We start from the raw sequence: 57,245 nt of genomic DNA on the forward strand, positions 1-57,245 counted from the left end.
GCAGGCTCCGGCTCGGCCGCCACGGGCTCGACTGCTTCCGGCTCCGCGGCCACCGGCTCCTCAGCCGCAGCTTCCGCAGCCACGGGCTCCTCGGCCAGGGGTTCAGCAGCCTCGGGCTCCTCGGCCTGCGGCTCTACGGCCTGCGGCTCCTCGGCCACGAGTTCCGCAGGCTCCGGCTCGGCCGCCACGGGCTCGACTGCTTCCGGCTCCGCGGCCACCGGCTCCTCAGCCGCAGCTTCCGCAGCCACGGGCTCCTCGGCGAGGGGCTCGGCAGCCTCGGGCTCCTCGGCCTCTGCCTGCACCGGCTCCTCGGCATTCGCCGGCACATCCGTGTGCACCGGCGTCTCCTCCTCCGTCAGCGTCTCCACCTGCACCGGATCCGTCGGAGACGCCGGGCGGGGGACTCTGATGTTGTCGAAGGCCGCTGTTACGAGGTCATGGTCCTCGGTGTTCGCGGCGGGCTCGGAGGAGGGGGCTTCGGTGGGCTCGGGGAGGGATTGCGCGGGGACGCGGTCCGCACCCTCTGCTTCGGCTCGTGTTTTGCGGGAGCGGCCGAATGTGTTCCGCAGGAGAGTGAGAATGCCCATGTGCGCAACCCTTCGCATGAGGTGATGCCCGCCAATCCCTGGCCAGGACGGACACGTAAGGTTAGCGGCCCCAGATGACGTTCTCAGTGCGGTGACGCGATAGCCCTGGCCGCAGCCACTTCCTGGCGCAAGGGTTCCAGCACGCTGCCCGACGGCCCCGTCAGGTCCGTGCGGACCGCGATCAGGGTGTCGGCCTGGCGGACGCCCTCCGACAACTCCCTCAATTGCAGGGCCACCTGGGCGATTTCGGACGGTGACGGGGGCGGGGCGCCGTGGATGACGCGGACGCGGGCCGCCGTCGTCGCGTCCACGATGCGTTCCACCGCGACCACCAGCGGCCACCAGGCCGTCGCCCGGCGGCCCATCGGCGGCGGTTCGGTCAGGGCCCGCTGGAACTCCGTGCGGATGACCGACAGGTCGCGGTAGAGGCGGCGGCGCATGCGCGCCCGTGCCGCCGTCGCGTCCGGTCCGGCGTCCCCGGCCGGCTCCGCGAATGCGGCTTCCACGTAGCGCGCCGTGTTCGCCACCGCGTCCGCCAGACGGTCGCCCACCCGGCTGTGCCAGCTCTCCGGCCAGAGCAGGTAGCCGACGACCAGGGCGATCGCGCAGCCGATCAGGGAGTCGAGCAGGCGGGGGAGCAGCAGGGCCGTGCCCTTGTGGTTCAGGACATCGGAGAGGACGAGGATCGCCGGGGTGATGGCGGCGGTCTGGTAGCCGTAGCCTCGCGGGGTCAGGGCCGGGATCAGCGGGGCCAGGAGCAGCAGCGCCGGTACGTCCGCCCAGCCGCGCGGCACCTCCGCCAGCACCGCCGCCGCGATCACCAGTCCCGCCACCGTGCCGAGCGCGCGCAGCAGGGCCCGGGAGAAGACCGAGCCGAAGTCGGGCTTGAGGACGAAGGTGATGGTCAGGGCGACCCAGTACGAGCGCGGTACCGGGATCAGGGACACCAGGGCCTGCGCGAGGCCGATGCACAGGGCCAGGCGCAGGCCGTAGCGCCAGGAGCTGGCCGAGAGCATGACGTTGCGGGCGGCCCGGGCCGTACGGATGCTCAACGTGGCGGGGCGGCCCAGGCGGTCGTCGATGCCCCGGGGGTCCACGTCGGGCACGGCGACGACCTTGGCCGCGTGCCGCAGCGCGTGGTCCACGGCCCTGGCCGTCTCCGTCGTGGGCACGGGGAGGGGCGGGAGGGGTGCCGGGGCCTTGTCGCCCGTCTCGATGGCCTGGGCCAGGCGGCGGACCGCCTCGGGGATCTCCGCAGTAAGCGGGCGGCCGTACAGGTGTGCCGCCGGGGCCGCTTCCAGCACCGGGGTGATCGCGTTCAACTCGGCCAGCAGGCGGGTCAGGTCGGGGCTGCGGCCGTGGTGGCGGGCGCGCCGGGCGAGGATCAGGTCGTACGACTGGTTCAGGGACTGGGTGACGGCCCGGCGGGCCTCGTCGTAATCCCCGGTCTCCCCGGTGCCTGAGGCCGCCAGGAGGGCTGCCACCGCGCGGTACGTGTCCGCCACCGCCGCGCGTTCGGGGACGCCCGAGCGCAGCGGCCAGGCCAGCAGGGCCAGCAGCAGGACGAGGAGGCCGCCGCCGGTCATCAGGGCCGGGGCGAGCCACCAGGGGCCGGGCAGCGGAAGGCCCGCGCCGATCACGCAGTTGAGCAGGAGCAGCAGCCCGGAGACCGAGGCGACCGCGCCGATCGTCGAGATCATCCCGGAGGCGAGGGCCACTCCGGTGACCGCCACCACCGCGTACCAGCCGTGGCCGAAGACCAGGGAGCCCAGGGTCACGCCCACCGCGCCGAAGAGCTGCGGGACGGCGATGTTGAGGATGCGCATGCGGTAGGCGTCGGCGGTGTCGCCGATGACGCCGGACAGGGCGCCCATGGAGGCGAGCGCGCCGTAACCGGGGCGTCCCGCCGCGAGTCCGATGGCCAGGGGGAGGGCCATGGCCACGGCCGCCCGGGCCACCGCCGGCCAGTTGACCGGCGCCTGCTGCGATTGGAGGTTCCGGACCAGCCAGTCGGGAGGGGTCAGGCCGATGGGGAACTCGCGGGGCATGTGGCCATTATGGCTGGTGAAGGCGGTTTGGGTTGGTCTACGAGCGGGCGTCCACCCTCGCCAGGAACTTCCCCAGTGCCCCGTTGAACTCCTCCGGGCGCTCCAGATTCGGCATGTGGGCCGCGCCGGCGATGACGCGCAGCTCGGAGTCCGGCAGGGCCGCGTGCATCGCCTCGGCGTCCGTGACCGGGGTGTACGTGTCGTCGGCGCCCACCACGACCAGCGCGGGGACCGTCACCCTCGTCAACAGGTCGCGGTAGTCGGGGCGTTCTGCCCGGCCGCGCAGGGACGCCGCGGCACCCTCGGGGGCGGTGGCCGTCATCATGCGGTGGACGTGGGCCTTGACGGCCGGGTCGGCGTAGGGGGCGACCATCTTCTCCAGGACCTCGTCGGCGTAGCCGCGCATGCCCTCCGCCGACAGCCGGTCGGCCATGGCGCGCCGGCCGAGCCTGCCCTCGGGAGTCTCCGGGGCGGGGAAGGTGTCCGCGAGGACCAGGCCCCGGACGCGGTCGCCGAAGCGGTCGTAGCACTCCATGACGATCTGGCCGCCCATGGATAGGCCGGCGAGGGCGAACGTGTCCACGCCGAGGGTGTCCAGCAGTTCCTCGATGTCCTCGGCGTGGCGGGAGAGCGGGACCGTGCCGGGGGTCACGGGAGAGGCGCCGTAGCCGCGCAGGTCGGGGGCGATCACCCGGCGGGTGGTGGAGAACTCCGCCAGCTGCGGGTCCCACATCGTGCGGTCGAAGGGGTGGCCGTGGATCAGGACCAGAGGGGTCCGGGCGGGAGTGGCAGGGGTTGCGGGGGATTTGTGAGTGTATGTGAGGAACGGGGGCATGTGATCGACCCTAGGGTGCCGTCCTCGCTCGGGGCAATAAAATCTTTGCCCTCGGTGCAATCCGACGCGCCTTGGAAAAGGGGGACTTGTGGGGGACTACCGGCGTATCGCCGACCGGATAGCGGACGACATCAACGGCGGACGGCTGCGGCCGGGACAACGGCTGCCGCCGCAGCGGGTGTTCGCCCGGCGGCGCGGGATCGCGCCCTCGACGGCGGGGCGGGTGTACGCCGAACTCGTGCGCCGGGGGCTGGTGGTGGGCGAGGTCGGGCGCGGCACGTTCGTGCGGGCCACCGAGCCGGACGGGCAGCCGGGGCGCGCGCTGACCGAGGCGGCCGGTGTCGCCCCCGTGAACCTGGAGCTGAACTACCCGTCCGCGCCCGGCCAGTCGGAGCTGCTGGCCCCGGCTCTCGCTCCGCTGCTGCGGCCGGACGCGCTCGGGTCGGCGCTGCGCCCGGCCGCGGCCATCGGCACCGGAGCGGCCCGGGAGGCGGTCGCCGGGCTGCTCGACGGCGGAAGGCTCGGAGGGCCGCGGACCGACCCGGCTTCCGTCCTCTTCACCGGCAACACCCGCCAGGCCATCGCCGCCACGCTCGCCTCGCTGGTCCGGCCGGGCGGCCGGGTCGGTGTCGAACCGCTGACGTATCCGCTGGTCAAGGAGATCGCGGCCCGGCTCGGCCGTGTCCTGGTCCCGCTCGTCACGGACGCCGAGGGGCCGCTGCCCGAGTCCGTCGTTGCCGCCCACCGCAGCGCTCCCCTGTCCGCCCTCTACCTCCAGCCGACCCTGCACAATCCGACCTCCCTCACCATCGGTCCCGAGCGGCGCGCTCAACTGGCCGAGGTCGTACGCCGATTGGAGATACCGGTCGTGGAAGACCGGATCTGGTCCTTCCTGCGGCCCGGCGATGAGCCGTCGTTCAGCTCTCTCGTCCCCGAACTCGGGCATGCCGTGGACGGGTTGTCGAAGAGGGTCGCGCCGGGGCTCACGGTCGGGTTCGTCGTCGTACCGGCCGGGCGGGTCGAGGCGGTGGAGCGGGCCATCCGTTCCGGTGGGTGGAGCGCGGGCTCGTTCGCGCTGGAGGCCGCCGTGCGGTGGATCGGGGACGGCACCGTGCACCGGCTGACGGCCGCCAAGCGGCGGCAGGCGGAGCGGCGGCAGCGGCTGGCCGCCCGGGAGCTGGCCGGGTTCGCCGTACGGTCCGATCCGGGCGGTTACTTCGCCTGGTGGGAGCTGCCCGCGCCGTGGCGGGCGGACACCTTCACGGCCGCCGCGCGGGCGCACGGGATCGCGGTCACGCCGGGTACGGCCTTCTCGGTCGACCCCAGCCGGACCCCGGACGCGGTCAGACTCGGGCTCGGGTCGGCGCCTGAGCCGGAGCTGGTTCGGGCGCTGCGGACTCTGGCCCGCGTCGCGCGGGGCGGTCCGGCCGGAGGTACCGCAGGTACCGGGTGAGCCAGGCCGTCAGGGCCACCGTGAGGCCGAGGGCGAGCAGGAGCCAGGAGACCGTGCGCAGGGTGTCGGTGAGAGCGTCGTAGACGGCGCCCGCGGCCGGGTGGGACACGTCGGCGGGCAGGCCGGAGAGGGTCAGGGCGCGTCCGGCGGCGAGGCCGAGGCCGAGCAGGGCGCCGCCCAGGGCCGTGCCCAGCGCGGTCGCCGCGACGGCGCGGCGGCGGTGGACGGCGAGCGCGATGCCGGCGACGGCGAACGCCACGGCGGCCACCGGCAGCCAGAAACCGGCGACTTCGAGCACGTGGAACCCCTTTCGGAGCGGGACCAGCCGGTCCGCCGAGAGCACGGCGACCGCGGTGTGCTCCACCGGGATCCGTGCGGCGAGCGGCACATGGTCGTGGGTGAGCTGGCTCTTGACCTGCGCGGTGACGGGGGCGAGGTCGACGGTGACGGGCCGGTCGCCGTCGTCGCCGTCCGCGCGGTCCTCGCGCAGGGCGCGCAGCACGGCGTCGTGCGTGACCCGGTTCCCGGTGTCCCAGGCCAGCCGGAAGGCGCGGGTCTGGGTGAAGGAGCGCACCGCGTCGCGCACGAACGGGCGGACGGAGCCGCGCAGCGGGCGCACGTCCAGGTGCAGGTCCACCTCACGCAGGATGCCGTCACCGAGCGCGTCCGCGACGGCTTCCCGCACGTCCGGGTCGGCGGCGAGGGGCGCCATCGCGGTGACGTAGCGGCCCGTGTCGGTGAGCCCGTACGACGCCCAGGCCGCCAGCACGCCGAGCGGGGCGAGGAGGCAGGACAGGGCGAGCAGCACGGCCGACAGAGCGCTCCTGAGGCGTGGGGGCACCCTTCCAGGCAAGTGCGCCGCAGGCCGCCGCGCGAGCGGTACGACTGCAATCGGGCGGCGCTCCGGTGGAGGGTTCACCCGAACGGGTGTTTCCTGGTGTTGGTGGACGTCGCCGAGTGTCGGGGGTGGGCTCGGCGGCTGGTGAGGAGGGAAACACAGGGGAGTGCGTGGGCCCCGGCCTTCCCCGGCCGGGGCCCACGCGCACGCCGTCGTCCGCCGCTCCGCTGCGTACGCCTCAGCGGACGCGGTGCCCTTCGGCGTCCTCGTGCGTGTAGTACCAGTAGAAGAACACCGCGGCGGTGACCGCGGAGACCGCCAGTGCCATGCCCGCGGACCTGAGGACCGAGCCGCCGCCCATGTTGTACATGAACCCGAACGCGCAGCCGACGAACGCCGTCCACGCCAGCGCGTGCACCTCCCGCTTCAGCCGCGGGGCCACGAACAGCAGGCCCATGCACACCACCGCGAACACGAGTGCGCTGATGAACCCGAGCAGCAGGTTCCCGCCGGTGATGGGGCCGCCGGCACGGTGGTTGGCCGCCACCCAGTAGCCGTAGACCAGTCCCAGTGCGACCGGCACGGTCACCCGGGCGATCGCGTGGGTGCGCTCGTCGAAGATGTCCGGCAATCGGGCACCGCCGGGCGCGGGTGCCGTTGTCCCGCCGGGTGCGGGTGCCGCTTGAGCCATGAGAGCACTCCTCTCTCCTCGCCCCCGCCTTCCAGGGCACACCTGGGTGCACGGCCCGGCAACTCGGCCAGGAGGGGAGCCCGGATGCGGGCGGTACCGTCCCGTGCTTGGCTGAGGACATGGAGGGCCTGGTTGGCGCGCCCGACGACGAGGTCCTGCCGCAGCGCCGGCTGCCGCGCGTGAGGGGCCGCGGTGTCGCCTGGGCGCCACTGCTGCTGCTCGCCGGGGTCACGCTGCTCGACCTCTTCACCAGCGAGCAGTTCCGGTTCATCTCCTGGGCCGTCCTCGTGCCCGGCACGGCCGCCGCGATCTGCGGGGTGTGGACGACCGCCGCGTACGCGGTGCTGGCGACGGTGGCCTACTTCGTGGTGGACACCGTCTCGCCCGACCGGTACCGGGCCGGGCTGCCCGACTTCCTCCTGGTCGTCCTCGGTGGCGTCCTCGCCACCCTCGCCTGCGCGGTCCGGATCCGCGACCAGCAGCGGATGCTGCACATGCGGGACATCGTCGAGACCACCCGCCGTACGGTGCTGCGCCTGCTGCCGCCGGTGTGGGCGGGCCTGGAGCACGCGGCCGTCTATCTCTCCGCCGACACCGAAGCCCGGGTCGGCGGCGACTTCTACGACATCCAGCCCAGCCCGCACGGCACCCGCGTGCTCATCGGTGACGTGCAGGGCAAGGGGCTCGGCGCGGTGGAGACGGCCGCCGCGCTGCTCGGCACCTTCCGGGAGGCCGGCTACCACGAGGCGGACCTGGCGACCGTCGCCGAGCGGCTCGAAGTGCGCATGCTGCGGCACCGGTTGCGCAGCGCTGCGCTCGGGCGCGACGACGGGGACCGGTTCGCCACGGCCGTCCTGATCTGCTTTCCCCAGCGCCGGGAGGGCGAAGGTGCCGAGTCGGTCGTCGAAGTTGTCAACTTCGGGCACGAACCGCCGCTCGCGGTCGGGCCGTACGGCGTCCGTGTGCTGCCCGCCAGCGGCGGGCTGCCGCTCGGCCTCTGCGAACTGGTGGGCGGGCTGCCGCCCGTGCACCGGGTGCCGCTGGCCGCCGAGGAGACCCTGCTCCTGGTCACCGACGGGGTGACCGAGGCGCGCAACGAGCCCGGCGAGTTCTACCCGTTGGCCCGGGAGGTGGCCCGCGCGATCCGCGCCGACCCGCGGCGGGCCGAACCCCGGCGGCTGGTACGGCGGGTGCGCGACGGCGTGCTGCGGCACAGCGGGGGGCGGCTGGAGGACGACACCACGGTCTTCGCGGTCCGCCGGGCACGCGGCGGGGTGGGCGAAGGGTCCGAAGGGGGACGTTTGCAGTCCTGAGGCGCCAGTTTGCAGCAGCAGCGGCTACGGTGCTGAGTGGAGATTGACTGGGGGAGGGACGATGCCTGGAACCGTGCTGCTGCTCGCGGCCTCGCCGCTGGGCCGGGGACGCCTGGTGGACGCGGCCGGTGTGCTGCCGGTCCTGGCCGCCGTCGCCCCCGCCGTGCTGGCCGGCACCGACACCGCGAACGTGGTCGAACTCGCCGACCCGCTGGAGCCGCAGGCCGTCCTGACCCGGCTGCGCGCCGCGGCGGCGGCCCCCGGGCCGCTCACCGTGTACATCGCGGGCCAGCTGCAACTGGACCGCCGTCAGCGGCTGCCGCATCTCGCGCTGGCCCGCACGACCCCGGCGACCGTCCGCTACACCGCGCTGCCCTGGCACTGGATCCGGGAGGAACTGCGGCTGCGTTCCGCCGCGGACACCGCGCTGATCGTCGACCTGCACGCGGACGCGGAGACCTGGCAGTACCTGGCCGAGCGCCCGCTCGACTCCGGCCGCAACGCGGCGGTGTACGGCCGTGTGGCGCCTCCGGTGGCGGGGCGGAAGGGGCTCGGGGAGCCGGCGTACATGAAGGCGGTGGCGACCCTGCTGCGCAGCGGGCACCGGCCGTCTCTCGCGCAGCTGCACGAGCAGGCGCTGGCGCGGATCGCGGAATCGAGTGCGGGTCGTGATCTGCTGCTGACCGTCCCTGGGGCCGTCCCTGGGGCCATCCCCGGGGCCATCACCGGGGGCCCCGCCCCCAGACCCCCGTTCCCCCCGCCGCCCGGGTCGGTCGCCGACCCCCATGCCGCCATCAGTGCCGCGGTCCAGGCCGGCCGGCACTCCGAGGCCGACGCCCTGGCCGCCGAGCACGAAGCTGCTGCCGTCCGTTCCCATGGCCCCGCCTCCGAGGAGGCCCTGCACTGGGCCGAAGTCCGGGCGGACCTCGCGATGTTCGCCGGGGACGCCGTACGCAGCTGCCGGGTCTGGCTCGGAGTCGCCGGGGTCCGGCTGGCGGCGGGCCAGGCGGTGGACGCGCCCGCCGTGGAGGCGGCCGTGGACCGGGCCCACCACCAGTGGGGGCGGATCGACGACCCTGTCCGTGCCCGTGAACTGGGCGCGGCCCTGGCGGAGTTGCGCCTACGCGTGCCTGGCCGGCAAAACGGAGCGCTGGAGAACGTACGGCAGCAGCTGCGCGAACTCCAGGCCGCTCCCTGAAGCCCCCGGGTCAGGCCGGGGCCAGCAGCGCCAGTGCTCCGGAGACCAGCGTGCGGACGCCGGGGGCGACCGTGGACAGGTCGGGGGCGAAGTGCGGGCTGTGGTTGCTCGGTACGGCCGCGAACTTCTCCGGGAAGCCGGCGCCGGGGGCCTGTTCCCACACCTCCGCAGGGGTGGTCGTCACGAACCAGTACGAGTACGGGATGGCGCCGTCCAGCGCGAGCTGCGGGAAGTCCTCGCTGCCCATCGCCGGGCCCGGGTCGAACACCGTGCCCGCGCCGAAGACCTCGCCGTGCACGGCGGCCACCGTGGCGTCGGTGCCCGCGTCGTTGACGGTCACCGGGAACGTGTTGCCGATCGTCACCTCGGGCTCGCGCGGGCAGCCCGCGGCCAGGCACTCGCCCTGCGCGACGCGCCCGATCGCGGCCAGCATGCGCTGCCGCACCTCCTCCGACTGCGTGCGCAGGTTCAGTGCGATGCGCGCCTCGGACGGGATGATGTTGTGCCGGGTGCCCGCCTCGATCCGGCCCACGGTGAGCACGGCGGACTCGTTCGCGGCCAGCTCCCGGGAGACGATCGTCTGCAGCCGCGTGACCAGGTAGGCGGCGGTCACCACCGGGTCCACGGTCGACTCCGGCCGGGAACCGTGCCCGCCCCGCCCGTGCACCACGATGTCCACATCCGTCGCCGCCGACATGATCAGGCCGGGCGCGTGCGGGTACAGGCCCGCCGGGCCGGGGGCCGCGTGCTGGCCGAGCAGCGCGTCGGGGCGGCCGAAGCGCTCGTACAGACCGTCGGCGACCATCCGGGCCGCCCCCTGCCCGGTCTCCTCGGCGGGCTGGCCCACGACCAGCAGGGTGCCGGCCCAGGTCTCCCGCCCCTCGGCCAGTGCCCGCGCGGCCCCCGCCAGCCAGGTGACGTGCAGATCGTGCCCGCAGGCGTGCATCACCCCGTCCGCGCCGGAGGCGTACGGCAGCCCGGTCTCCTCCCTGACCGGCAGCGCGTCCATGTCGGCGCGCAGCAGCACGGTCGGCCCGTCCCCGTTGCGCAGCCGCCCCACCACCCCGGTGCCGCCGACGCCCTCGGCGGTCTCGAACCCGGCGTCCTTGAGGCGCCCGGCGAGCCTCGCGGCGGTGCGGTGCTCGCGCAGGGACAGTTCGGGGTGGCGGTGCAGATCGCGGTAGAAGTCCTCCAGGTCCGGGACCGGGAGGGCGGCGGTGAGGTCCAGCGCGGTACGTGCGGCTGCAGAGGTCACGCGGTCAGGGTAGGGGCGCGACTCACCGGCTCACCAGGAGAAGTCAGGAGAAGTACGGCTCACCAGGTGAAGCCCTTCTGGACGTCCATGCAGGCGTCCGTCTTGTCGCCGGCCAGGACGGACGCCGAGTCGGGGGCCTTCGTCGGCTTCTTGGGGGCCTGGTAGGCGGTGCCGGTGCGCCAGTCGGAGCCCACGACGAGCGTGACCCCCGAGACGTCCGTCGACTGGCGTACCTGGCCCAGCGGCACCCCGAGCGCCTTGGCCAGGGACTGGGCGTCGCCCTCCAGGTCGGCGCTGGGGTAGAGGATCGACGTCTTGGTCTCGGACGCGGGCGTGGTGTCCACCAGCGCCCGGTTGAAGCCCTTCTGCAGCAGGACCTGCTGGACCGCGCTCGCCCGCTGGAACGCGGGGGCCTGGCCGTCGGCGCCGGTGCCGTTGCGGACCTGGACGGCCAGCTCCCCGGCCGGGGCCGCCGGGTCCTTGGACGTCGGTTCGGTCTTCGCGTCGCTCTCCTGGCCGCTCTTCTGCTTGGCGCCGCGGCCGTCCAGCGGGGTGTCGTCGCGGACCATGGAGATGAGGTCGTCGGCGTCCCCGGGCTTCGGCACCCGCCGGTCGCGGTCCTGCGACCACTCCACAACGGGCAGCGTCGTCATCGTGATCCGCTTGGGGGGGACCCGCTTGAGCTGCCCGGAGAGGTCGTACAGCTTCTTGATCGTGCCGAGGCCCTCGTCCACGGTCAGTGCGCTCGTCGCGGCCTCCGCCAGCTTGCGCATCTCGTCGGGGTTGGTCAGCTTCGCGTCCTTGCGCAGCTGGCGGACCATCGAGGTCATGTACATGTGCTGGGCATGGGTGCGGCCGATGTCGGTGCCGTCCTCGAAGCCGTAACGGGTACGCAGCCACTGCAGGGCCTGCTTGCCCTTGACCGGGGTGGTGCCCGCCTTCAGCTTCAGGCCCGAGCCGTGCCCCTCCGCGGTGTGCGACCACACGTTCTGCTTGACGCAGACCGGGACGCCGCCGATGGCGTCGGCCATGTCCACGACCCCGGAGAAGTCGACCATCATGAAGTGGTCGATGTGGATTTTGGTGAGCTTCTCCCAGGTGGAGACCGTGCAGCCCGGTCCGCCCCGGCCCAGGGACTCGTTGGCCATCGACAGGGAGAGCGGCTCGTACTTCTTGCCGGTGTCGGGGTCGGTGCACCTGGGGATCGGGATCATCGTGTCGCGCGGGAGGCTGATCACGGACATGTTGCTGCGGTCGGCCGAGACGTGCACCAGCATCTGCACGTCGGCGAGCGGGGGGCGGCCCACGTCGTTCTTGGAGCCGCCGAGTGCGAGGTCCTTCGCGGTGTTCCGGCTGTCCGAGCCGATCATCAGGATGTTCAGCGGGGTCTGGCCGTCGGCGTTCGGGGTGGCCTCGGGCGCGGCGTAGTCGCCGATGTTCAGCTTGCGCTTCTTGATGTTGTCGTTGAGGTGCTGGTAGTAGAGGTAGCCCGCTCCCGCGGTGCCGAGTATCAGGACCGTCATGGTCAGCGCCGACCAGCGCAGTACGCGCATGCCCCGGCGGGCCGCCGGCCGCCGCCCGCCTCCGCTCCGGCGCCCGCCGTGCCGCCCCCCTCCGGTGGCCCGGGTGCCGTCGCCGCCTGCCTCGCCCTCGGCGTCGTACGCCGCGTCCGCGGTCTCCTCGTCGGGAGTGCCGGCGTGCCGGGCGCGCGGCGGAGCCCCTTCGCCGTGCAGGCTGCTTCGCGTCATACCCGTGCCCTTCCCACCTTCATGAGGCACAGGTGGCCTCGCCCGTCGTCTCGTCCCCGGGAGCCTCTGGTGAGAGTTCCTCGGGGTCAGCCCGCTGATCGGTGCGATCACCGCGCCGGGGTTACCGGATCGCTCAGACTAACCACGAGGCGCCACGCCGGGCGACAGCGGTGTGAGATACGTAACTCCCGTACAACCGTGGGATTTGCCCGGTTCCTGGCGAATTGCGGCCACGGTTTGGAGCGGGCTTTACACACGGGATGTTTCGCCGTTGGATTCCCGCTGCACGGACTTCGGTCGCCGAAGTCCGGTTGCAGGGGCGGGAGTTGGCTGTCCGGAGCTGTCCGGAGCTGCCCGGAGCTGCCCGGGCTCGCCCGGCGGGCCGCGGCTACGGGTGCCCCGCGTACTGGACGGCCGCCGGTGCCGGTGCCGGGGTGTGGTCCGCCGCCCGGGCCGGGCCGGCGTTCGCCGCCGTGACCAGGGCGACGACGGCGATCACGGCCGCGGCCACGCCCCGGGCGGTGGAGGCGCCCCCGCAGGCGCGGAGCCGGGGGTGGGGGAGCCGGCAGTCAGGGAGTGCGGTGGGGCGTCCGTCGGGTGCGGATGTACGTCCGTGCACGGCGACCTCGCTACAACAGCGGCCTGTTAAACATGCTTAATCCGCCGTTTAACCTAGGGGCTGCCGGAGTCGAACGGCAAGGGGCACAAAGGGAGTTGGGGCGAACGATGATGCGGGAACGAGACGATCCGGGGGTCATAGGGCGGCGCGTGCAGCAGCTGCGCACCCGACGTGGCCTGACGCAACGGCAGTTGGCGGAGCCTGCCTACACGCCCGCCTACATCTCCACCGTGGAGGCGGGCCGGGTGCGGGCCTCGGACGAGGCGCTCCGCCACATCGCGAGCCGTCTCGGAGTGACCTTCGAGGAGCTGACCGTGGGCCGCCCCGCCCACCTCGCCACCGACCTCCGGCTGCGGCTCACCGAGGCGCAGCGCACCCTCGCCGACGGCAGGGCCGAGGAGGCCGCCGTGCAGTACGCCGCGCTGCTCGCCGAGGCGGAGACCCACGGGCTCGCCGCCGAGCAGACCGCCGCGCTGCTCGGGCTCGGCGAATGCACCCTGGAAACAGGTGAGTTGGGCAGGGCGCGGGAGTTCTTCGAGCGGGCCGAGGAGCAGCTGGCCGGCCAGTCCCTGCCGGTGCGCGTGCCCGCCGTACGCGGCCGGGCGGTCTCCCACTACCTCGCCGGTGAGCTCCGGTACGCCGTCTACCTGCTGGAAACCACCCTCGACGAACTGAACCGCGGCGGCCTGCACGACCCCGACGCGCTGCTCCTCCTCTACGCCAGCGTCATCGGCCCCTACATGGACATGGGCGCGCACGCCCGTGCCGCCCAGGCCGCCGAGTTCGCCCTCGCGCTCGCGCCGCGGGCCGCCGACCCCGCGCTGATCGCGCGGATGCACCGCGCGGTGGCCCGCACCCTGCTCGCCGAGGGCCGGCTCGCCGAGGCCGACGCCTCCCTCGCCAAGGCCGCCGAGCTCTACCGCCAGCTGCGGCTCCGTACCGAGCTGGCCAACTGCCACTGGATGCGCGGCTACGTGTACGCCCAGCACGGCGAACTGGGGCGCGCCGAAGGTGAGTTGCGGCAGGCTCTCGCGATGCTCTCGGAGTCCCGCGCCGCCCTCTACCGCAGCCAGGCCGCGGTGGAACTGGCCGACGTCCTGCACCGCCGGGGCAAATCCGCCGAGGCCGCGGAACTCCTCTCCGGCGTGCTCGGCGACTTCTCCTCCGAGCGCGGCGCCGTCCACGCCGCCGCGGCCCACCGGCTGCTCGGCATCATCGCCGAGGACGCCCGGGACACCGAGGCCGCCGAGGAGCACTACGTCCGCGCCCTCAGCCTCCTGGAACGTGCCGGGGCCGCGGGTGACCTCGCCGACCTGTGCCGCCTCCTCGGCGACCTGCTGCGCCGTACGGGCCGCGTGGAGGCGGCCCTGGACGCCTACCGCACCGGCCTGGGCCACCGCACCGCCCCCGGCACGACCACCCTGGGCCCGGCCCCGGCACAGCCTCCGCTGTGAGAGGTCAGCCCCAGCCGGGCACCGGCGGCTGCGGCCACGCCGGCGGGACCGGCAGCGGAAGCTCCGACTGGAGGTGCGTATCCGGCCCGCGGCCGGTGAGCCAGGCGAGGAGCGCGTGGCCGGGGCCGGCGGCGGTGGGGCCGGCCGGGGCGAGGGTCCAGGCGCGGCCGAGGTCGGTCGCCTCGATGCGGGCCACCGGGAAGCCCCGTGCGGTCAGGGCGGCGACGGTCTCGTCGAGGGCCCAGGTGACGTAGCCGGCGGGCCAGTCGGCGGCGGTGTAGCCGAGGTCCAGGTCGACGTGGTGGGTCTCCAGCTCGCGCCGGGCCCGGTGGAGGGTGTACCAGGCGGGGTGCCGCCAGCCCGCGAGGGCGGAGACCAGCGTGGGCCAGCGCTCGGCGGGCATGGCCGCCGCCGCGTCGAGCAGCCCGTCCAGGCTGCGGCGCAGGTCCGCGACGAGGTCGGCCGCGTCCCGCCCGGCCCCTTCGCGCAGCGCCCGGTCCAGGGCGGCGGCGTCGGCCCGCGGCCCGGGAGCGGTGCCGGTGCGGGCCAGGGCCAGCAGCCACCGGTAGACGTCGGCGCTGCGGGCGAGGTGGGTGAGGACGTGACCGCGGCTCCAGCCGGGGAGCGCGGAAGGTTCGCGGGCCGTCAGGTCGGTCAGCGCGTGGAGGCTGTCGCCGAGGCGCGCGGCGGAGGCACGTACGGCGTCGAGGAGTTGGGCGATGCCGTCGCGGTCGGGATCGGTCGTGTCGGTCACGGGCGGGCACTCTACGGCCCGCCGCTCTGCAGCCGGTCGGTCAGCAGGTGGCCGACGGCCGCGACGCCCTCGGTGATCGCCCGTTCGCCGACGTTGCCGAAGCCCAGGACGAGTTGCGCGGTCGGGGAAGCGTGCGCGGCGCGGCAGGCGCTCATGCCGTAGAGGCCGACGGACCGGGCCCGGGCGGAGGTGACGACGTGGTGTTCGTCGGTGCCCGCGGGCAGGTGGGCGACGGCGTGGAAGCCGGCGGCGAGGCCGGTGACCGGCAGCCCGGGGGCGTGTTCGGCGAGCGCGGCGAGCAGGGTGGCGCGGCGGGCCGCGTAGATGGCGCGCATGCGGCGCAGGTGGCGGTCGAAGCGGCCGGACTCGATCAGCCGGGCCAGGGCGAGCTGGTCGAGCGTGGGGGTGCCGCGGTCGCTGCGGTGCTTGTGCTCGGTGAGCGGTTCCGCGAGCTCCGGCGGGCAGACCATCCAGCCGATGCGCAGGGCGGGGGCGAGGGATTTGCTCACCGTGCCCAGGGAGACGACCCGGTCGGGGGCCAGGCCCTGGAGCGCGCCGACGGGTTCGCGGTCGTAGCGGAACTCGGCGTCGTAGTCGTCCTCGATGACGAACGCGTCGCGCTCCCTGGCCCACTCGATCAGGGCCAGCCGGCGTTCCGGGGCGAGGGCGACGCCGGTCGGCCACTGGTGGGCCGGGGTGACCACGACGGCGCGGGCGTCGGTCGCGGCCAGCGCACGTACGTCGATGCCGTGCGCGTCGACCGGTACGGGAACCGCCCGCAGCCCCGCTGCCGCCGCGGCGGCGCCGACGGTGCCGGGGGAGCCGGGGTCCTCGTGGGCGACGGTCCGTACGCCGCCGTCCGCGAGGACGCGGAGGGCGAGGCCGAGCCCCTGGGCGTAGCCGTTGCAGACGACGAGCTGCTCCGGGCCGGCCGCCGCGGCGCGCACCCGCCGCAGGTACCCGGACAGCACCTCGCGCAGGACCGCGCCGCCGCGCGGGTCGCCGTAGTCGAACTCCGCGGTGGGCATGGCGCGGGCCGCCTCGCGCGTGGCCCAGAGCCAGTCCTGGACCGGGAAGGAGCCCAGGTCGGGTACGCCCCAGCGGAAGTCCGCCACCAGGCGCGGGGCCGCGGTGCGTGGCGGTACGGCACCGGGTGGTGCCGCGGCGCCGGCGGCCACGCGGGTGGCGGAGCCGGGGCGGGTCACCAGGTAGCCCTCGGCGAGGAGCTGGGCGTAGCACTCCTGCACCAGGCCGCGCGAGAGGCCGAGCGTGCGGGCGAGTTCCCGGGAGGACGGCAGCCGCTCGCCGACCCGCAGACGGCCGGTGCGGATCGCGTCCCGCAGCCCGTGCTCCAGCTGCGCGCGCAGCGGCCTGCCGCTGGTCCGGTCGACGGCCAGCAGCAGCTCGGGCGGGGAACTGGACCACTCCAGCGGCATGGAACCGGAGCTTACCGGCGAGCCGGACGCCCGCTTAGCGTCCTGCCGTGACCAGACCGCCGGACTCCGCCTCCCTGCCGCCCGTTTCCCAACCGCCCCTGCTCACACGGCCGTTGCTGCTGCGCTTCGTGTCCATCCTGGGCACCTCGACCAGCTTCAACCTGCTGCTGTCGGTCGTCCCCGGCTACGCCACGACCGGCGGCGGGGGCGGCGGGGGCGGCGGGGCGGCCGGGCTGGCCACCGGCGCGCTGATGCTGGCGACGGTGGTGGGCGAACTGGCGACGCCCGCCCTGGTCGACCGCTGGGGCTACCGCGCCGTGCTGGCCGTCGGCCTGGGGCTGATGGGTGTGCCGGCGCTGGCCCTGCCGTTCTCCCGGAACCTGTGGTGGATCGTCGCGGTCTGCCTGCTGCGCGGACTGGGTTTCGCGTTCAACGTGGTCGCGGGCGGCGCGCTGACGGCGTCGCTCATCCCGGCCGAACGGCGTGGCGAGGGGCTGGCGCTGGTCGGCGTCGTGGGCGGGGTGCCCTCGCTCGTCGCACTGCCGCTGGGGGTGTGGCTGGCCGCGCACGCGGGTTACGAAGCGGTCTTCACGGCCGCGGCCGTGGCCGCGCTCGCCGCGCTCCTCGTGGTGCCCGCCATGCCCGACCGGATCAGCGCGTCGGGGCGGCCCGTGGGCGTCACCGAAGGGCTGCGCACGGTCGAACTGCGGCGCCCTGCCGTGGTGTTCGCGGTCACGGCCGTCGCCGGCGGGATCGTCGTCACCTTCCTGCCGCTCGCCGTCCCCGCCTCGGCCACGGGCCTGGTCGCCGTGGCGCTGTTCGCCCAGACCGCGGCGGCCACGCTGGCCCGCTGGATCGCCGGGCGGTACGGGGACCGGCACGGCCCCGCCCGCCTCGTGCTGCCCGGCCTGCTGCTGTCGGCCGCCGGCACGCTGCTGACGGCGCTGACCGGGAGCGCGGTGGCCGTCGTCGCCGGGGTCGGCGTGTTCGGGTTCGGCTTCGGCGTCGCCCAGAACGCCACGCTGACGCTGATGTTCGCGCGTGTGCCCGCCGCGGGCTACGGCACCGTCAGCGCGCTGTGGAACTTCGCCTACGACGCCGGCATGGGCGCCGGAGCGGTCGCGTTCGGCTGGCTCGCCGCCGGGACCGGCTACCCCTGGGCCTTCGCCCTGACCGGCGCGGCGATGCTGACCGCGCTGGCCCCGGCCCGGCGCGACCGGCGCGCCGCGACCAGGCCCCTCACACCTGCGCCCGCCCCTGTTTCCGTATGTCCGCCAGGCGCAGGGCGCCGATCTGGACGGCTGCCTGGGTCGCGTCGTTGGGGACGTCGCCCAGACCGCCGTTGGTGAGGGCGAACGCGTCCTGGCCGACCCGGACGGCGGCCACGTCCAGGGTGAGGACGGACTGGTCGCCGTCCTGTGTCGTCGAGGCGAGGGTGATGTGCAGGCCCTGGCGTGCGCTGCCGGCCTTCGGCAGCGGGGCGTCGGTGACCTGGACGTCCTCGACATCGCCGCCCTGCGTGGTGGCCGTGAACCGGGCGCACTTGGCCGGCATGGTCTTCAGCCAGCCCAGCATGGCGTCGACTTCCGACGGGCGGCGCGCGCCGATCTGGTAGCGGAGCTGGGCGTCGGTGTCGGCGTTGTCCAGGCCGACGGCCGCGCGGGGCGAGCCGCCGAGGAGTTCGTCGGTGTAGAGCGCGTCGAGCAGCCGTTGGCACTCGCCCGCCGTGGTGGTCGCCTTCAGCAGCCCGTCCCGCCAGACCGCCGCGCCGCGCGTCGCCGACCAGGGGGCGCCCAGGTCGGTCTCGGTGAGGAGTGCGGCCTGCGCCTGGGCGTCGGTGAGGCCGGAGCCGTTGGCGCGGGCCGACCCGTTGGGCCCGGGCGAGGCCCCGTCGATGGTCGGCAGGGGCTGCGGGGCGGTCGACGGGTGCCCGAGGGTCAGGGCGGCGCAGGCGCCGAGGGCGAGGAGGCCGGTGGCGGTGAGAGCGAGATGGAGGCGGACACGGTTGCGCGGGGTGGGGGGACGTATGCCTGAGGGGCGTATGCCAGGGGGGCGTGCGGGGGCGGTCATCGGGGTGCCTCCTGGGCGGGCCGGGGCAGTGGGGTGCCTGCCGACGGGCGTGCGGGGTGCCTTCTCTCACGGCACCACCGGGCACGGGCGGCCACCAGCTGTCCGGTCCGTATGGGTGAGGGGGCGTCTGGCCCGGGGTTGCGGTCGGGGCTGCGGAAAATGCCTCGCCCTGCCGATTCGGGCCCTGTTACGGTCGCCGTATGCAGCGCGCCCCGCAGTTCCTGTCGAGCACGACGACGCCGGAGACCGTCCCGGCGCGCTGACACCTGACCTGTCCGAAGCCCCGGGGCGAGTGCCCCGGGGCTTCGGCGTTCGCGCACCCGGTTCCTCGCCCCGCAGGCCCCGTCCCGCGAGGAGCCCGCGATGAACGACCGCCGGCCGAACGACCTGCCCGACCACCGCCGCCTAGGCCGCGAGCTGGACCTGTTCGACACCGACCCGCTGATGGGCGCCGGGCTGCCGTACTGGCTGCCGGACGGAGCCGTCGTACGGCACACCCTGGAGGAGTACATCCGGGAGGCGGAACGCGCGGCCGGGTACCGGCACGTGTACTCGCCCGCGCTCGGCAAACGCGAGCTGTACGAGATCTCCGGGCACTGGGACCACTACAGCGAGGACATGTTCCCGCCCATGCGGCCGGGCGCTGAGGGCGCTGAGGGCTCTGAGGGCGCCGCGGGCTCTGCGGAGGTCGTCCTGCGCCCCAGCCTCTGCCCCCACCACGCGCTGATCTACCGCTCCCGCTCCCACAGCTACCGCGAACTGCCCCTGCGGATCGCCGAGCTGGGCACCATGTACCGGGCCGAGCTGTCCGGCGTCCTCGGCGGCCTGACCCGCGTACGGGCCATCCAGCTCAACGACGCGCACATCTTCTGCACCCTGGAGCAGGCCGTCGAGGAGGCCCGGGACGCCCTGGAGCTGATCGCCCGCGCCTACGCCGACCTCGGCATCCGCGCCGTGCGCCACCGCCTCTCGCTGCCCGGCGAGGGCGGCAAGTACGTCGCCGACCCGGAGCTGTGGCAGCGGGCCACCGCGCTGCTGAAGGAGGTGCTGGCGGAGTCGGGCGTCGACTACGAGGAGGCGGCGGGCGAGGCCGCCTTCTACGGCCCCAAGATCGACGTCCAGATCGCGGACCCGGCCGGCCGCGAGTCCACCCTGTCCACCGTGCAGATCGACTTCCACCAGCCCGCCCGCTTCGACCTGCACTACATCGGCGCCGACGGCGCGAGGCACCGCCCGGTGATGGTGCACCGCAGCATCATCGGCAGCGTCGAGCGGGCCGTCGCCCATCTCATCGAGGCGCACAACGGTGCCTTCCCGGCCTGGCTGGCCCCCGTGCAGCTGGCGGTGCTGCCGGTGGCGGAGGAGCAGGTGGAGCGGGCGGCGGCGGTGGTGCGCGAGGCCCGCGCGCTGGGCCTGCGGGCCGAGCAGGCCGCCCCCGAGCAGGGCACCCTGGGCGCCAGGATCCGCGCGGCGCGCCTGGTGCCGTACCAGGCGGTGATCGGTGAGCGGGAGGCCGCGGCGGGCCTCGCGGCCGTACGCCTGAGGGACGGCCGGCGCCCCGGCGAGCTGCGGGTGCCGGAGCTGCTGCGCCGGATCGGCGCACGGGTGGCGGCACGCGGCACCGAACTCTGGGACTGACGGCGTGACGGGGTGACGGGGTGACGGGGTGACGGCCTGACCGGCGGTCACGGACCGCGGAACTGATCTACTGTCGGAACCACGCCGAAGGAGTCCGCCGTGACCGGTCAGCCCATCCCTGTGATCATCGACTGCGACACCGGCGTCGACGACGCCCTGGCCCTGCTGTTCGCCGTACGCCACCCGGGGCTGGACCTCCGGGCGGTGACCTGCGTCGCCGGGAACACGGACGTCGACGGGGTGGTCCGCAACACCCTGACCGTGCTGGAGCAGGCGGGCGCCCCCGACATCCCGGTGGCGCGGGGCGCCGAACGCCCGCTGATCGAGCCCGCCCGCTCGGCCCGGCACGTGCACGGCGAGGACGGCATGGGCGACCTCGGCCTGCCCGCGCCGAAGCGGGCTCCGGCCGACGTGGACGCCGTCACCCTGCTGCGCCGCGAGATCCTCGCCTCCCCGCGCCCGGTCACCCTCGTCCCCACCGCGCCCCTGACGAACATCGCCCTCCTCCTGCGCAGCCACCCGGAGGTGACCCGGAACATCGAGCGGATCGTGTTCATGGGCGGGGCCGTGGCCACCGGAAACGCCACGCCCGTCGCCGAGTTCAACGTCTGGCACGACCCGGAGGCGGCGGCCGTCCTGCTCACGGCGGGGGTACCGATCACCATGTACGGCCTCGACGTCTTCACCCGGGTCGTCGTACCGGGCACGGAGGTACGGCGGTTGCGGGCGAGCCCGGAACCGGGCGCCCGGCTGGCCGGCGAACTGCTCGCCCACCGCCCCGCCGCGCCCGAACCCGACGGCGACGACCCGGCGGGCGGGCTCGGCGACGCGGGCGCGGTGTGCGCGGTCGCCGACCCGGTCGGCATCACCACCCGCCTCCTCCCGGTCGAGGTCTCCCTCGCCCCCGGCCCGGCCCGCGGCCAGACGATCGTCGACCGCCGCCCGCGCCCCGGCGAGTCCGAGATCCACGAGGGCGCTCGCGAACAGGCCCTGGTGGACGTGGCGTTGGACGTGGACGTGGAGCGGTACGTGAAGCTGTACCTGGAGACGGTGGTGCGCAACTAGGTACGGCGCGCGCCGACTTGCCCGTGTGTTTCCGGATACAGGTTCGATACCATGCGCGGCGTGAACTCTGGCGTGGCGCGGACGCTTTGGGGGCTGGCAGGCGCCGCGGGGGCGTTTGCCGCGGTTGCCTCCGGATGGCAGGTGTTCGGTGACGTGGGCGCGGCGCAGTACGCGTTCGCCGGAGTGAGCGCGCTGTGTGGCGGAGCATTCGCCTGGTACCAGGCCGACGCCACCGCGACACCCACCGCGCCGCAGGGTGCGGTGCCGCGGGAGCTGCCACGCGACATCGCCGACTTCACCGGCCGCGCCGCCGAACTCGCCGAACTCGGCCGGCTGCTGCGCAGACCGGGCCCGTCCTCCGGGCCGCTCGTCGCCATCGCGGGCAAGGGAGGCCTGGGCAAGACGACGCTCGCGGTGCGGGCCGCACAACGCCTCGCGGCCGACTACCCCGACGGGCAGCTGTTCGCGAACCTACGAGGGTACGACCCGTTGCCCGCCGAACCGGCCGAGATACTCGGCACCTTCCTGCGGTCGCTGGGCACCGACCCGCGCGCGATCCCGGACGCGCCGCACGACCGCGAGCAGCTGTTCCGCACCCTGACGGCCGGACGTCGGCTGCTCATCGTCCTCGACAACGCCAACGGCCCCCGGCAGGTGCGCCCGCTGCTGCCTGGCGGGCCGGGCACCGCGGTGATCGTCACCAGCCGTGTCGAGCTGCGCAGCATCGAGGCGGCTCACACGGTCGTGCTCGACCTGCTGGAGCCCGGCGAGGCGGTCGAGTTGCTGGGCCGCGTCGCGGGTACGGACCGGGTGGCGGACGACCCGCCGGCCGCACGGCAACTGGCGGCGCTGTGCGGGCACCTGCCGCTGGCCGTGCGCATCGCCGGGGCACGTCTGGCCGAGCGGCCCGACCTGCGCCTGACCGACCTCGCCGGCCGCCTCGCCGATGAGCGCGACCGGCTCGACCATCTCGAGATCGGAGATCTCGATGTCCGCTCCACTTTCATGATCAGCTACCAGGGCCTGCCGGAAGGGCAGCAGCGGGCGTTCCGGCTGCTCGGCCTCTTCCCCGGAGCCGACTTCGCGGCCTGGCCGCTCGCCGCGCTCATGGACGTTCCGCTGCGCGAGGCCGAGCGCCACCTCGACGCGCTGGTGGCCGCGCAGCTGCTCGACGCGATCGGCCCCGACGAGACGGGGGCCGCCCGTTACACCTTCCACGACCTGCTGCGTGCGCTGGCCCGCGAGCAGCCCGAACCCGATGCCACGGCGGCGGTCGGCCGGCTCCTGGGCGCGTACGTCTCTCTCGCTGCCGTCGCGGAGGACCGGTTCCAGCCCGGCGAGCTGCGCAAGACCAGTGCCCACCCACGCCACGAAGTCGACGCCGAACACCGCGACGAGCTGCTGCGCGATCCGATCGCCTGGTTCATCGCCGAGCGGCACAACGTCGTGGCGTGCGTACGGCTGGCGCACGAGCGGGAGTTGTGGGACGCGACCTGGGAGCTCACCCACATTGCCGCGCCCTTCTTCGAGATGTTGGCCTTCTGGGACGGCTGGGGGGTGGCCGTGGAACTGGCTCTGGACGCGGCGCGGCGCTCGCACAACCGCTGGGCCGAGTCGATCACGCTGTTCGACTCCGGGGCGCTCTACCGCGACCTGGGCCGGGCCGACGAGGCGCTGGCCGCGTACGAGGGGGCGCGGGCCGGATACGAGGCGTCCGGCGACCAGCACGGCGTGGGTGCCGTCATGCTGGTGCAGGGCATCATCCACCGGAACCGGGGCGCCTGGGAGGTGGCCGCACAGCTGCTGAGCGACGCGGCCGAGCGGCTGCGCGCCGCCGGGGACCGCCGGCTCACCGCCCAGGCCGTGCGCAGCCTCGCGGTCGTCCGTTGCGGCCAGGGGCGCGTTGCCGAGGCGGTGCCCTTGTTCGAGGAGGCGCTGGAGGAGTTCCGACGGCTCGGGGACCGGCGGGCCGAGGCGTACGCCTGGCGCGGCCTCGCGCAGGCCCAGCTCGACGGCGGCGAACTGGGCGCGACGGCACGGTCGTTCGGCAGAAGCCTGGAACTGACCCGACAGCTGCGTGACCGGCGGGGCGAGGCCAGGGCACTGCAAGGACTCGGCCGGGTCAGCGCCGCCGAGGGCGCGACCGCTGCGGCGCTGCGGCGGTTCGCGCAGGCCCGGGAGATCGCCGACGAGGCGCACGACCAGGTACTGGCCGGGGAACTCGAGGCCGACATCGCGTCCGTGAACCAGCCATAGCGTCCCTGTGGCCCGCTGTGCCCATTCAGTGTCCAGGTCAGAACGGAGCACCAGCCGGAGTCACCACATGATCAGTGGGACGTCGGGGCCGCTCGTGCATTCGGGGCACGGCAGAATCCCGGTTTGCCGACAGCGGGCGCACCCGTCGAAGCCACAGCACAAGGGGCACCAAACCGTCCGGTGACCGATGCAGCGCTTGCAGTATCCCGGAAGGTCTTCCAAGGCCACGCGCACGAACGTCTGCTTCGTTGAACGCCTCCGGGGCCGCTCCGGGGCGGTAGTCATCCCGCTGCCTCGGCGGGGCTTTCGTCGTCCTCGTCGTCCCGGCCATCCGGGTCGGGGTCGTACCCCGCGAGAAACGGCAGGCGGGCGCCCCGGCTCTGCGCGATGCGGTGGACGTCAGTCAGGGAGTCGGTCAACTGGACAGCCAGAAGGTGGAGTTCCCCAGGTGTCCAGTTGCGCCTTTCCAGGATGGCCCTGGCTTCTTTGACGAGGTCAGCGGCCCCCAGATCCGCAAGCGCGTGAACGACTGGCGCGACGGCAGCATGCCCGCCGCCCGGTAGGTGGAAGAGGCGACTACCCGGTGCTGCACCAGCCCTCTTACGCCCGAGGCAGCCTCGCGGAGGTGGTCAACCGACCGTCGGGCTGGGGCTGGGGCCGGGGGAGGTGGTGCCCGGGGCTTCCCCGGTGAGGCCGCTCAGGTCGGCCGGGGTCGAGGTGGCGTTCGGGGGTGGGGTGAGGATCACCTGGGGCTGGCCCGGGACGGGGGGCGGCGGGGTGAGGTCCGAGGACGGGAGCTTCGGTGGGGTCGTCTGCTGGAAGAGGGTTTGGTCGAAGTCGACGAGGCCCGTTTTCTCCATGACCTCCATGTGGTCCAGCACGGTGTTGTTGGCCTGTTCGGCCAGGGCGCGGACCAGGGAGTTCTTCGTGGTGGAGCGGATCTTCGCCACGGTGTTGAAGATCGAACCGTGCGTCATCCGCAGGATGTTGGCGAAGTCGGAGTCGAACTTCTTGCCCGTCTCCGACTTCAGCGTGCTGACGAAGCCCTGCTGCTGCGGGCTCGGCACGTTGGGCAGGGTGATGTTGAGGAGGGGCGCGATCTTGCGGCACGTGGTGTCCAGGGCCGCGTGGCCGTCGACCAGGTGCTGGCTCGCCGTGAGCACCGCCTTGGTGGTGCCCTGTTTCAGGCCCAGCTGCCCAACGGGGTACTCCCACAGGCCGGCCGCCCGCACCTTGACCACGAAGTCCCGGTCGCCCTCCGTGAGCGGCCCCCAGCGGGTGTCGGCGATGATGCGCGACTGCGAGGTGGAGACGTTGTTCAGCCCGAGCATGGTCGGGTAGGCGAGCGCTGTGAGCGTGAGAGTCAACGCACCGCCCACGAAGAGCGTTCCCGTCGCGTTCCGCGAAAAGCGCACCGTGTCTCCTGCCCGGTCGGGGGTCCCGCCCGCGGGCGGTTCGGACGCACAGCAGTACGGATGCGGCGGCGATACGTATCGAGGATCCGGGCAAAGAATTTCCCATCGGCTTCCCGGCGACTCTCGCACCGGGTTTCCCCGCTACGTCCCCGTCGCCCCGGCGTCCGTTGGGGAAACCTCGACGTTCATGGGGGAAAGTTCGACGTCCGTTGGGGGAACGTTGACTCCTTCCCGGGAGAGTCAAGGGGAAATCCGGTCCTAGATTCGCCGCATGTCCCCCACGCCACCCCCCAGGGGTCCCGCAGCGCTGCCCGTCCTGCCGTACCGCAAGCCCACCAAGGGCCGCGACTACTGGGTGCTGGACGACGTCCTGCCGGACGTCGACGCCGTACGCGAGCGGTGTCTGGCCAAGGACGACTGGGTCGAGGGGTACCCGTACACCTCCGAGACCTGGCCGGGACTGCGTGCCATGCCCGGCCTCGAACCCGGTGAACTCGCCGTGATCGAGCGGCTGGTGAAGAAGGCGACCGGGGCGAAGGAGCTGTGGGTGCAGCAGGCGCCCGGCGGCGGCACCCTCAACCACAACTGCGTCCAGGTGGTCGGCGAGGGCGAGAGCGAGCCGCGCCCGCACACCGACTCCCGCGCGCTGTGCCGGTACGCGGCCGTGCTCTACCTCAACCCGGGCGTCCCCAAGGACTGCGGCACCAGCTTCTACCGGCAGCACCTGCCCGGCGGCCGGCTCGGCGGCAACGTCGTCCAGGCCCCGCACAACAACCTCGTCGAGGCCCTCGGCACCCGCTTCGTCGCCCCGGACGCCTTCGAGGAGGACGTCAGCGTCCCGCACAAGTACAACCGGCTGCTCCTCTACAACGCCAACCTCGTGCACAGCGCCACCGGTTACTTCGGCAAGGCGCTGGAGGAGAAGCGCATGACCGCCGTCTTCTTCTGGATGGCCTGACAGTCCTGGTGGCCCGAGCCGTGCCACCGGCCTTTCTCTCACCCGTTCGGAGTACCTGCTGTGGTCCCCCGAGCGGGTGAGCCGGATCGTCGTACTGACGACCGACAGAGGCGGAGGTACGGCCATGACGCAGCAGACCCACCCGGCACCGGCGTCCCAGCACCACTGGGCCGCGGGCGGTGTCGTCTTCGCGGGGGTGCTGATGCTGGTGAACGGCGTTCTGCGGGTACTCGAGGGCATATCCGCGCTCGCCGCCGACGACGTGTGGGCCCGGGTCGGCAGCTACGTCTACCGGGTGGACCTGACCGGCTGGGGCTGGATCATCCTCATCCTGGGCGCCGTGGGCGTCGTCGCCGGCACGTTCGTGCTGAAGGGCGCCGCATGGGCCCGCGCGGTCGGCATCGTGCTCGCGTCCCTGAACATCATCGCCCAGTTCCTGTTCCTGCCCTATGCGCCCGTCTGGTCGTTCATCATGATCGCCGTCGACTTCTTCGTGATCTGGGCGCTCGCCATGTACCGGCCGGAGCAGCCTGAACAGCGGGAACAGGGTGCCTGACCCGTACGGCTGACAACTTGCCTCAGTCGTTGCGGGGCAGCCCCGAAATCTCCGCCCCCGGCCGGACCGCACGCCGGGGTGCAGTCGGCCGTGCGCGCGGAGAGGATGGCTGACATGACGTGTATGGCCATCGTCGGCGCCGGGCCGGGGCTCGGGGCCGCCGTCGCGCGCCGGTTCGGGCGGGAGGGGTTCGACGTGGCCCTGCTCGCCCGGGACCGGGAACGGCTCGCGGGGCTGGCCGGGGATCTCGCCGCCGAGGGGGTCACCGCGCGGTGCTTCCCCGCCGATGTGCGCAAGCCGGAGGAGCTGGTCAGGGCGCTCGCGAAGGCGGCCGACGCGCTGGGGACCATCGAGGTGCTCCAGTACAGCCCCGTGCCGCACCGGGATTTCATGCGGCCGGTGCTGGAGACCCGGCACGCGGATCTGATCGGGCCGATCGAGTTCTCGGTCTACGGCCCCGTCGCCGCCGTACAGCAGGTCCTGCCCGGTATGCGGGCGCTCGGGCGCGGGACCATCCTGTTCGTCAACGGCGGGAGCGCCGCCGTACCGCATCCGGAGCGGGCCGGGATCTCGATCGCGTTCGCCGCGGAGAGCGCGTACGGGCATCTGCTGCACGACCGGCTGGCCGGTGAGGGCATCCACGTGGGCCAGCTGGTGATTCCCGGGGTCATCACGCCGGGGCACCCCCGACGGGATCCGGCTGTGCTCGCGCAGATGCTGTGGGGCATGCACCGGGACCGGCACGGGTTCCGGCACTACGCCGACGACCTCGCCGCCTGACGCCCGACTGACCCGCGCACTTGGGCCCGGCCGCAGCCGGCCGGGGTCGCCCTGCGTGGAGTGATGTCGCCCTGCGTAGAGTGATGTCGCCCTGCACGGAGTGATTATGTACGCCAATATGGTGACGTTGGCCGTATTGCTCTCTTCAAGGGGGCCTCCATGGCTGTCGAAATCCCTCCGCTGGTCAAGTCCTCCCGCCTGCGGGCCAGGGGCGGCCTGCTGGGCGAGTGCCTGGCGGAGTTCCTCGGGACGTTCGTCCTCATCTCCTTCGGCTGCGGTGTGGTCGCGATGGCCGTCGCCGCGCTGCCCGGCTCGGGCCGCGCCGCCACCCCCACGACGATCTTCCTGGCGGCCGGTGACTGGCTGCTGATCACCTGGGGCTGGTGCATGGCGGTCGTCTTCGGCATCTACGTCGCCGGCGGCGTCAGCGGCGCCCACATCAACCCGGCGGTGACCATCGCGATGGCGGTGCGCCGCGGGTTCTCCTGGGCGAGGGTGCTGCCGTACATCTTCTCGCAGGTGGTGGGCGCGTTCACGGGCGCGGCGCTGGTCTACCTCGTCTACCACCAGGCGATCAACGCCTTCGACGACTCCGTGCCGGGGCCGAAGGTGAACGGGCACACCAACGCCACGTTCTCCATCTTCGCGACCTTCCCGGCGCCCTACTTCCACGGCGGCATCTGGGGGCCGCTGATCGACCAGATCGTCGGCACGGCCTTCCTGGTGATGTTCGTCGTCGCCATCGTGGACCTGCGCAACCAGGCCGTGCAGGCGAACCTCGGCCCGCTGATGGTGGGCTTCGCGGTCGCCGCGATCGGCATGTCCTTCGGCGCCAACGCGGGCTACGCCATCAACCCGGCCCGCGACTTCGGGCCGCGGCTGTTCACGTGGGTGGCGGGCTGGAAGAGCCTGGCGTTCCCGGGGAACGTGTCGGGGCTGTACAGCGGCTACTGGTGGATCCCGATCGTCGGACCGATCGTCGGCGGCGTGATCGGGATCCTCGTGTACGACCTGTTCATCGGCGACGTCCTGCACATCCGCAGCCAGAAGGGCGAGTTGGCGGAGCCGGGGCTGACCCGTCCGGTGAGGACGACGGACGAGGAGTAGGTCACCCGCGGACACGTCCGTCCCACACTCCTCAGGAGGCGCGGTTCAGCGGCACAGGGCTGCGTCCACGACACCGTCCATGCGCTCTTTGGCCGCCTGGCCCGGCTGCGTGGTCACGGCGATGTCGGCGGCGCGGCCGTCCTCGGTGGCGCCGCCTCGGGTCTCGTATCCCGTCATGCTGCCGCCGTGGCCCCAGTACACACCGCCGCACGACAGCGGCGTGCTCACGAGTCCCAGCCCGTAACGGGCGCCGGCGGGAAAGGGGTAACTGGCGGGGACGGTGGTGCGCATCTGGTCGAGCTGAGCCTTCGGGAGAAGCCGGCCGGCCAACAGCGCGGTGAAGAACCGGTCCAGGTCGGAGTTGGTGGACACCATCTGGCCCGCGGCCCAGGCCCAGGAAGGGTCCCATTGAGTGGCGTCGACCAGAGGCGCGCCTGGCGAATCCTGGTAGTAACCCCTGGGATGGCGCTCCCGGATCGTCACCTCGCCGGGGGCGGGGAAGTAGGTGTCGCGCAATCCGATGCGTTTGATGACGCGCCGGTCGATCTCCTCGGCGAGGGGGTGGCCGGTGACCTTCTGCACGATCAGGCCGGCCACCAGGTAGTTCGTGTTGCTGTAGGCCCATTTCGCGCCGGGAGCGAAGTCGGCCTTGTGCTGGAGGGCGAGGTCGAGGAGTTCGCGGGGGTCGTAGTAGCGGATGTCGTCGCTGAGGTACTTGCTGTAGTTGGGAAGTCCGCTGGTGTGCTGGAGGAGTTGGCGGACGGTGATGTGGCGTCCGTCGATCCCGTCCCCGCGGACGAGGCCGGGCACATAGGTGTCGACCGGGGCGTCGAGGCCGATCTTGCCTTCGGCGACCAGTTGCAGCACGACCACCGCGGTGAACGTCTTGGTGTTGCTGCCGATCCGCACCTGTCCGTCCCGGGGCACCTTCGCACCGGTGGCCAGGTCGCCGACCCCTGCGGTGTAGGCACGGGTGCGGCCGTCACGGTCTTTGACGCTCGCCAGCGCGGCGGGCACACCGTCGGTGTGCACCAGCGCGTTCAGACCCTTTTGGAGGGTGTCCGGCCTGGCAGCGGCAGACGCCGCCGGCGGGGCCAGCGCGCACATCGTCATGACGCCGACGGCCACTGCGGCCGGAAAGGTTCTGCGCCGAGCACTCCGCCGCCCGGACGAACGAAACGTCTGCCATGCCTGCTCACGCACGAGCCAACTCCCACGGGATTATCGGAGACCAGCGGTATGTGGCCCCAGCATCTCCGGATGCGACCGCGCGGGACGATCGTGCTACCCGCCCGGCTTCAGGTAGGGCTAACCCCCCGGCGCGCTCAGTCGGCGGGGAACGGGGGCGGGGGACGGGGGCGGGGGACGCCCTGGGCGCGGTGTTCGTCCACAGCCTGTGGATGAATCCGTTCACCAGCCCGTCAGCAGCAGGTGGTTCAGGAGGAGGGCGAGGGTCGCCTGGGCGGTCAGCCAGGGGCGGGGGCGGGGGAGGTAGGCGCAGGCGGCGAGCAGCCAGACCGCGAAGGGGAGCCAGATGCGTTCCGTCTCGGCCTTGCTCATGCCGGACAGGTCGGCGATGAGGAGGGCCAGGAAGACGGCGGTGATCAGCACGGCCAGGCGGGCGGGTGCCTGGGCCGGGCGGTGGGCGAGCGTGGTGGCCGTGCGGCGCAGGCCCGCTGCCGTTGCCGGGCCGGTGATGAGTGCCGTGCAGGCCAGGTTGGCCCACACCCAGTAGCCGTACGGGCGGGTGCCGCCGACGCCCTGGTAGTAGCGGGTGATCAAGAGGTGGTACGCCGTCCACCAGTTGAACCCGGCCAGTGTGAAGGCCAGGGGGACGGCCACGAAGCCGGCCAGGAGGGCCAGGAGGAGAGTGGGGCGGGCTCGGACGGCAGCCCGGCCCAGCAGCAGGACCGCCGCGCAGGGCACCGCGATCAGTGTGAGGCCGTAGGAGAGGTAGCAGGTCAGGCCCAGGAGAAGGCCGGACGCCAGTGCGTACGCCGGGGAGTGGCGGGTGACCGCCAGGGCCAGCAGGGCTACCGACCAGGCCGCCACCGCCGCGAAGTACGCGTCCGCCGACGTGCCCAGCCACACCGCCGCCGGTGCCAGGACCAGGAAGGGGGCCGCGCGGCGGGCCAGGGACTCGTCGGCCAGGGCGCGGACCGCGATCAGGACCGCCACCGAGGCCGTCGCGCCCACCGTGATGCACCACAGGCCCGCCCAGCCGCCGCCGCTGAGCCCGATCCGGTCGAGCAGGACGAAGGTCAGGGTGGAGGCCGGCGGGTGTCCGGCGACGTGGGCCGGCCAGGGGGCGGGGGAGCCTTCGACGATGTGGTGGGTGAAGTCGCGCAGGGTGCCCGGGATGTCGTGGAAGCGGTCGATGACCCTGAGATACTCGTTGTGCGTGGTGAGGCGGGCCGCGATGCCCCGGTGCCAGCCGTCCACCAGGGCCAGGGAGAGGATCCAGGCCGTGGTCGCCGCCCAGGCCGTCGCGAGGAGGGGGCGCCAGGGGAGGCGGTCGGCCAGCGTGGGGCCGTAGGCCACTGCGGCCACGGCCAGGAGTACGGCCGCGGGGGTGCCTGGGCCCACATGCGGGTCCCACTCGGCCAGCACCGGCGGCCAGTGCACGAAGAGGGTGCCGTAGGTGAACTGGATGTGGCGGCCCACCAGCACGGCCGCTGTCACGAGGACGGCGGCGACACCGGCGGCGTAGAGGTCACGGCGGTGGGAGCGGGAGAGGGAGCGGCAGAGGGAGCGGGTCACAGCCGCAACGTAGGGGGCGCGGGCGCGCGGAGGCCGCCCCCAAAGGCCGTATGTCAGCGTTTCGTCATCACTTCCGCACCCTTTCATGGGGGTTTCGCGGCCTACGGTCAGGACATGCGAGACGATCCCCGGCTGCCCACCTCCCCCCGCTTCTGGCGCAGCCCCCTGCGCGGCCCCTGGTTCACCTCGGTGCTCGGCCTCGTCCTGCTCGCCGGGATCACCGTGCTGTTCGTGACGGGTCTGGTGTCGTACGCCGCCTACAACCCGGGCCTGTCCCGGGTGAACGACACGACCCCGGACAAGGGCGTCCTCGGCTTCTACCTCTTCGCCTGGCCGACGAACCCGGTGTGGCTGTACCGCTTCACGCAGGGCCTGCACGTCACCCTCGGCATCACGCTGATCCCGGTCCTGCTGGCCAAGCTCTGGTCGGTGGTGCCGAAGCTGTTCGCGCTGCCCCCGGCCCGCTCGCTCGCGCACGCGCTGGAGCGGGTCTCGCTGCTGCTCCTCGTCGGCGGCGGGCTCTTCGAGTTCACGACCGGGGTGCTCAACGTCCAGCTGGACTACGTCTTTCCGGGGTCCTTCTATCCGCTGCACTTCTACGGCGCGTGGGTGTTCTTCGCCGCGTTCGTGGCGCACGCGGTGCTGAAGCTTCCGACGGCGCTGCGCGCCGTACGGCGGCGGCTGCGCGAGGAGGACGACGACCTCGTCTCCCCGGACCCCGCCCCGGCCACGGTCTCCCGGCGCGGGGCGCTGTGGCTGGTCGGCGGCGGCTCGCTGCTGCTGTTCCTGACCACGGTCGGGCAGACCCTGGGCGGCCCCTTCCGTCGTACCGCCCTGCTCGCGCCACACGGCGGGGCCGACCCGGCCGGCGGCCCGAACGGCTTCCAGATCAACAAGACGGCCGCCTACGCCGGCATCACGGCGGCCGACACGCACCCGGAAGCGTGGCGGCTCGTCGTCACCGGCCGCACCGGGACGGTCCGCCTGAGCCGCGACCAACTGCTCCGGATGCCCCTGCACAGCTCCTCGCTGCCGATCGCCTGCGTCGAGGGCTGGTCGACGGCCGACCAGTGGTGGCGTGGCGTACGGCTGCGCGACCTCGCGGCGCTCGTCGGCTACGACGGCGACCCGCCGGACGTGCTCGTCGAATCCCTGCAACGGCACGGCGCCTTCCGCCGCGCGGCCCTGCGCGCCAACCAGGTCGCCGACGGCCGCTCCCTGCTCGCCCTGTACGTCAACGGCGAGGACCTGTCCCCCGACCACGGCCATCCGGCGCGGATCATCGTGCCTGCCGCGCCCGGTGTGCTCAACACCAAGTGGGTGGCCCGGCTGACCTTCGGAGACCTGTGATGCCGCGACTCCCCCTGCCTGTGGGCAGTCCGCTCCAGATCCTGCTGCTCGCCTGCTCGTTCGCGCTCGCCGCGTACGCCGGTGTCCGGCTGCTGGCCGGTGACTGGTTCGGGGTGGCGCTGTGGATCGTGGCGGCGGCGCTGCTGCACGACCTGGTGCTGGTGCCGTTGTACTCGGTGGCGGACCGGGCGCTCGTACGCGGGATCGACGCGGCCGGGCGGCGCGCGTGGGTGGCGTATGTACGGGTGCCGGCGATGCTGTCGGGTCTGCTGCTGCTCGTGTGGTTCCCGCTGATCTTCAACCTGGTGGACCAGCGCTACCGCATGGCCACCGGCCAGTCCGCCGACGTCTACCTCGGCCGTTGGCTGCTGATCACCGCCGTGCTCTTCGGCGGCTCGGCGCTGCTGCTGGCGGTGCGGGTGCTGCGGGTGCGCAGGGCGACGAAACGGCGGTCACCGGCCGCCCAGTGAGCGGCCGTCCGCCACCCGGTCCGCCCGGCGAGCCGGAGCAGGGCGGGGGTGCCGATCCGCGCCCAGGGGAACGGGTCGCCCATGGCGGCCTGCCCGTGGGCGACGTCGACGACCCGGACGTGGGCGCGTTCGTCGATGTCCAGAGGGGCGGTCTCGGCGATCAACAGGCCGCCAGGGGTGAGGAGTTGAGCCATGCGGCGGAGCAGTGCGCACGGGTCGCCCCCGATTCCGATGTTGCCGTCCATCAGCAGCACGGTGCCCCAGCGGCCCTCACCGGGCAGCGGCTCGAACACCGAGCGGTGCAGCGCTTGGCCGCCGAGGGTGTTGGTGCGGGTGACGGCCGCCTCGCTGACGTCGACGCCGAGGACGGTACGGCCCCGGGCGGCGAGCTCCGCGACCAGCCGGCCCGGACCGCAGCCGACGTCCAGGACGGCGCCCTCGCAGCGGTCCAGCACCGCCCGGTCGACCTCGTCCGCCCCGGCGCACCACCGCTCCACCTCCAGCGGCAGCAGCCAGCCGTCGCCGCGGCGCAGGAACAGCGGGCCCCGGCCGGCGCGGAGGGCGGCGGCGTAGGGGTCGCAGGCGGCCCAGGCGCCCGGGGCGGACTGGGCCGTTGTGGTTCTCGTCGTCGTGGCTCTCATTGGGGGCCGTCCGTCGTACATTCTCCCAGCCGGGCAGCGAAGGTGCCGTGCGGAGCGAGGGCGGCGACGGCCTGGGCGTCGGCGGCGGTGTCGACGTCCCGCAGCCGGGGCAGGTCCCGCACCCGCAGCCCGGCGGCCACCAGCCGCTCCCGCTGCACGGCACCGGTCTCCGGGGTGGACATGGGCACGCCCCGCAGCAGCTCGGGCTCGGGGCGGGCCAGGCCCAGCGCCCAGAATCCGCCGTCCTCGGCCGGGCCGAAGTACGCGTCGCAGCCCGCGAAGTCCACGGTGAGCAGGTCCGGGGTGACCTGCGGGGTGTCCATGCCGATCAGCAGGGCGGGGCCGGTGCAGCGGGCGAAGGCGTCGGCGAGCCGGGCGTCCAGACCACCCGCGCACTGCGGTACGACCTCGAAGCCGGGGGGCAGCCAGGGGCCTGGCCGGCCGTCCAGCACGAGGACGCGGCGCGTGGCCTTGGCTTCGGCCACGGCCCGCAGGGTGTCGGAGAGCGAGGCTTCGGCGAGGGCGGCAGCCTGCGCCGGTGTGAAGGGCGGGGTGAGCCGCGTCTTGACCCGGCCGGGTCTGGGTTCTTTGGCGATGACGAGCAGGGCGGTCATCGGTGTGCCACCTCCTCGGCCGACGCCGTGGGCTCGTTCAGGACGCGGCTCATGTCCCGCACCGCCTGCCAGGTGCCGCGCCAGGTGCCGGTGACTTTGGAGGCGCCGGTGCGAGGGAGGTACGGGACCCCGTGTTCGGTGATCCGCCAGCCCGCGTCGGCCGCGCGGACCACCATCTGCAAGGGGTAGCCGCTGCGCCGGTCGGTGAGGCCGAGGCCGAGCAGGGGCTCGCGGCGGGCGGCGCGCAGCGGGCCGAGGTCGTGCAGGCGCAGCCCGGTGCGGCGGCGCAGCAGCAGGGCGAGGGCGAGGTTGCCGGCGCGGGCGTGGGCCGGCCAGGCGCCCCGGGTCTGCGGGCGGCGCCGGCCGAGCACGAGGTCGGCCGCGCCGGAGCGGAGCTCCTCGACGAACGGGACCAGTTGGCCGGGGTCGAGGGAGGCGTCGCAGTCGCAGAAGCACACGACGTCGGCGGTGGCCGCGGTCAGCCCGGCGTGGCAGGCGGCGCCGAAGCCGCGCCGTTCCTCGCGTACGACGGTCGCGCCGAGGGCGCGGGCGAGGTCGGCTGAGCCGTCCGTGGAGCCGTTGTCCACGACGAGGGCGCGCCAGCCGTCCGGGATGCGCGCGAGGACCCAGGGCAGCGCCTCGGCCTCGTTCAGGCAGGGCAGGACGATGTCCACATCGGGAGGTGCGGAGGAGGTGGTCACGGCTTTCACCCTACGAACCCGAACCGCTACAAAGCAGACATCCGCTCCTTACGAAACGTGGACGTCGAAGCCGTGGCCGAGCCTCGGCGCCGGTGCGGTGACAGGGTGGGGACATGCAGCAGCCGTATGTGTCAGCCGGCCGGATCCTCGTCGTGGACGACGACCCGACCGTCGCCGAGGTCGTGGCGGGATACCTGGACCGGGCCGGATACGCCGTGGACCGTGCCGCCGACGGCCCGGCCGCCCTCGCGCGTGCCGCCGCGCGGCGTCCGGACCTGGTGGTACTGGATCTGATGCTGCCCGGGATGGACGGCCTGGAGGTGTGCCGGCGGCTGCGTGAGCACGGTCCGGTGCCGGTCGTCATGCTCACCGCGCGCGGTGACGAGGACGACCGCATCCTCGGCCTGGAGGTCGGCGCCGACGACTACGTCACCAAGCCGTTCAGCCCGCGCGAGCTGGTGCTGCGCGTGGAGTCGGTACTGCGCCGCGCCCGGCCCGCCGTCCCGCGCGGCCCGCTCGGCGCGGCCGGTCTGACCGTCGACCCGGCCGCCCGCCGCGCCACCAAGAACGGCGTCGAACTGGCCCTGACCCTACGTGAGTTCGACCTTCTCGCCTTCTTCCTGCGGTACCCGGGGCGGGCGTTCGGGCGGGAGGAGTTGATGCGGGAGGTGTGGGGCTGGGACTTCGGCGACCTGTCGACCGTCACCGTCCATGTCCGCCGCCTGCGCGGCAAGGTCGAGGACGACCCCGCACGGCCCCGCCTCATCCAGACGGTGTGGGGCGTGGGCTACCGCTTCGACCCCACTGGTGCGGAGGATCCGGCCGGCCATGCATGACACCCTCCTCATCGCCCTCTACGCCTTCCTCGGTGCCGCCGCCACCGGCCTCGCCGGAGCGGCCGTACTGCGCCTGATCCGTCGCCGCTCCCTCACCACCTCGCTCGCCGTGGTGGCCGCAGTGGGCGTGGTCGCCATGCTCGCCGGGACCATGGCGGTGGCCCAGGCGATGTTCCTGTCCGACCACGACCTGCGGGTCGTCACCACCGTCGTCGCCATGGCGGCCGTCGTCTCCCTGGTCACCGCGCTGCTGCTGGGCCGCTGGGTCGTCGCCCGCAGCCGCGAACTCGCCGACGCCGCCCGGCACTTCGGCGAGGGTGGCGCCTTCGCCGCACCCGCTGCTCCCGCGACCGCCGAACTGGACGCGCTCAGCCGCGAGTTGGCCGCGACCAGCGCCAAGCTGGCGGCCTCCCGGGAGCGCGAGCGGGCCCTGGAGACCTCCCGCCGGGAGCTCGTCGCCTGGATCTCGCACGACCTGCGCACCCCGCTCGCCGGGCTGCGCGCCATGTCGGAGGCCCTGGAGGACGGGGTGGCCGCCGACCCCGCCCGCTACCTCAGGCAGATCCGCACCGAGGTGGAACGCCTCAACGGCATGGTCGGCGACCTCTTCGAACTCTCCCGCATCCACGCCGGCACCCTCCCCCTCAGCCCCGCCCGGATCTCCCTGTACGACCTGGTGGGCGACGCCCTCGCCGGGGTCGGCCCGCTCGCCCGCGAGCACGGCGTACGGCTGGTCGGCGACGGGGTGGAGCCGGTGCCGGTCGAGGTCGACGGCAAGGAGATGAGCCGCGTCCTGGCCAACCTGCTGGTCAACGCCATCCGCCGGACCCCCGCCGACGGCACGGTCGCCATCGCCGCCGAGCGGGCCCCCGACGGCGTGGTCCTCTCCGTCACCGACGGCTGCGGCGGCATCCCCGAGGAGGACCTGCCCCGCGTCTTCGACACCGGCTGGCGCGGCACCGACGCCCGCACCCCACCGGCCGGCGCGGGCCTGGGCCTCGCGATCGTCCGGGGCATCGTGGAGGCACACCACGGCCGGGCGACCGTACACAACATCCCGGGCGGCTGCCGCTTCGAGGTGACGCTGCCGGCGGCAAAGGCGTGATCGCCCCCGCCGAGGCACGGCAGTCGGGTCCGTTCCCGAGCGTCCCGCCCGGAGCGCCGACCGCGAACTCCCGTCACCCCGGTCGGCGGCCGATCGCCAGCAGATGGGAACTCGCCGCGAGTAGTTCGGGGTAGGGCTCGGCCATGCGTGCCGCGGTCAGCGCCGACTCGAACAAGGGCGAGCCGATGAGCGAGTCGCCGGTGTGCCGTTCGGTGGCGGCCAGGAGGGACCAGGCCGGGCCCTCGACGCCGTACACCTCGGCACCGCCGAATCCTGCCGCCGCCACTTCGTCCCGCAGTTGCTCACCGCTGTGGAAGTACGCCGTGGTGAACGCCTTCTTCCCGTCGTGGGTCTGCGTGGCCAGGATCCCACTGATGCTCTTCTCCATCGGCCCGTTGTGGAGGTGCGCGAAGGCGGTGTGTTCGAACAGGGAGGCGTACCGGTTGATCCCGGCCGCGGCCACGACCCCTCCCGGCTTGAGCGCGCGGTAGGCCTCGGCAAGGGCCTGGTTCCGGTCTGCGCGGTCGGGCAGGTGGTACAGCGGTCCCAGCACCAGAACCACATCGAAGGAGGCGTCCGCTGCGGACAACTGCCGGGCGTCGCCCAGCTCCACGGATGCCCCGGTCCGCTCGGCCTGCTCGTACTGGTCGGTGCCGATGTCCACCGCGCTCTGCGCGCCCCTGAGAGCGGCCCGGCTGATCACAGCCGGACAGCACGTGTTGGCAGAAGGGCAGTGACTACCGGCAGGGGAGCTATGCCGGGCTGTCCTGGATGGTGACCTTCAGGGCGTACACGTTGTGGTCCTCGCTGCCGACGTAGACGATCTTGTCGGCCACCGCCGGCGACGACTGGACCCTTTCACCGGTGACGTAGGCCCATTTCTTCTTCCCGGTGGTCGTGTCCAGGGCGTACACGTTGTGGTCGTCACTGCCGACATACACGATTCCGTCGACCACTGCCGGGGAAGACTGGACACTTTCGCCCGTGACGTAGGCCCATTTCCTGTTCCCGGTGGCCGCGTCCACGGCGTACACCGCCTTGCTGCTGCAGCCGACGTACACGACCTTGTCGGCCACCGTCGGCGCCCCTTGGACCTGGCCGCCGGTGGCGTAGGCCCATTTCTTGTTGCCGGTGGCCGCGTCCAGGGCGTACACCCTCTTGCTACTGCCGATGTACAGCACCCCGTCGGCCACCGTCGGTGACGTGAAGCGCCAATCCTCCGGCGCATCGCTCTCGATCCACAGGTTTTTTCTGGCGAAGCCCCAGTCGCTTGCGCGACGTGCCCACTTCTCGTCTCCGGTCTCCGCGTCCAGGGCGGTCACGAAGTTGTAGCCGGCTATGTACACCACCCCGTCGGCCACCGTCGGCAACTCGAGGCTGGAATCGCAGACGACGGCCCATTTCTTGTCCCCGGTGGCAGCGTCCAGGGCGGTCACCGCATTGCTGCCGCCGATGTACACGACTCCGTCGGCCACCGTCGGCGCCGCTTCGAGCCTGTTGCCGGTGGGGTAGTGCCATTTCCTCTCCCCAGTGGCGGCGTTCAGGGCGTACACGCTCCCGTCGGTGCTGCCGACGTACAGCACCCCTTCGGTCACCGTCGGCGCCCCTTCGACCTTGTCGCCGGTGAGGTAGTGCCATTTCCTCTTCCCGGTGGTGGCGTCCAGGGCGTACACGTTCTTGTCGTCGCTGCCGACGTACACCACTCCGTCGGTCACAGTCGGCGACGACATGACCGGGCCGCCGGTGGTGAATCGCCACCGGACCCGTGGATCAGGGGTGTTGTGAGCGGTGGGGGTCTTGTGGTCGTCCGGGGAGTTGCGGTCGAACAGAGCGGAGGCTGTGGCGGCGATGCCGACACCGGCGGCGGTGCCGATGCCGAGCCGAAGCGCTGTGCGTCGGCTGATGCGCCCCGCCGGCTTCGACGTGCCCGCGGCCGGTTCCGGCACGCGCACCGGCGTTCGGGCTGCGCCGGGACCGGCACCGGTGAGCGGGGCGGTGACGGTTTTCGCGTCCGCGTCGGACAGGTGGGCACCGGCACCGGGTGCCGGGCTTGCGGCAGAAAGTCCGCGGAGGCGGTCGCAGACCTCGGCCGCTGATGCGGGGCGGTCGTCGGGGTCCTTGGCAAGAAGGGCCAGGACCAGGTCATCCAGGGCGGCGGGGACACCGGGGCGAGCCCGGCCCGGTGGCTGCGGGGTCGCGTTCAGGTGCGCGGCCATCATCGCGACTGGCTCAGTGGCCTGGAACGGGGTGCTTCCGGTGAGGAGCTCGTGGAGCACGCAGCCCAGGGAGTACAGGTCGGAGCGGGCATCCCCGGAGTGATCGGCGAAACGCTCGGGGGGCATGTAGGCGAGCGTGCCGATGACCTTGCTCGACTTGTGCGTGGCCGCCATGTACCGGGCGATGCCGAAGTCGAGGATCTTGATCTGATCGTCCGGGGTGAGCATGAGGTTCGCCGGTTTCAGGTCCCGGTGCACCACCCCGGCTGTATGGGCGCCCTGCAGCGCCGCGGCGGTCTGTGCCGCCCAGTTGACGGCAGTGGGCACCTGGGGTGCGCCGTCCTCGCGGAGCACCGTGTCCAGGTCCCGTCCGGCGAGGAACTCCATCACCAGGTAGAGGGTGCCGTCGTCGGGGTCCTGGCCCAGGTCGAAGACCGTCACCACGCCTGCGTGGTTCAGCCCGCCGGCGGTTCGGGCCTCGCGGAAGAACAGCTCCGCGCCGGAGGCGTCCCGCCGGTCGTGCGGCAGCACCTTGACTGCGACCCGGCGCTCGATCACACGATCGCGGCCCTCCCAGACCTCCCCCATACCGCCCCGGCCGACGAACGCGACCAACTCGTAACGGCCGCCCACAACTCGCAAGCCCCCACCCCCCGTTCCTCGATTCCCCCTCCGGGAATCTGCGAACCCGTCGGCTCGGATCCTTTCAGAACGGGAACGGTCGAGGGGGTCTTGAAGGCATCCTGCGGCCGGCTCAGTGGCCCTCGGCGAACTCCCGCATCCCTTCCGCGAAGGACACCTCCGGCTTCCAGCCCAGTTCCGCCCGCAGGCGGGACGAGTCCGCCGTGATGTGCCGTACGTCGCCCAGGCGGTACTCGCCGGTGACCACCGGCTCCGGGCCGCCGCAGGCGGCGGACAGGGCGTGGGCCAGGTCGCCGACCGTGTGGGGGGTTCCGCTGCCGGTGTTGTACGCCGTGAGCGTGCCCGGGCGGGGCCCCGCCTCCAGGGCCGTCACGTTGGCCGCGGCCACGTCCCGTACGTGGACGAAGTCCCGGCGCTGGCGGCCGTCCTCGAAGACGCGCGGGGACTCGCCGCGGGCCAGGGCCGAGCGGAAGAAGGAGGCCACGCCGGCGTAGGGGGTGTCGCGGGGCATCCGGGGGCCGTAGACGTTGTGGTAGCGCAGGGAGACCGCCGTACCGTTCGTCGAGCGGGCCCAGGCGGCCGACAGGTGTTCCTGGGCGAGCTTGGTGGTGGCGTACACGTTGCGGGGGTCGGGCGGGGCGTCCTCGGCGACCAGGCCTGGCTCCAACTCCGCACCGCAGCAGGGGCAGTGGGGCTCGAAGCGGCCCGCCTCCAGGTCGGTCACGGCGCGCGGCCCGGGCCGTACGACACCGTGCACGGGGCACTCGTACCGCCCCTCCCCGTACACCACCATCGACCCGGCCAGCACCAGGCGCCGTACCCCCGCCTCGGCCATCGCGGCGAGCAGGACGGCGGTTCCCAGGTCGTTGCGGGAGACGTACTCGGGGGCATCGGCGACGCCGTTGCCGAGGCCCACCATGGCCGCCTGGTGGCAGACCGCGTCCACGCCGGCCAGCGCGCGGGCCACGGCGGCCGGGTCGCGCACGTCGGCGGCGGGATCGTCCCGGACGTCGTACACCACCGGCTCGTGCCCGCGGGCGCGCAGCGCGTCGACGACATGGGACCCGATGAACCCGGCACCGCCGGTGACCAGCACTCGCATACGGCCACGCTAGGGGCGCGGCCCGCCCGCGGGAGGATGCGACGGGCGGTACGTCACCGCTCCGTAAGAAGCCACTCACAGTGGCCGGTCGGGCCAGTCCAGGAGGCGGGCGCCGATCACGGCCGTCTGGAGCATGTAGCGGTGTGCCGGGTCGGCCGGGTCCGCGCCGGTGAGTTTGTGGATGCGCTCCAGACGGTAGGTCAGTGCGCGCACGCTGAGGGAGAGGCGGCGCGCGGCCTCGGCGGCCACGCAGCCGGAGTCGAAGTACGCGGTGAGGGTGTCCAGCAGCGGGCGGGCCCCGCCGCGCGCGGTGGTCAGCGGGCCGAGGGCGTGTGTGACCAGGTCGGCCATCGCCTGCCGGTCGCGGGCCAGCACCGGGTAGATGAGCAGGTCGGCGGCGCGCAGCAGCGGCTGGTCCAGGCCGAGGCGGTCGGCCATCTCCAGCGCGGCGAGGGCCTCTTCGTACGACTGCACGACCCCGGCGGAGCCGGGCCGCGGGCGGCCGATCGCGACCCGGCCGCCCCCGGTGGCCGCGTACGCCTGCTTGGCGAAGTGGGTGAGGACGTCGTCCTCGTCGCCGGGCGCGATGCACAGCAGCCGGCCGTTCCTCGTGGTGAGCAGGATGCTGCGGGCGTCGAAGCGGGCGAGCACCGCCCGCTCCACCTGCCGGGCCACCGGGCCGCCCTCGGCGTAGGCGGCCGGCCCTTCGGCGACGGCGACCGCGTGCGCCTGGGACAGCCTCAGGCCGAACCGTTCGGCGCGTTCAGAAAGCCGGCCCAGGTCGCTGCGGCCGTAGAGCAGGTCGTCGATGAACTCCCGGCGCGCGGCCTCCTCGCGGCGCACGGCGAGCCGCTGGGCGCGTTCGTAGCCCTCGGCGAACGCGTCGACCGCCTGCTGTACGGCGGCCAGTGCGTGGTCGGCGGTGCCGGGCGCGGCGGGCCAGGCGGCACGGGCGGCGGCCAGGTGGGCGACGACCAGGGCGCGCAGCCCGTGCCCGGCGTCGGCGGCCTGCTCGCCCAGGGTGCGGCGGGTCTGCAGCTCCTCCCGGGTCAGCCGGCGGCCGGTGGCCGCGACGTCGGCCAGGGTGCGCGCGTAGCCGTCCAGATAGCGCTCGGGTGCCTCCCTCGCCTCCCGGGTCTCCCTTGCTTCTCGCGTCTCACGCGCCTCACGTGTCTCACGCTCCGTCACGCGGTGCCGTCCCCCGTCCCCGTTTCGGGCCCCGTCGCGCGGAACCCGCTCCCCCGTTATGTCCCCGTTTCATCGCCGTAGCGTCGCAGTCCTGTCACCGTCTCGATCTTGACGCTCCGTTGACGGTTTTCTAGCGCGATTCCGGCATCAAAACCCTAGTGAACACTGCCGGAAACCGGCAATGCACGGGGGTCCTGCCCTCATGCACGATCACCTGAGGGGGAGCACTACGGGGGGTTCCGGTGCCGGTCACCGGCAGGTGCCCGCGCACCGGAACCACGGGGGCCCTCCGCCTTCATCGTCTGACGCACAGGGACGTATGCCATGGAAGCCCTCGGCGTGCTCATCGCCGTATGTCTGATCGTCGTGCTCCTCGCGCTGTTTGCGTTCTCCCGGCTCTACCGCAAGGTGGACCAGAGCCAGGCCCTGATCGTGTCGAAGACGCGGCGGGTGGACGTGTCCTTCACCGGGCAGGTCGTGCTGCCGATCCTGCACCGGGCCGAGATCATGGACATCTCGGTGAAGACGATCGAGATCAGCCGCTCCGGCCGGGACGGGCTGATCTGCCGGGACAACATCCGTGCCGACATCCGGATCCTGTTCTTCGTGAAGGTCAACAAGACCGTCCCGGACGTCATCAAGGTCGCCCAGACCGTCGGCACCGAGCGCGCCAGCCACCAGGACACGCTCCAGGAGCTGTTCCACGCGAAGTTCTCCGAGGCGCTGAAGACCGTCGGCAAGCAGATGGACTTCACCGACCTCTACACCAAGCGCGAGGAACTCCGGTACCACATCATCGAGTTGATCGGCATCGACCTCAACGGCTACCACCTTGAGGACGCCGCGATCGACTACCTGGAGCAGACCCCGCTCACCCAGATGGACCCGGCCAACGTCCTCGACGCCGAGGGCATCCGCAAGATCACCGAGCTGACGGCGGTCGAGCACGTCCGCACCAACGAGGCCCGCCGCAACGAGCAGATGGAGATCACCCGCCAGGACGTCGACGCCCGCGAGGCCATCCTGGAGCTGGAGCGGCGGCAGGCGGACGCGGAGATCAAGCAGAAGCGGGAGATCGAGACCTCCCGCGCCCGCGAGGAGGCCGAGACCGCCCGCGTGGTGGAGGAGGAACGGCTGCGCGCCCAGGGCGCCTTCCTGCGCACCGAGGAACACCTCGGCGTGCAGCGCGAGAACCAGGCCCGTGAGATCGCCGTCGCCGCGAAGAACCGCGAGCGGGTCATCGCCGTCGAGAACGAGCGCATCGAGAAGGACCGGCTGCTGGAGGTCATCGCCCGGGAACGGGAGACCCAGCTGACGAAGATCGCCGCCGAGAAGGAGGTCGAGGCGGAGAAGCGGGAGATCGCCGAGGTCATCCGGGAGCGGGTCGCGGTGGACCGTACGGTCGCCGAGCAGGAGGAGTCCATCAAGAAGCTGCGCGCCGTCGAGCAGGCGGAGCGGGAACGGCAGGCCATCGTCATCGCCGCCGAGGCGGAGGCGCAGGAGAAGCTGGTCAAGGACATCAAGGCCGCCGAGGCCGCCGAACAGGCCGCGACGCACCGGGCGGCCGAGGAACTGACGCTCGCCGAGGCCCGGATGAAGACCGCCGACCTCGACGCCCGGGCCAAGCTCCGGCTCGCCGAGGGCATCCAGGCCGAGGCCGCCGCCGAGGGGCTCGCCGCGGTGCAGATCCGCGACAAGGAGGCCGAGGTCACCGTGAAGGCCGGCCGCGCGGAGGCGGAGGCCATGGGGGCGAAGGCGCTGGCCGAGGCGCAGGGCACCGAGGCCCGGCTGCGCGCGGAGGCCGAGGGCACGCAGGCCAAGGCGCTCGCCGAGGCGGAGGGCTCCCGGGCGAAGGCCCTCGCGGAGGCCACCGGCATCGGGGAGAAGCTGAAGGCCGAGGCGGCGGGTCTGACCGAGAAGGCCGCCGCGATGGCCGCGCTGGACGAGGCCTCGCGCGGGCACGAGGAGTACCGGCTGCGGCTCCAGGCGGAGAAGGAGATCCGGCTGGCCGGGCTGGAGACGCAGCGGCAGGTGGCCGAGGCGCAGGCGACCGTCCTCGCCACCGGCCTGGAGAACGCCGACATCGACATCGTCGGCGGGGAGTCCGTCTTCTTCGACCGCCTGGTGTCCGCGGTCTCGCTCGGCAAGGGCTTGGACGGCTTCGTCGACAACTCCCGTACGGCACAGGCGCTGGCGCAGCCCTGGCTGGACGGCTCGGGCAGCTTCACCGACGATCTGAGCCGCGTCCTCGGCTCCCTCGGCACGGCCGACGTACAGAACCTCACGGTCTCGGCCCTGCTGATGAAGCTGATGCGGTCCGGCGGACCCGACGCCAACCAGTTCCAGCAGCTGCTCGACCGCGCCGGCGAACTGGGCCTGGCCGACAAGCCGCTGAGCGCGCTCAACGGCAGCAGCCGGGGCTGACGGCAAGGGCACAACCGGGAAGGGGCGGGACGCGGTCGTACAGGCCGGCGGTCCCGCCCCCGCGGAAGCCCGCCCCGCCCCACGTCACCACCTCCACAAGTCCCCGAAGGGAGACGCACCCGTCATGGCAACCGTCCCGGAGACGGGCTCGTACGATGCGGCCGACGGCGCCGGTGCGGGTGTGGACGCCGGTACCTACGAGGTGCTGCGCGACCGGCTCGCCGCGCAGGCCGCCGGGCTGGCCCGGCGGGCCGAGGAGCTGAACGCGCGCCGGGCCGAGGAGTTCGGCTCGGTCCGGCTGGACCTCGCGGCCACCGCGCGGCTGAGCACCACGCACCCGTGCGTGCCGGTCGACGTGGCCGCCGTCGGCGACGCCCTGCTCTTCGGCGGCACGAGCGGCACCAGTGGTGACGTGGCCGTGGCCGACGTCCTCGCGCTGTACGGCCGCGACGGCGAACGGCTGCCCGAGGACGCCGTACCGGGGCTGCTCGACGACCCGGCCTTCGTGCGGGAGTTCACCGCCCTGCACCGCTACTACCGGCAGGCCCGGCTGCTGCGGCTGCGCCGCCTGGACGGCCGGCTGCTGGCGGTGTTCCGCACCGGCGAGAAGGCCGACGACGTCCGCGCCCTGCGCTGGAACCTGACCGAGGACGGCCGCGCCGAGTTCCTGGACGCGCGCGGCGACCGGGACGACGTCTTCCCGCCCGCCCACGACTTCGAGTGGACCGAGACCAGCCGCGAGGACCACGTCCTCGGCCGGGACCCGTACGTGGCCGTGCCCGGCGGGGTGGGCGTGGCGACCCTCGACGGTGCCCTCACCGTGCGCGCCGCGGACGGCGAGGAGCTGTACGCCGAGCCCGTCCAGGAGCCGCTCCAGTCCCTCGCCGACGCCTCCGTCGCGCACGCGCGGGTGGGCGCGCTGGTGCTGCTGCGCGTGCGGCCGTACAAGGAGGACGCCGACCGGTACCTGGTGTTCAGCACCCTGACCCGCACGGTGGTCCGGCTCGACGGCATCGGGCAGGGCTGCCGACGCCTGCCCGAGGACCAGGGCATCGTGTTCCCCGGCGGCTCCTGCCTGGCCACAGGTGCCCACAAGACGTACGAACTCGACGTCACCGGGCTGGAGTTCGAGCGCGAGGTGCGATCCCCGAACGGGGAGGACATGCTCTACGCGTTCCGCTCCCGCACGGCCGGCCGCACCCTGCTGCTGTCCTACAACACCCTGCGCAAGGAGGTCGCCACCCCGCTCTCCGGGCGGGGCTGGGCGCTTTTCGGGGACGGCACCCTCGCCGTGCTGCGCGCCGGCTCCGACGAGCCCGCGCACGCGCACCCGCTCCAGTGGTGGACCTCGCCGTACGTCTCCGACACCCACGCCGCCGCCCTGCGCACCGGCACCGGCGCGCTGGCCCGGGTCGGCAACGCCGACCTCGTGCGCGGACTCGCCGACTGCCTGTCCATCGCCCGGACGGTCACCGAGGGCATCGGGACCGGGGAGGGCTACCGGGCACTGGCCGCCGACTGCGTCCGTGCCGTCGACAGCCATCACTGGCTGGACGATCCCGAACTGGGCGCGCTGCGCGAGCCGTTGGACGCGGTCCGGGAGACCGCCGAGCAGGTGCTCGCCGAGTTCGAGACCGTGCGGGCCCTGACCCGGCAGGCCTCCGACGCGCTGGAGGAGGCCGCCGAGCGGATCGCCGCCGTGGTGCGCCGGCTGCGCGGCGAGGCCCCGCGCGAGGCCGCCGCCTGGGTGCGCGGACTCACCGAACTCCGGCATGCGCACGGGCACTTGCTCACCGTCAAGGAGCTGCGGTACGCCGACACCGCCCGGGTGGACGAGCTGGCCGCCGAGGCAGAGGCCGACCTCGCCGCGTTCGGGCGGCGCGCGGTCGCCTTCCTCGCCCGCGAGGACGCCTTCGCCGCCCAGCAGGCGGACGTCGAGGGCCTGGTCGCCGAGGCCGAGGCCATCGAGACGGTGGCCGCCGCCGCACCCGTCGCCGCCCGGCTGGACGACCTCGCCGACGGGCTGCGCACGGTCACCGGCGTCGTCACCGGCCTCGACATCGCCGACGCCACCGTCCGCACCGCCGTCCTGGAGCGCATCGCCGAGGTGCTCGGCGGCGTCAACCGGGCCCGCGCCACCCTCGACGCCCGCCGCCGCACCCTCCTCGACCACGAGGGCCGCGCCGAGTTCGCCGCCGAGACGTCCCTGCTCGCCCAGGCCGTCACGGCCGCGCTCGCCCAGTCCGCCACACCCGAGGCCTGCGACGACCAACTGGCCGCCGTACTCGCCCGGTTGGAGGACCTGGACGCCCGGTTCGCCGAGTTCGACGGCTTCCTCACCGAGCTCGCGGACCGGCGCACCGAGATCTACGAGGCGTTCGCCGCCCGCAAGCAGTCCCTCGCCGACGCCCGCGCCCGCCGCGCCGAACAGCTCGCCGCCTCCGCCGCGCGCGTCCTGGAGTCGGTCACCCGCCGGGCGGCCACGCTCGCCGACGCCGACGCGGTCACCACCTACTTCGCCTCCGACCCGATGGTCGGCAAGGTCCGCCGCACCGCCGACGAGCTGCGCGCCCTCGGCGACAGCGTGCGCGCCGAGGAACTCGACGGCCGCCTCAAGGCCGCCCGCCAGGAGGCCGCCCGCGCCCTGCGCGACCGCAGCGACCTGTACGCCGACGACGGCCGCACCCTGCTCCTCGGCGGGCACCGCTTCGCCGTCAACGCCCAGCCGCTCGACCTCACGCTCGTCCCGCACGGCGAGGGCCTCGCCTTCGCCGTCACCGGCACCGACTACCGCGGCCCGGTCACCGACCCCGGCTTTGCCGCGACCCGCCCGCACTGGGACCGCCACCTGCCCTCGGAGTCGGCCGGGGTCTACCGCGCCGAACACCTCGCCGCCCGCCTGCTGCACGAGCACGGCCCGGCCGCCCTGGCCGCCGCCGACCTGCCCGACCTGGTCCGGCGCGCGGCCCAGGAGGCGTACGACGAGGGCTACGAGCGCGGTGTCCACGACCACGACACCACCGCGATCCTCACCGCCCTGCTGCCCCTGTACGACGGCGCGGGCACCCTGCGCCACGAGCCCGCCGCGCGTGCTGCCGCCCAGCTGTTCTGGGCCCACGGCACCACCGAGGAGTCCCGCACGGCGTGGCGCGGGCGGGCGGTGTCCCTGGCCCGGGCCCGGGACGCGTTCGGCCCCTCCGACGCCCTCGCCGAGCTGGTGGCGGAGCTGGCGGAGGCCATCGGGGACGAGCAGGCGCTCGGGGACGACCCGTCACTCGGTCAGGCCGCCGCCGCGTACCTCTTCGACGAGCTGACCACCGGCGGCCCCGACGGCTTCGTCCTGGGCGCCGGAGCGCGCACCCTGCTGGAGAAGTTCCGGCACACGGTGGGCGGTTCGGAGTACGCCCGGGACCTGGCCGGGCTGACCGAGCTGCCCGCGCGAAGGCAGGTCGTACGGGCCTGGCTCACCTCCTTCGCCACGTCCACCGGCAGCGACACGGGCCCCGGCGAGCTGGCCGAGGCGGTCGCCGCCGAGCTGTGCCCCGGCCTGCCCCGCTACGACGGCGACGCCCCGCTGACCACCACCGTCGAGGGTCTGCTCGGCACCCACCCCCGGGTGAGCGGCGGCCGGCTGCCGCTGCGCCTGGACGAGTTCCTCGCCCGCACCGCCCGGTTCGCCGCCGACGACGTCCCCGCCTTCCGCGCCTACCAGCGCCGCCGCACCGCCCTGGTGGCCGCCGAACGCGACCGCCTCCGGCTGGACGACCACCGCCCCCGCGTCCTGCCGGCCTTCGTCCGGGGCCGGCTCGTGGACGAGGTGTACCTGCCGCTGATCGGCGACAGCCTGGCCCGCCAGCTCGGCACCACCGGCGCGACCCGGCGCACCGACACCGGCGGTCTGCTCCTGCTGATCTCCCCGCCCGGCTACGGCAAGACGACGCTCATGGAGTACGTCGCCGACCGGCTGGGCCTGATGCTCGTCAAGATCAGCGGTCCGGCGCTGGGCCACCACGTCACCTCGCTGGACCCGGCCGACGCCCCGGACGCCACCGCCCGCCGCGAGGTAGAGAAGATCAACTTCGCGCTGGCGGCCGGCAACAACACCCTGCTCTACCTGGACGACATCCAGCACACCTCGCCCGAGCTGCTGCAGAAGTTCATCCCGCTGTGCGACGCCACCCGCCGCGTGGACGGCGTGTGGGACGGCGAGCCGCGCAGCTACGACCTGCGCGGCAAGCGGTTCGCGGTGTGCATGGCCGGCAACCCGTACACCGAGTCCGGCGCCCGCTTCCGCATCCCCGACATGCTCGCCAACCGGGCCGACGTGTGGAACCTGGGCGACGTCCTCACCGGCAAGGAGGACGTCTTCGCGCTCAGCTTCGTGGAGAACGCGCTCACCGCCAACCCGGTCCTCGCCCCGCTCGCCGCCCGCGACCGCGCCGACCTGGAGCTGCTGGCCCGGCTGGCCGCCGCCGACCCCACGGCCCGCGCCGACCGCCTCGCCCACCCGCTCCCGCCGGCCGAACTGGACGGCATCCTGGCCGTGTTGCGGCACCTGCTGGCGGTCCGGGACACCGTCCTCACGGTCAACACGGCCTACATCGCCTCCGCCGCCCAGTCCGAGGCGGCCCGCACCGAGCCCCCGTTCCGCCTCCAGGGCTCGTACCGCGACATGAACAAGATCGCCCAGCGGCTGCGTCCGGTCATGAACGACACCGAGCGCGAGGCCGTCGTCCACGACCACTACACGGCCGAGGCCCAGACCCTCACCACGGGCGCCGAGGCCAACCTGCTGAAACTCGCCGAACTGCGCGGCACCCTCACCGCCGAACAGGCCGTCCGCTGGGCCGAGGTGAAGACCGCCGACGTCCGCGCCCGCACCCTCGGCGGCCCCGGCGACGACCCCCTGACGCGTGCGGTGGCGGCGCTGGGCCTGCTCGCGGACCGGGTGGCGGCCGTCGAGTCCGCCATCACCAGGGCGACCAGCAAGGAGCACTGACGAACCGGAGGACTTCTGCACGGCCTGACACGCCCCGGGCGACGGGGTGGAATCCCTGATTCCGGAGCCGGGGGGCGGCATAGTGGCGGGCGGCTCGGCATCGGGTCAGTCGCTTCAGCTCAGTCGCTTCAGCTCAGTCGGTTCAGTCGGATCAGCAGGAGGACACGCATGCTCGGCACCGCATTCCGCCACGGCTCGCCCGTCTGGGTCGACCTGGGCAGCCCGGACACGGACCGGGCCGCCGCCTTCTACGGCGCCGTCTTCGAGTGGCAGTACGTCTCCCTCGGTCCCGAGGCGGGCGGCTACGGGTTCTTCCAGAAGGACGGGAAGACCGTCGCCGCCCTCGGACGGCTGACCGAGGAGGGAGCGGCCTCGGCCTGGACGACGTACTTCCGGACCGACGACGCCGACGCGACCGCGCGCGACGTGGCCGACGGCGGGGGCACGGTGCGGGTCGAGCCGATGAGCATGGGCGAGGGCAAGATGGCCCAGTTCACCGACCCGCAGGGCGCCAAGTTCGCGGTCGCGCAGGCCATGATGGGCCTGGAGAAGGCGTCCGAGGACAACGCGCTGGTGTGGGTGGAACTGCACACCGCCGACCCGGAGGCGGCGATCCGCTTCTACGCCGGGCTGTTCGGCTGGCGCTCCCAGGAGATGTCGGCGCCCGGGATGACGTACCGGGTCCTCAGCATCAGGGACGGCGACCAGCAGGAGGGTTCCTTCGGTGGCGTGGCCCCGCTCCAGGACCCGCAGCACGAGGCCAGCTGGGTGCCGTACTTCGCCGTGGCCGACGCGGACGCCGTCGTCGCGGCGGTGCGGAACAACGGCGGCACGGTGATCATGCCGGCCGCGGACGTGCCCGACGTCGGACGCATCGCCTGGCTGGCCGACCCGGCGGAGGCGGTGTTCGCCGTACTGAAGCCGAATCCGCGGCAGGGCTGACGCCTGCCGGCCTGAAGCTCACTTCCAGGCGCCCACATTCACCAGCAGCAGGTGGAGGTCGTGCGCGGCATGCACCGTGGCCATGGTCGCCGTCGCGCAGATCGCCACGGTCGCGGCCGTAAGTGCGGGGCGGCGGCCCAGCGGCGGGGCGAGCAGGGCGGCGACCCGGCGCGGGACGGGCCCGGCCGAGGCGAGCGGGCCGCGCCGGCCGAGCCGGGCGAGGAGGCCGCGGCTGCCGGTGCCGCCCAGGGCGCCGCCCCGGATGCCGAGCGCGGCGGCGGCGCGGGCGAGGGCGGGCGCGCGGTGGGCGGCGAGCGCGGCCTTGCCGACGGTGCGGGCGACGCGGCGGCGGTCGCCGGTGGCGCCGGCGGCGTTCTCGTCGGCCCAGCGCTCGATCGTGTAGGTGACGGCGCTGGCGAGCGGGCGCAGCAGCGGGTTGGCGGCGGCGCCGAGCTGGGCGAGCGCGACGAACGCGTAGTGATGGGCGGCCAGATGGGCGCGCTCGTGGGCGAGCAGGATGCCGTGCTCGGACTCGTCCAGGGTGTGCAGCATGCCGGTGGAGACGACGATCCGGCCGGGCAGGCCGGGCAGCGCGTAGGCGTCGGGCGCCTCGTCCTCGACGACGACCAGGCCGTCGTGGGCCGGCATGCAGGCGGCGTCCAGCGCGGCGGCGGCGAGGGTGCGGGCGCGCCGCCACAGCAGGTGCGCGGCGGCGATGACGGCGCCGCCCAGCAGCAGCCCGGCCAGCAGGGCCACGGACAGCTCGGCGGGGGCGTCGCGCTGTGCGGAGGCGGCCGACCACTGTCCGAGGGCGGCGAGCTGGGGGATGCGGATCAGACCGGTGACGGCGAGCATGCCGAGGGAGACCGTGCTCGCCGTGCCGAGGATCAGGGACGAGCCGGTGAGCAGCCAGGTCGCCAGGCGCGGCTCGCAGCGTTCGGAGAGCGGGCGGGCGACGAGCGGGGCGAGGAGCGTGAGCAGCAGGGGTATGTAGACGGCGAGGTGCATCGCGCGGCCCCCGTTACCCGTCGGCGCCCGGCTCGGGGCCGAGCAGCTGGCGCAGCAGGTCGGCGTCCGCGTCGGACAGGGTGTCGGCGAAGCGCGCCAGTACGGCCTCGCGGTCGGGGCGCTCGTCCAGCACGGTGCGCATGCGGCGAGCGGCGAAGCCGGCGTCGTCGGTGACGGGGGCGTAGGCGTACGCCCGGCCGCGCGGGGCACGGGTGAGCAGGCCCTTGGTGTGCATGCGGGTCAGGATGGTGACCACGCTGCTGTACGTCAGCTCGCCACCGAGGCGTTCGGCCACCTCGCCCGGGGTCAGCGCGCCCTCGGCCTCTTGCAGCAGGCCGAGGATCTCGGTCTCGCGGGCGCCGTTCGGCCGCTTCGACCACGTCGACCCCTGCCCGTGTGTGCCGGCTCCCATGGGGTTTGTCGTTCTCCCGCTCTGTCTTCTACAGTCGTGTAGAACTTTTACGCCCGTGTAAAAGCTCTCTCCCGAGTGTAGCCATTGGATCGCCCATGAGCGCTATCAGCATCGGTCAGGCCGTCGTCCTCGGAGTCGTCGAGGGGGTGACAGAGTTCCTCCCCGTGTCCTCCACCGGCCACCTCAAGATCACCGAGGGGCTCATGGACATACCCGTCGACGACGAGTCCGTCGTCGGGTTCACCGCCGTCATCCAGGTCGGCGCGATCGCCGCCGTGCTGGTCTACTTCTTCAAGGACATCAAGCGGATCGTTTCCGCATGGTTCCGCGGCCTGACCGACCGCGAGGAGCGCCACCACCACGACTACAAGTTCGCCTGGTGGGTCATCTACGCCACCATCCCGATCGTCGTCGTGGGTCTGGCCGCGAAGCCGCTGATCGAGGGCCCGCTCGCCTCCCTGTGGGTGGTCGCCGGGTCGCTGATCGGCGGCTCCGTGGTGATGTGGGCGGCCGACCAGATGGGCCGGCACAAGCGCGGTGAGGACGACACGACGTTCAAGGACGCGATGCTGGTCGGCTGCTCGCAGATCCTGGCCCTGCTCTTCCCGGGCTTCTCCCGCTCGGGCGCGACCATGTCGACGGCGCTGATCCTGGACCTCGACCGTGTCGCCGCCACCCGCCTCTCCTTCTTCCTCGGCATCCCGGCCCTGACGGGCGCCGGTATCTACGAGCTGAAGGACGCCGTGGGCGCGGGCGTGGGCGTCGCCCCGCTGGCCGTCGGCACGGCGGTCTCCTTCGTCGTCGCGTACGCCTCCATCGCCTGGCTGCTGAGGTTCGTCGCCAAGCACTCCTTCAACTCCTTCGTGATCTACCGCATCATCATCGGCGTGGGACTGCTCGGGCTGCTGGCCACGGGTGTACTCAACGCCTGACGCGCCGGCGACCGCCCGTAGTCCAGGAGGAGCAGACATGACGCGCCAGGTGGGCGGGGACCGGCGGATGTGGCCGCTGTACGCGGCCGGGTTCACCACGGCCTTCGGCGCGCACGGCATCGCCGCGAACCTCGGCGGCCACTCCGCGAACGCGGTCACCTCCCTGATGGTGCTGGGCGGCCTGCTCGCCCTGTACGACGGCGCCGAGGTGCTGCTCAAGCCGGTGTTCGGCACCCTCGCCGACCGGATCGGCGCCCGGCCCGTGCTGCTCGGCGGCCTGGTCGCCTTCGCCGCCGCGTCCGCGGTGTACGTCGCCGCCGACAGCCCCGGCTGGCTGTGGGCCGCCCGGCTCGGCCAGGGCGCGGCGGCTTCCGCGTTCTCCCCGTCGGCGTCCGCGCTGGTGGCCCGGCTCAACCCGGCCGCGAAGCACGGCAGGGCCTTCGGCAGCTACGGCTTCTACAAGTCGATCGGCTACACCCTCGGTCCGCTGCTCGGCGGGGTCCTGGTGTGGGCCGGGGGACTGCGGCTGCTGTTCGCGGTGCTGGCGGTGCTCGGCGCGGCGGTCGCCGCGTGGGCCGCGCTGGCCGTGCCGGTCGTACCGCCGCTGCCGAAGTCACGGCAGACGGTCCTCGACCTCGCCCGGCGCCTCGCCGACCCGGCCTTCCTCGCCCCGACCGCCGCGCTGGCCGCGGCTACCGCCGCCCTCTCGGTCGGCGTGGGCTTCCTGCCCGTCTCCGGCCGGGCGGCCGGGCTCGGCACCGTGACCACCGGTGCCGCGGTGTCCGTCCTCGCCGCCTGCGCCGCCATCGTCCAGCCACGCGCCGGGCGCGCACTCGACGAGGGGCGCCTCACGACCCGTACGGGCCTGGCGGCGGGCCTGTCGCTGACCGCTGTCGGCTTGGGATGCGCCCTGCTGCCGGGCCTGACCGGCATCCTCACCGGCGCCGCCGTCATCGGCGCGGGCACGGGCCTGATCACCCCCCTCGGCTTCGCGGCCCTGGCCGCCGCCACTCCCGCCGAACGCCTCGGCCAGACCATGGGCGCCGCCGAACTCGGCCGCGAACTGGGCGACGCGGGCGGCCCGTTGCTGGTGGCTGCGGTGGCCTCCGCGGCCACGCTCAACTATGGGTTCGGGGTGCTTGGGGTGGTTGTGGGGGTGGGGGCGGTGATCGCGTTCACGGGTCGCCGCGCAGCCGCGCGCGAGTCCGGGTCCTGACCGAGTCCTGACCGGCTGCGACCGGCCTCAGCACGGCAGGTCGAGGGTGACCGTCGCCCCCTGCCCGGTGTTCATGGCGTAGGCGGTGCCGCCGTGGGCGGTGGCCACCGCGTGGACGAAGGCGAGGCCGAGGCCGGAGCCCTCGCCGGTGCGGCTCGTCTCGGCGCGGGCGAAGCGGTCGAAGGCGCGGGGCAGGAAGTGCGGCGGGAAGCCGGGTCCCTCGTCCGCGACGGACAGCTTCAGCCGGCCCTCCTGGACGGTGGCCGTGAGGCGGACCGCCCCCCGGCCGTGGCGCAGGGCGTTGTCGACCAGGTTGCCGATGGCCGGGCGCAGCCAGCGGGCGTCGACGTCCACCGTCGTACGGGCGGCGTCCACGGTCAGCGCCCGCCCGGCCTGCTCCGCGGTGCGCCGCCGCGGGGCCACGGCGGCGGCGACCAGGTCGGCGAGCGGCTCGGGCGCCCGGGTCACGTGGTCCGTGCTGCCGAGTTCCTCCAGCTCCAGCAGCGCGTTGGAGAGGTCGATCAGCCGCTGCACCTCGGCGTCCACCGAGCGCAGGGTCTCGGTCAGCTCCTCGGCGCCGCGCGGGCGGTGCAGGGCGACGTCGAGTTCGGCGCGCAGCAGGGACAGCGGGGTGCGCAGCTCGTGGCTGGCGTCCGCGATGAACCGGTGTTCGCGGGCGGCGGCGGCCTCCAGCCGGTCGAGCATGCGGTTCAGGGTGTGCCCGAGGCGGGTGATCTCGTCGTCGCGGTCGGCGGGCACGTCCAGCCGCAGCTTCTGGGCGCCGTCGGCCAGCGTGGCCGCGCCGGCGCGGTAGCGCTCGACCGGGCGCAGGGCCGCGCGGGCGGTGCGGTAGCCGACGTACGAGGCCGCGATCAGGGTCAGGCCCGAGGCGAGGCCCAGCTGGGCGAGGAGTTCGCGCAGCGCCTCGTCGCGGTGACCGCGCCGTACGGCGACGATCACGACGCGCGGCTGCCCGGCGGCCGTGACCCGCTTCGCCTGGAGCCGCAGTGTGTCCGGGGTGATGGGCAGCAGCGAGCCGATGTCCCGCCGGACGGTCGCGCCCTTGGCGGCGGCGGCGAGTTCCGCCGGGGCCAGCAGCGTCTCGTGGCCGACGGCCGCGCTGGACGTCAGCACCCGGCCCCGCGCGTCGAGCACCTGGTGCAGGCTGCCGTCGGGGCCGGGCGGCAGCGCGGTGCCCGCACGGACGGCGTGGTCGAGACTGCGCTGGTACGTCGCCAGGTCACCGTCCAGCTGGCCGTCCAGCGCGGCCTGCACCCGCCAGTACACCAGCCCCGCCGCGCCCGCCAGCACCAGCGACATCGTCACGGCGACCGCCAGCACCAGCCGGGTCACCACGGTCAGCCGCCCGACCCAGGCCGGCAGCCGGCGGAGCAGGCTCACGGGGTCGGCTCCAGGCGGTAGCCGCGGCCCCGCAGGGTCGTGATCGTCGTACGGTCGAACGCCCGGTCCACCTTCGCGCGCACCTTGGACACGTGCACGTCGATGGCGTTGCTGCGCAGGTCGACCTCGCCGTCCCACACCTCGTCCAGCAGCTGGACCCGGGACACCACCCGGCCCGCGTTCTCCATCAGCACGCGCAGGACGGCGAACTCGCGCCGGGACAGCTCCAGCTCCGTGTCCGCCCGCCAGGCCCGCTGCCGCTCGGGGTCCAGGACCAGGTCGCCGACCTGGAGCCGGCCGACGGGGTCGGGGCGGCGCCGGGATATCGCCCGCAGCCGGGCCAGCAGCTCCTCCATGGCGAACGGCTTCACGACGTAGTCGTCGGCGCCGGCGTCCAGCCCGGCCACGCGTTCGCTGATCGCACCGCGCGCGGTGAGCAGGATCACGGGCACGTCGATGCCTTCACCGCGCAGCGTCCGGCACACCTCGACCCCGTCCAGACCGGGCAGCATGACGTCCAGGAGTACAGCGTCCAGGCGCGGGTCACGGGCGGCGGCGAGCCCGGAGGGCCCGTCGTAGCGGCCCTCGGCGGTGTGGCCGGACTCGGTCAGGTAGCGGACGACCAGATCTGTCAGGCGGGTCTCGTCGTCGACGACCAGGCAGTGCATACCGGAGAGGCTAATCCGACGGACGCACGCCACGGACCGGCCGGAAGCCTTCATGGTCTGTTCATGTGACTTCCCTACCTTTCTTCAGGTCGCGGTGCTCCGCGGGCCGCGACCGGTCCGCCGTCGCCATGCCGTGACGGAAGGGACAGCCATGCACACAGCGGTACTGGTGCTCGCCGCCAAGGGCATCACCGCCCACATCACGCCGTCGGACCTCGTCACGCGCGGCAGTCTCGATGTCGTAGCCCTGCTCGTCCTGGTCGGCCGGCTCTACCGGCGCCGCCCCAGCGCACCGGCGATGCCGCTGGTCCTGACCGCGCTGAACATCGGGCTCTTCGCCGCGATGAGCATGATCAGCGCGGGCAAGTTCCCGGCCGGGGTCGGCTTCGGCCTCTTCGGCATCCTCTCGCTGGTCCGGCTGCGCAGCGCGGCGTTCACGCTGCGCGACGTCGCCTACACCTTCGTCACGCTGGTCATCGCCCTGTGCAACGGGCTCCCGCACCGCGAGAACTGGCTCGTCGTGGCCCTGAACGCGGTCGTGCTGGTGGCGGTGCTGCTGGTGGACGACCCCCGCTCGTACGAGCCGCCGACCCGGATCGTGAAGCTCACCCTGGACCGGATCTACCCGGACCCCTCGGTGATCGCCCAGGACGTGGCCCTGCGCTTCGGTCAGGCCCCGCTCTCGGTCGTCGTGGACGAGGTCGACTACGTCCGCGAGACCACCCGGGTCTCCGCCCACTACCCGGACGAAGCGTCGGCCGAGCCGATGATCACCCCCGACCGGGAGCCGGAGCCCCGCGAGCAGGTGACGGTGGCATGACGCCGGCGCCTACCCTCACGGCCACCCCGGCACCGGCCCTCGCCGTCACCTCCGCGCCCGGTCTCCCCTCCGCCCCCGCCTTCTCCACCACGCTCGGCCTGTCCGCGCTGCGCGGTGCCGCGCTCGCCGAGGTCGACGCCGCCGCGGCCCTCCAGCACCGCACCGACCGCAAGTACCTGCTGCCCCTCGACCGCGCCCGCGCCTTCGTGGCCGCCCTCGCCGACAGCCACCGGGTCCTCGACCTGGCGGGACGCCGTACGACGAGCTACCTCAGCACGTACTTCGACACCCCGGAGCTGGCTGCCTGGCACGCGCACGTCCAGGGGCGGCGGCGCCGCTGGAAGGTCCGCACCCGCCTGTACGCGGAGGACGGGCTGTGCCGGGTGGAGGTGAAGACGAAGGACGGCCGCGGGGCCACGGTCAAGCACGCCCTCAAGGCCTCTGCCCACGAGTACGGCCAACTGGATGCTCCTGCCGAGGAGTTCATCGACGACGTCCTGCGCACCGCGGGCGTCCCGCACACCACTGCCGCCCTGTCCGCCGCCGCCGAGATCCGCTACGTCCGCGCGGCCCTCGCCGACCTCGACCACGGCACCCGCGTCACGCTCGACGGCCACCTCACCTGCCACCGCGCCGGCCGCACCGCCGCGCTCGACCCCGGTCACGTGCTCGTGGAGACCAAGGGCGGCCCCAGGCCTGCCCCCGCCGACCGGCTGCTGCTGAG

At 73.5% G+C, this 57,245-nt stretch carries 47 protein-coding genes and 2 pseudogenes (1 of these 49 cut by a window edge); 23 read left to right on the forward strand and 26 right to left on the reverse strand.

All coding sequences use genetic code 11. The annotated features are described in order from the left end of the window. The 3 genes and pseudogenes from ACWD35_RS06565 to ACWD35_RS06575 all read right to left on the reverse strand — a co-directional run. Positions 1-587, reverse strand: a pseudogene (locus ACWD35_RS06565) (VWA domain-containing protein); the annotation flags it as partial. 83 nt (positions 588-670) lie between these two features. After that, the gene (locus ACWD35_RS06570) at positions 671-2,635 is read right to left on the reverse strand and encodes an FUSC family protein (protein ID WP_451350018.1); all 1,965 of its coding nucleotides are present in this window, start codon (positions 2,633-2,635) and stop codon (positions 671-673) included. A 37-nt stretch (positions 2,636-2,672) separates the two neighbouring features. Beyond that, positions 2,673-3,470, reverse strand: coding sequence for an alpha/beta fold hydrolase (locus ACWD35_RS06575; RefSeq protein ID WP_451350019.1), 798 nt, complete (start codon positions 3,468-3,470; stop codon positions 2,673-2,675). Positions 3,471-3,558: 88 nt separating this feature from the next. On the opposite strand from ACWD35_RS06575, the gene ACWD35_RS06580 reads away from it, so the two are divergent. Further along, a complete protein-coding gene (locus ACWD35_RS06580) occupies positions 3,559-4,923 on the forward strand; it encodes an aminotransferase-like domain-containing protein (RefSeq protein ID WP_451350020.1) in 1,365 nt (454 codons plus the stop codon). Here ACWD35_RS06580 and ACWD35_RS06585 read toward each other — a convergent pair. Both ACWD35_RS06585 and ACWD35_RS06590 read right to left on the reverse strand, forming a co-directional pair. Further along, positions 4,814-5,764, reverse strand: coding sequence for a hypothetical protein (locus tag ACWD35_RS06585; RefSeq protein ID WP_451350021.1), 951 nt, complete (start codon positions 5,762-5,764; stop codon positions 4,814-4,816). The genes ACWD35_RS06580 and ACWD35_RS06585 overlap by 110 nt on opposite strands. A 235-nt stretch (positions 5,765-5,999) precedes the next feature. Next, positions 6,000-6,452, reverse strand: a complete 453-nt coding sequence (locus tag ACWD35_RS06590) for a hypothetical protein (RefSeq protein WP_451350022.1) — start codon at positions 6,450-6,452, stop codon at positions 6,000-6,002. A gap of 119 nt (positions 6,453-6,571) precedes the next feature. Between ACWD35_RS06590 and ACWD35_RS06595 the strand changes: the two genes are divergently transcribed. Both ACWD35_RS06595 and ACWD35_RS06600 read left to right on the forward strand, forming a co-directional pair. Next, positions 6,572-7,765 (forward strand): PP2C family protein-serine/threonine phosphatase, encoded by a 1,194-nt coding sequence (locus ACWD35_RS06595; RefSeq protein WP_451350078.1) that lies wholly within the window; start codon positions 6,572-6,574, stop codon positions 7,763-7,765. A 61-nt stretch (positions 7,766-7,826) separates the two neighbouring features. Then, a complete protein-coding gene (locus ACWD35_RS06600; RefSeq protein WP_451350023.1) occupies positions 7,827-8,963 on the forward strand; it encodes a hypothetical protein in 1,137 nt (378 codons plus the stop codon). A 10-nt stretch (positions 8,964-8,973) separates the two neighbouring features. On the opposite strand, the gene ACWD35_RS06605 is transcribed toward ACWD35_RS06600, so the two are convergent. The 3 genes from ACWD35_RS06605 to ACWD35_RS06615 form a co-directional block, all read right to left on the reverse strand. After that, positions 8,974-10,218, reverse strand: coding sequence for an amidohydrolase (locus ACWD35_RS06605; protein ID WP_451350024.1), 1,245 nt, complete (start codon positions 10,216-10,218; stop codon positions 8,974-8,976). 59 nt (positions 10,219-10,277) lie between these two features. Next, on the reverse strand, positions 10,278-11,966 hold the full coding sequence (locus tag ACWD35_RS06610) for an LCP family protein (protein ID WP_451350025.1): 1,689 nt from the start codon (positions 11,964-11,966) through the stop codon (positions 10,278-10,280). Between the two features lie 388 nt (positions 11,967-12,354). Continuing rightward, entirely contained in the window at positions 12,355-12,585 is a 231-nt protein-coding gene (locus ACWD35_RS06615; protein WP_451350085.1) for a hypothetical protein, read from the reverse strand. A gap of 110 nt (positions 12,586-12,695) precedes the next feature. Between ACWD35_RS06615 and ACWD35_RS06620 the strand changes: the two genes are divergently transcribed. Next, positions 12,696-14,039, forward strand: a complete 1,344-nt coding sequence (locus tag ACWD35_RS06620) for a helix-turn-helix domain-containing protein (RefSeq protein WP_451350079.1) — start codon at positions 12,696-12,698, stop codon at positions 14,037-14,039. Between the two features lie 4 nt (positions 14,040-14,043). Here the strand turns inward: ACWD35_RS06620 and ACWD35_RS06625 are convergent, their stop codons facing one another. Together ACWD35_RS06625 and pdxR are read right to left on the reverse strand one after the other, a co-directional pair. Next, positions 14,044-14,793 (reverse strand): maleylpyruvate isomerase family mycothiol-dependent enzyme, encoded by a 750-nt coding sequence (locus ACWD35_RS06625; protein ID WP_451350026.1) that lies wholly within the window; start codon positions 14,791-14,793, stop codon positions 14,044-14,046. An 11-nt stretch (positions 14,794-14,804) separates the two neighbouring features. Then, complete coding sequence (pdxR, locus tag ACWD35_RS06630) at positions 14,805-16,229, reverse strand: MocR-like pyridoxine biosynthesis transcription factor PdxR (protein WP_451350027.1); 1,425 nt, start codon at positions 16,227-16,229, stop codon at positions 14,805-14,807. A gap of 47 nt (positions 16,230-16,276) precedes the next feature. Here pdxR and ACWD35_RS06635 point away from each other — a divergent pair, with 47 nt between their 5' ends. After that, complete coding sequence (locus ACWD35_RS06635; protein ID WP_451350028.1) at positions 16,277-17,578, forward strand: MFS transporter; 1,302 nt, start codon at positions 16,277-16,279, stop codon at positions 17,576-17,578. Here the strand turns inward: ACWD35_RS06635 and ACWD35_RS06640 are convergent. Beyond that, complete coding sequence (locus ACWD35_RS06640) at positions 17,469-18,299, reverse strand: hypothetical protein (RefSeq protein WP_451350029.1); 831 nt, start codon at positions 18,297-18,299, stop codon at positions 17,469-17,471. The two genes, ACWD35_RS06635 and ACWD35_RS06640, sit on opposite strands and share 110 nt — an antisense overlap. A 363-nt stretch (positions 18,300-18,662) precedes the next feature. Here ACWD35_RS06640 and thrS point away from each other — a divergent pair, with 363 nt between their 5' ends. The 3 genes from thrS (at position 18,663) to ACWD35_RS06655 (ending at position 23,258) form a co-directional block, all read left to right on the forward strand. Continuing rightward, positions 18,663-19,937 (forward strand): threonine--tRNA ligase, encoded by a 1,275-nt coding sequence (gene thrS, locus ACWD35_RS06645; protein ID WP_451350030.1) that lies wholly within the window; start codon positions 18,663-18,665, stop codon positions 19,935-19,937. Between the two features lie 99 nt (positions 19,938-20,036). Next, complete coding sequence (locus tag ACWD35_RS06650) at positions 20,037-21,002, forward strand: nucleoside hydrolase (RefSeq protein WP_451350031.1); 966 nt, start codon at positions 20,037-20,039, stop codon at positions 21,000-21,002. A gap of 60 nt (positions 21,003-21,062) precedes the next feature. Then, positions 21,063-23,258: an ATP-binding protein gene (locus ACWD35_RS06655; protein WP_451350032.1), complete on the forward strand. Its 2,196-nt coding sequence runs from the start codon at positions 21,063-21,065 to the stop codon at positions 23,256-23,258. A gap of 281 nt (positions 23,259-23,539) precedes the next feature. Here ACWD35_RS06655 and ACWD35_RS06660 read toward each other — a convergent pair whose 3' ends face one another. Beyond that, positions 23,540-23,677 (reverse strand): hypothetical protein, encoded by a 138-nt coding sequence (locus tag ACWD35_RS06660; RefSeq protein ID WP_451350033.1) that lies wholly within the window; start codon positions 23,675-23,677, stop codon positions 23,540-23,542. Between the two features lie 210 nt (positions 23,678-23,887). Next, entirely contained in the window at positions 23,888-24,637 is a 750-nt protein-coding gene (locus ACWD35_RS06665) for a DUF4142 domain-containing protein (RefSeq protein ID WP_451350080.1), read from the reverse strand. 307 nt (positions 24,638-24,944) lie between these two features. Here ACWD35_RS06665 and ACWD35_RS06670 point away from each other — a divergent pair, with 307 nt between their 5' ends. The 4 genes from ACWD35_RS06670 to ACWD35_RS06685 all read left to right on the forward strand — a co-directional run bounded on the left by ACWD35_RS06670 (position 24,945) and on the right by ACWD35_RS06685 (position 28,074). Next, positions 24,945-25,631: a DUF6445 family protein gene (locus tag ACWD35_RS06670; RefSeq protein WP_451350034.1), complete on the forward strand. Its 687-nt coding sequence runs from the start codon at positions 24,945-24,947 to the stop codon at positions 25,629-25,631. Between the two features lie 124 nt (positions 25,632-25,755). After that, on the forward strand, positions 25,756-26,187 hold the full coding sequence (locus ACWD35_RS06675) for a DUF7144 family membrane protein (protein ID WP_451350035.1): 432 nt from the start codon (positions 25,756-25,758) through the stop codon (positions 26,185-26,187). A 114-nt stretch (positions 26,188-26,301) separates the two neighbouring features. Further along, positions 26,302-26,967: an SDR family NAD(P)-dependent oxidoreductase gene (locus ACWD35_RS06680; protein WP_451350036.1), complete on the forward strand. Its 666-nt coding sequence runs from the start codon at positions 26,302-26,304 to the stop codon at positions 26,965-26,967. Positions 26,968-27,126: 159 nt separating this feature from the next. Beyond that, positions 27,127-28,074 (forward strand): MIP/aquaporin family protein, encoded by a 948-nt coding sequence (locus ACWD35_RS06685; protein WP_451350037.1) that lies wholly within the window; start codon positions 27,127-27,129, stop codon positions 28,072-28,074. A 45-nt stretch (positions 28,075-28,119) separates the two neighbouring features. Here the strand turns inward: ACWD35_RS06685 and ACWD35_RS06690 are convergent, their stop codons facing one another. Beyond that, positions 28,120-29,187: a serine hydrolase domain-containing protein gene (locus ACWD35_RS06690; RefSeq protein WP_451350038.1), complete on the reverse strand. Its 1,068-nt coding sequence runs from the start codon at positions 29,185-29,187 to the stop codon at positions 28,120-28,122. Between the two features lie 297 nt (positions 29,188-29,484). After that, complete coding sequence (locus ACWD35_RS06695) at positions 29,485-30,834, reverse strand: hypothetical protein (RefSeq protein ID WP_451350039.1); 1,350 nt, start codon at positions 30,832-30,834, stop codon at positions 29,485-29,487. Between the two features lie 114 nt (positions 30,835-30,948). On the opposite strand from ACWD35_RS06695, the gene ACWD35_RS06700 reads away from it, so the two are divergent. Further along, entirely contained in the window at positions 30,949-32,184 is a 1,236-nt protein-coding gene (locus tag ACWD35_RS06700; RefSeq protein WP_451350040.1) for a molybdopterin-dependent oxidoreductase, read from the forward strand. Further along, a pseudogene (locus ACWD35_RS06705) lies at positions 32,184-32,645 on the forward strand (hypothetical protein); the annotation flags it as partial. The gene ACWD35_RS06700 and the pseudogene ACWD35_RS06705, both read left to right, overlap by 1 nt. On the opposite strand, the gene ACWD35_RS06710 reads toward ACWD35_RS06705, so the two are convergent. The 3 genes from ACWD35_RS06710 to ACWD35_RS06720 are packed head-to-tail and all read right to left on the reverse strand — an operon-like array spanning position 32,534 to position 34,619. Beyond that, positions 32,534-33,295: a methyltransferase domain-containing protein gene (locus ACWD35_RS06710; protein WP_451350041.1), complete on the reverse strand. Its 762-nt coding sequence runs from the start codon at positions 33,293-33,295 to the stop codon at positions 32,534-32,536. The pseudogene ACWD35_RS06705 and the gene ACWD35_RS06710 sit on opposite strands and share 112 nt — an antisense overlap. Continuing rightward, positions 33,292-33,909: a TIGR04282 family arsenosugar biosynthesis glycosyltransferase gene (locus ACWD35_RS06715; protein WP_451350042.1), complete on the reverse strand. Its 618-nt coding sequence runs from the start codon at positions 33,907-33,909 to the stop codon at positions 33,292-33,294. The genes ACWD35_RS06710 and ACWD35_RS06715 overlap by 4 nt, the downstream gene beginning before the upstream one ends. Beyond that, a complete protein-coding gene (locus tag ACWD35_RS06720; RefSeq protein WP_451350043.1) occupies positions 33,906-34,619 on the reverse strand; it encodes a glycosyltransferase family 2 protein in 714 nt (237 codons plus the stop codon). Before ACWD35_RS06720 ends, ACWD35_RS06715 begins: the two co-directional genes overlap by 4 nt. A gap of 104 nt (positions 34,620-34,723) precedes the next feature. Between ACWD35_RS06720 and ACWD35_RS06725 the strand changes: the two genes are divergently transcribed. Further along, complete coding sequence (locus tag ACWD35_RS06725; RefSeq protein ID WP_451350044.1) at positions 34,724-35,446, forward strand: response regulator transcription factor; 723 nt, start codon at positions 34,724-34,726, stop codon at positions 35,444-35,446. Further along, entirely contained in the window at positions 35,439-36,551 is a 1,113-nt protein-coding gene (locus ACWD35_RS06730) for a sensor histidine kinase (RefSeq protein WP_451350045.1), read from the forward strand. The genes ACWD35_RS06725 and ACWD35_RS06730 overlap by 8 nt, the downstream gene beginning before the upstream one ends. 73 nt (positions 36,552-36,624) lie before the next feature. Here ACWD35_RS06730 and ACWD35_RS06735 read toward each other — a convergent pair whose 3' ends face one another. The 4 genes from ACWD35_RS06735 to ACWD35_RS06750 form a co-directional block, all read right to left on the reverse strand. Further along, positions 36,625-37,251 (reverse strand): class I SAM-dependent methyltransferase, encoded by a 627-nt coding sequence (locus ACWD35_RS06735; protein ID WP_451350081.1) that lies wholly within the window; start codon positions 37,249-37,251, stop codon positions 36,625-36,627. Positions 37,252-37,303: 52 nt separating this feature from the next. Further along, on the reverse strand, positions 37,304-39,400 hold the full coding sequence (locus ACWD35_RS06740; protein ID WP_451350082.1) for an outer membrane protein assembly factor BamB family protein: 2,097 nt from the start codon (positions 39,398-39,400) through the stop codon (positions 37,304-37,306). A 121-nt stretch (positions 39,401-39,521) separates the two neighbouring features. Continuing rightward, a complete protein-coding gene (locus ACWD35_RS06745) occupies positions 39,522-40,511 on the reverse strand; it encodes an NAD-dependent epimerase/dehydratase family protein (RefSeq protein WP_451350046.1) in 990 nt (329 codons plus the stop codon). Positions 40,512-40,586: 75 nt separating this feature from the next. Further along, entirely contained in the window at positions 40,587-41,615 is a 1,029-nt protein-coding gene (locus ACWD35_RS06750) for a PucR family transcriptional regulator (RefSeq protein WP_451350083.1), read from the reverse strand. 408 nt (positions 41,616-42,023) lie between these two features. On the opposite strand from ACWD35_RS06750, the gene ACWD35_RS06755 reads away from it, so the two are divergent. The 3 genes from ACWD35_RS06755 to ACWD35_RS06765 all read left to right on the forward strand — a co-directional run bounded on the left by ACWD35_RS06755 (position 42,024) and on the right by ACWD35_RS06765 (position 50,064). Then, complete coding sequence (locus ACWD35_RS06755) at positions 42,024-44,123, forward strand: flotillin family protein (RefSeq protein WP_451350047.1); 2,100 nt, start codon at positions 42,024-42,026, stop codon at positions 44,121-44,123. Positions 44,124-44,247: 124 nt separating this feature from the next. After that, complete coding sequence (locus ACWD35_RS06760) at positions 44,248-49,122, forward strand: DNA repair ATPase (protein WP_451350048.1); 4,875 nt, start codon at positions 44,248-44,250, stop codon at positions 49,120-49,122. Between the two features lie 168 nt (positions 49,123-49,290). Then, positions 49,291-50,064, forward strand: coding sequence for a VOC family protein (locus ACWD35_RS06765; RefSeq protein WP_451350049.1), 774 nt, complete (start codon positions 49,291-49,293; stop codon positions 50,062-50,064). A gap of 18 nt (positions 50,065-50,082) precedes the next feature. On the opposite strand, the gene ACWD35_RS06770 is transcribed toward ACWD35_RS06765, so the two are convergent. Together ACWD35_RS06770 and ACWD35_RS06775 are read right to left on the reverse strand one after the other, a co-directional pair. After that, positions 50,083-51,072, reverse strand: a complete 990-nt coding sequence (locus tag ACWD35_RS06770) for a M56 family metallopeptidase (protein ID WP_451350050.1) — start codon at positions 51,070-51,072, stop codon at positions 50,083-50,085. A 13-nt stretch (positions 51,073-51,085) separates the two neighbouring features. Beyond that, positions 51,086-51,484, reverse strand: a complete 399-nt coding sequence (locus ACWD35_RS06775; RefSeq protein ID WP_451350051.1) for a BlaI/MecI/CopY family transcriptional regulator — start codon at positions 51,482-51,484, stop codon at positions 51,086-51,088. A 95-nt stretch (positions 51,485-51,579) separates the two neighbouring features. Here ACWD35_RS06775 and ACWD35_RS06780 point away from each other — a divergent pair, with 95 nt between their 5' ends. Together ACWD35_RS06780 and ACWD35_RS06785 are read left to right on the forward strand one after the other, a co-directional pair. Further along, positions 51,580-52,416, forward strand: coding sequence for an undecaprenyl-diphosphate phosphatase (locus tag ACWD35_RS06780; protein WP_451350052.1), 837 nt, complete (start codon positions 51,580-51,582; stop codon positions 52,414-52,416). Positions 52,417-52,483: 67 nt separating this feature from the next. Continuing rightward, positions 52,484-53,632: an MFS transporter gene (locus ACWD35_RS06785; protein ID WP_451350084.1), complete on the forward strand. Its 1,149-nt coding sequence runs from the start codon at positions 52,484-52,486 to the stop codon at positions 53,630-53,632. Between the two features lie 27 nt (positions 53,633-53,659). Here the strand turns inward: ACWD35_RS06785 and ACWD35_RS06790 are convergent, their stop codons facing one another. Together ACWD35_RS06790 and ACWD35_RS06795 are read right to left on the reverse strand one after the other, a co-directional pair. Further along, complete coding sequence (locus ACWD35_RS06790; protein ID WP_451350053.1) at positions 53,660-55,033, reverse strand: ATP-binding protein; 1,374 nt, start codon at positions 55,031-55,033, stop codon at positions 53,660-53,662. Next, positions 55,030-55,701 (reverse strand): response regulator transcription factor, encoded by a 672-nt coding sequence (locus tag ACWD35_RS06795; RefSeq protein ID WP_451350054.1) that lies wholly within the window; start codon positions 55,699-55,701, stop codon positions 55,030-55,032. The genes ACWD35_RS06790 and ACWD35_RS06795 overlap by 4 nt, the downstream gene beginning before the upstream one ends. Before the next feature lie 151 nt (positions 55,702-55,852). Between ACWD35_RS06795 and ACWD35_RS06800 the strand changes: the two genes are divergently transcribed. Then, on the forward strand, positions 55,853-56,521 hold the full coding sequence (locus ACWD35_RS06800; RefSeq protein WP_451350055.1) for a DUF4956 domain-containing protein: 669 nt from the start codon (positions 55,853-55,855) through the stop codon (positions 56,519-56,521). Further along, positions 56,518-57,245: the 5' portion of a polyphosphate polymerase domain-containing protein gene (locus ACWD35_RS06805; protein WP_451350056.1), read on the forward strand. It continues 157 nt past the right edge of the window; 728 of the gene's 885 nt are visible here — the first part of the coding sequence; its start codon is at positions 56,518-56,520; its stop codon lies off the right edge, out of view. The genes ACWD35_RS06800 and ACWD35_RS06805 overlap by 4 nt, the downstream gene beginning before the upstream one ends.

Source organism: Streptomyces sp. NPDC002671 (genome assembly GCF_053592475.1).

Bases quoted from the DNA above. Each gene is read 5' to 3' on its own strand.
- ACWD35_RS06710 (WP_451350041.1), bottom strand. From the start codon at position 33,295: ATGAGAGCCACGACGACGAGAACCACAACGGCCCAGTCCGCCCCGGGC.
- ACWD35_RS06600 (WP_451350023.1), top strand. From the start codon at position 7,827: ATGCCTGGAACCGTGCTGCTGCTCGCGGCCTCGCCGCTGGGCCGGGGA.
- ACWD35_RS06590 (WP_451350022.1), bottom strand. From the start codon at position 6,452: ATGGCTCAAGCGGCACCCGCACCCGGCGGGACAACGGCACCCGCGCCC.
- pdxR (WP_451350027.1), bottom strand. From the start codon at position 16,229: ATGCCGCTGGAGTGGTCCAGTTCCCCGCCCGAGCTGCTGCTGGCCGTC.
- ACWD35_RS06785 (WP_451350084.1), top strand. From the start codon at position 52,484: ATGTGGCCGCTGTACGCGGCCGGGTTCACCACGGCCTTCGGCGCGCAC.
- ACWD35_RS06745 (WP_451350046.1), bottom strand. From the start codon at position 40,511: ATGCGAGTGCTGGTCACCGGCGGTGCCGGGTTCATCGGGTCCCATGTC.
- ACWD35_RS06755 (WP_451350047.1), top strand. From the start codon at position 42,024: ATGGAAGCCCTCGGCGTGCTCATCGCCGTATGTCTGATCGTCGTGCTC.
- ACWD35_RS06800 (WP_451350055.1), top strand. From the start codon at position 55,853: ATGCACACAGCGGTACTGGTGCTCGCCGCCAAGGGCATCACCGCCCAC.
- ACWD35_RS06685 (WP_451350037.1), top strand. From the start codon at position 27,127: ATGGCTGTCGAAATCCCTCCGCTGGTCAAGTCCTCCCGCCTGCGGGCC.
- ACWD35_RS06675 (WP_451350035.1), top strand. From the start codon at position 25,756: ATGACGCAGCAGACCCACCCGGCACCGGCGTCCCAGCACCACTGGGCC.
- ACWD35_RS06610 (WP_451350025.1), bottom strand. From the start codon at position 11,966: ATGACGCGAAGCAGCCTGCACGGCGAAGGGGCTCCGCCGCGCGCCCGG.
- ACWD35_RS06700 (WP_451350040.1), top strand. From the start codon at position 30,949: ATGCGAGACGATCCCCGGCTGCCCACCTCCCCCCGCTTCTGGCGCAGC.
- ACWD35_RS06765 (WP_451350049.1), top strand. From the start codon at position 49,291: ATGCTCGGCACCGCATTCCGCCACGGCTCGCCCGTCTGGGTCGACCTG.
- ACWD35_RS06570 (WP_451350018.1), bottom strand. From the start codon at position 2,635: ATGCCCCGCGAGTTCCCCATCGGCCTGACCCCTCCCGACTGGCTGGTC.
- ACWD35_RS06575 (WP_451350019.1), bottom strand. From the start codon at position 3,470: ATGCCCCCGTTCCTCACATACACTCACAAATCCCCCGCAACCCCTGCC.
- thrS (WP_451350030.1), top strand. From the start codon at position 18,663: ATGAACGACCGCCGGCCGAACGACCTGCCCGACCACCGCCGCCTAGGC.
- ACWD35_RS06620 (WP_451350079.1), top strand. From the start codon at position 12,696: ATGCGGGAACGAGACGATCCGGGGGTCATAGGGCGGCGCGTGCAGCAG.
- ACWD35_RS06670 (WP_451350034.1), top strand. From the start codon at position 24,945: ATGTCCCCCACGCCACCCCCCAGGGGTCCCGCAGCGCTGCCCGTCCTG.
- ACWD35_RS06640 (WP_451350029.1), bottom strand. From the start codon at position 18,299: ATGACCGCCCCCGCACGCCCCCCTGGCATACGCCCCTCAGGCATACGT.
- ACWD35_RS06715 (WP_451350042.1), bottom strand. From the start codon at position 33,909: ATGACCGCCCTGCTCGTCATCGCCAAAGAACCCAGACCCGGCCGGGTC.
- ACWD35_RS06680 (WP_451350036.1), top strand. From the start codon at position 26,302: ATGACGTGTATGGCCATCGTCGGCGCCGGGCCGGGGCTCGGGGCCGCC.
- ACWD35_RS06780 (WP_451350052.1), top strand. From the start codon at position 51,580: ATGAGCGCTATCAGCATCGGTCAGGCCGTCGTCCTCGGAGTCGTCGAG.
- ACWD35_RS06730 (WP_451350045.1), top strand. From the start codon at position 35,439: ATGCATGACACCCTCCTCATCGCCCTCTACGCCTTCCTCGGTGCCGCC.
- ACWD35_RS06760 (WP_451350048.1), top strand. From the start codon at position 44,248: ATGGCAACCGTCCCGGAGACGGGCTCGTACGATGCGGCCGACGGCGCC.
- ACWD35_RS06775 (WP_451350051.1), bottom strand. From the start codon at position 51,484: ATGGGAGCCGGCACACACGGGCAGGGGTCGACGTGGTCGAAGCGGCCG.
- ACWD35_RS06770 (WP_451350050.1), bottom strand. From the start codon at position 51,072: ATGCACCTCGCCGTCTACATACCCCTGCTGCTCACGCTCCTCGCCCCG.
- ACWD35_RS06690 (WP_451350038.1), bottom strand. From the start codon at position 29,187: ATGACGATGTGCGCGCTGGCCCCGCCGGCGGCGTCTGCCGCTGCCAGG.
- ACWD35_RS06595 (WP_451350078.1), top strand. From the start codon at position 6,572: ATGGAGGGCCTGGTTGGCGCGCCCGACGACGAGGTCCTGCCGCAGCGC.
- ACWD35_RS06795 (WP_451350054.1), bottom strand. From the start codon at position 55,701: ATGCACTGCCTGGTCGTCGACGACGAGACCCGCCTGACAGATCTGGTC.
- ACWD35_RS06725 (WP_451350044.1), top strand. From the start codon at position 34,724: ATGCAGCAGCCGTATGTGTCAGCCGGCCGGATCCTCGTCGTGGACGAC.